The organism is Haemophilus parainfluenzae (assembly GCF_014931415.1).
Classification (GTDB): domain Bacteria; phylum Pseudomonadota; class Gammaproteobacteria; order Enterobacterales; family Pasteurellaceae; genus Haemophilus_D; species Haemophilus_D parainfluenzae_AF.
On the sequence record NZ_CP063121.1, the window covers coordinates 1,671,716 to 1,729,386 of the forward strand.

A 57,671-nucleotide genomic window follows, 5' to 3' on the forward strand; every position below is an offset into this window, starting at 1 on the left:
AACGTAACGAGACTAACGAACTCTTTATTCCACCTGGTCCACGTTTAGGTGATAAAGTGATTGAGGTAGAACATCTCACTAAATCTTACGGTGATCGCACTTTAATTGATGATTTATCATTCAGCATTCCAAAAGGTGCTATTGTGGGTATTATCGGAGCGAACGGTGCAGGTAAATCTACCCTATTCCGTATGCTTTCAGGTCAAGAACAACCCGATAGCGGCTCAATTACAATGGGTGAAACCGTTGTGCTTGCTTCTGTGGATCAATTCCGTGATTCAATGGATGACAAGAAAACCGTTTGGGAAGAAGTGTCTAACGGACAAGATGTTCTCACTATTGGTAACTTTGAAATTCCAAGCCGTGCGTATGTTGGACGATTTAACTTCAAAGGCGTAGATCAACAAAAACGAGTGGGCGAATTATCAGGTGGTGAGCGTGGTCGTTTACACTTAGCTAAACTTCTACAACGTGGTGGTAACGTGCTGTTATTGGACGAACCGACCAATGATTTAGACGTTGAAACCTTACGTGCGTTAGAAAATGCGATCTTAGAATTCCCTGGTTGTGCAATGGTAATTTCCCATGACCGTTGGTTCTTAGACCGTATTGCAACTCATATTTTAGATTACGGTGATGAAGGTAAAGTGACTTTCTATGAAGGTAACTTCTCTGACTACGAAGAGTGGAAAAAGAAAACCTTAGGTGAAGCCGCAACACAACCACATCGTATTAAATATAAGCGTATTGCAAAATAAGAAATTAAAGTGCGCTCACTTTTGGCCGCACTTTCCTTTTACATCTGGAGTGATTATGTTAGTTTATTTGCACATTGTTTGTGCATTTTTAAGTTTAGGATTATTGCTAATCCGTGGGGGAATGCAATTAAGTGGGAAAAATTGGCGAGCGATTAAACTGCTAAAAATTTTACCGCACTTAGTTGATACACTTTTAATTGCTAGCGGCTTAACGATTTTCTTCTTGGTCGGTTACCAGTTACAAAGCTGGCTGGTCATGAAAATCATCATGCTTGTGCTTTATATCTTCTTCTCGGCTAAATATTTTAGTCGTAAAGCGGTCAATCCAAACAGTGCATTTCTGGCATTTGCCTTGTTAAGTTTCTTAGGTGCAATGTTCTTTGCTTACCAACCAAACTTTATGGAAGGCTAATTATGAAAAAATCCATCTTCAATTGAAGATGGATTTTTTGTCTTATCTCTTAACCACCAGCTAATTTTACTTTAAACCCTTTTTGTTCTAAAAGTTGTTTAAGTAAATCGCGTTTTTCGCCTTGAATCTCAATATTGCCGTCTTTAACTGAACCACCACAACCACAACGTTTTTTAAGTTCAGCGGCTAATTTTTTTAATTCATCATCGGATAAATCTAGCCCAGTAATCACTGAGACGCCCGCACCTTTTCGACCACTGGTCTGTTTTTGGATGCGAACCACACCATCACCCTTAGGGCGTTGTACCGGCTGCTTTTGCTCTTTAATTCGACCAACTTCGGTAGAATATACTAAAGTACTCTCAGTCATATTACTCAATTGATGCATTAATTGAACGAAGCACTTCTGCTGGATTGTCAGCTTGAGTTATTGGGCGACCAATCACCAAATAATCAGAACCAGAACGAATAGCCGCAGCAGGAGTCATAACGCGGCGTTGATCACCAAAATCACTTCCAATTGGACGAATCCCCGGTGTGACTAATTTAAAATCAGGACCACAAGTATTACGTAAAATCTCCACTTCTTGTGGTGAACAAACAACTCCATCTAATCCCGCACGCTGTGTTAAATGCGCAAGACGTAAAACATGTTCAAGCGGTGAAGAGTTAATACCGATTTGTAATAAATCCAAATCTTCCATACTGGTCAATACCGTTACAGCAATTAATAGAGGCGCATCTTTTCCATAAGGTTCAAGAATTTTCTTTGCCTCTTCCATCATTTTCAGACCACCGCTAGCATGGACATCAACCATCCATACCCCTAAATCAGCCGCAGAACGCACAGCTCTTGCCACAGTATTCGGAATATCATGAAATTTTAGGTCGAGGAAAACATCAAATTGACGCTCATGTAATTGCTTAACGAAACTGGTTCCCAGTGTAGTAAACATTTCTTTACCCACTTTTAAACGGCATAAGCTTGGATCAATTTGATCCACGAGGGATAACGCTTGTGCTTCCGTTTCGTAATCCAATGCAACAATTACTTTGCTATTCATAATTTTACCTCACTGTGTCAATTAATTATGTTCAGGTTTGATGGTTTCCCACTGTTTGCAAGAAGGACAATTCCACATTAATTTATGGGTTTGATAACCGCAATTTGAGCAACGATAACCAAAGCCCTGCTTAATTCTCTCACCCACCATTTTATGTAGCAAAATTAAGCTCTCTTTACCTCGCCCTTCCTCAGCATCATCAATTTGGAATTGAATAAAACGGTGGAAAATAGAGGTACTTGGATGTTTTGTGAGTTGTTGATAAAGCTTTGATTGCGCTGCACTCTTGCCATCTTTCTCTTCAATCACGCTTACTAACATTAAATCTACTTTCGTATCGTTAATCTGCTGGCTGGCTCGAATCAAGAATAACTCAAAGTTATCTCTCTCTCCTAATTCATCATAACAATATTTGAGTGTTTTCAACACTTCTCCAATGTAAATTGGATTTTGATTAAGAATATTCTCCAAAAAATGAATGGCTTGACGGTAGTTTTTATCTGCCATTTCTAAATCAGCAAGAAGCATTGATGCTCTCACACTGGTTGGAGATACATTCAACGCTTTTTGTAAAATACTACGTTTTTCAACCGCACTTTCAAGCTCACCACTTAAGGCATATTCACAATAACATTGTGCTAATTCCACATTATTTTCTTTGGGTGAGATCTTGGCAAGCTTCTCTGCGATATTAACGGCTTTTTTCCATTCTTTTGTTTTTTGGTAAATCACCAAAAGCTGTTGCAGTGCATTTTCAGCAAACTCTGGTTCATCCACCATAATAATGTAAAGCGCTTCAGCACGGTCATAAAAACCCACCGTCATGAAATCCTTAGCGAGTTGCTGTTTAGCTAATAATTTTTGTTCGAAAGAATAATTGGGACTACGATCGAGTGCTTGATGAATGCGTAAAGCACGATCCACCTCGCCTCGAGAACGGAAAAGGTTACCGAGCGTTAGCTCAGCTTCAAATTGAGAGTTGCTTTCAATTTCATTTTCTGTTTCTTGTTTTTGCAACATATCAAGAAACAAATCAACGGCCTTATCCGTTTGATTAGAAAGCAAAAAATTGACCCCCGTGACATAATCACGGGAGAGTTTATTACTCATATCTTCCTGATCTTTCTTGGCACTCCGATGCCCCATATACCAACCATAAGCGGCGGCTATTGGCAGAAGCAGAAAGAGTAATTCAAGCATTATACTGCCTTATCGCGAGTAGTCGTTAATTCGTTAATTTGTAATGTTTGACGTTTAACTTGACGCGCTAACGACATATTTTTGAATTTTAATTTTAAGTAGAAAAATCCTGTAATTAACCAACCTAAAATTAATCCAAAACCAAATAAAATGGCAACTAATGTTGAAAGTTGGAATTGGCTTTCAGCAACAATGTAGTTAAAGGTGATTACTTGATCATTATTTGCCCCTATAGTTACCGCAACAAGTACGATAGCCAATACAATAATGAGCCCAAGAATATATTTAATCATCACAATCTCCTTTGTTAAGAATAGGTTCATTATGCCAAAATTTGTAATAAAAAACGACACCTAAGTGTCGTTTTATTGATATCGATTGAATGTTTAAGCAAAAACATTTACGCGATCTTTTAATTCTTTCCCCGCTTTAAAGTGCGGTACAGATTTCGCATCTAATTTTACAGAATCACCGGTTTTAGGATTACGGCCAACTCGTGGTTGACGATGGTGTAAAGAGAAGCTACCAAAACCACGAACTTCAATACGATTACCCTCTTCTAAAGATTGTGCAATGAGTTCAAGAATATCCTTTACAATACCTTCTACTTCTTTTGCGGATAAAGTTGGGTGCTTTGTTGATAGATTTTCAATTAGTTCAGATTTCGTCATCGTCAACTCTCCTTTAAATTTATACTTAAACTTATTATTAAGACTTACAGGTAATGCATTAGTTCATAATAAATTACCGCTAAATCCTTGTTAATTATAGCTGGTAATAATAAGGCTGAGTCAATGACCCAGCCCTATTTATGTGAATTAATTATTCACCTTTAGCCGCTTTGAAAGCTTCAGCCATTGCGTTTGGAATAGCAACATCTTCTTGTTTGTTATTCACGTTTGCAACTGCAGCTGCTTCTTCAGCTTGATCTTTCGCTTTTACAGATAAGTGAACGATACGTGCTTTACGATCAACACCTGTGTATTTCGCTTCAACTACATCACCTGCTGCCACTTCGTTTGTTAAGTCTGCTGCACGGATATAACCTTCAACGCCACCTGCTAATTCAACTTTAGCACCTTTAGCGTCAGCTTCAACAACAGTTGCAGAAACTACTGCACCTTTTTTGTTGTTTGCTACGAAGTTGTTGAATGGATCATCTTCAAGTTGTTTGATACCTAAAGAAATTCGTTCTTTCACTGCATCTACTGCTAATACTACTGCAGATACTTCATCACCTTTTTTGTAGTTACGAACTGCTTCTTCACCTGCAACATTCCAAGAAATGTCAGATAAGTGAACTAAACCGTCGATACCACCTTCAAGACCGATGAAAATACCGAAATCAGTGATTGATTTAATTTTACCAGTAACTTTGTCGCCTTTGTTGTGAGTTTCAGCAAATTGAGTCCATGGGTTAGGTTTGCATTGTTTTAAACCTAAAGAAATACGACGACGTTCTTCGTCAACTTCTAATACCATAACTTCAACTGTATCGCCTAAGCTTACAACTTTAGATGGGTGAATGTTTTTGTTAGTCCAATCCATTTCAGAAACGTGAACTAAACCTTCAACACCATCTAAGATTTCAACGAAACAGCCGTAGTCTGTTAAGTTAGTTACTTTACCAGTTAATTTGCTGTTTACTGGGTGGTTTTCAGCGATAGCAACCCAAGGATCTTGACCTAATTGTTTTAAGCCTAAAGATACGCGAGTACGATCTTTGTCAAATTTTAATACTTTAACAGTTACTTCGTCGCCTACATTCACGATTTCGCTTGGGTGTTTAACACGTTTCCAAGCCATATCAGTGATGTGTAATAAACCGTCAACGCCACCTAGATCTACGAATGCACCGTAGTCAGTTAAGTTTTTAACGATACCTTTAACTTCTGAACCTTCAGCTAGGTTCTCAAGGATTTGTTCACGTTCTTGGCTGTTTTCAGATTCGATCACTGCACGACGAGAAACAACAACGTTGTTACGTTTTTGATCTAATTTGATTACTTTGAATTCTAATTCTTTACCAAGTAGGTGATCAGCTTCACGTGCAGGACGTGTATCAACTAATGAACCTGGTAAGAATGCACGAACACCGTTTAACTCAACTGTGAAACCGCCTTTCACTTTACCGTTGATTAAACCGATAACGGTCGCTTTATCTTCGTAAGCTTTTTCTAATTCAATCCAAGATTCGTGACGAACTGCTTTCTCACGAGAAAGTTTAGTTTCGCCGTAACCATCTTCAACTGCATCTAAAGCTACGTTTACTGTGTCGCCAACTTTAACTTCAAGTTCACCTTGAGCGTTTTGGAATTCAGCAACAGGAATTGCAGATTCAGATTTTAAGCCTGCATCAACAAGTACAAAGCCTTTTTGAATAGCAACAACAGTACCGCTAACGATTGAACCTTGACGGGTTTCAAGGCCTTTTAATGATTCTTCAAAGAGTTGAGCAAAAGATTCTGACATATAAATAATCTTCTTAATTTAAGTTAATAACATCCACATTAAGATCCATAAAATGCGGGGTTGAGGATAAATGTCTATTCTTCCTTGAATAAACAGTTAAATCGAAATTGACGCTTTTTGTTGAATATAATCCAACGCTTGAGCAATGACCTCATCAATACTCAATGTTGTACTATCTAACAATAAAGCATCGTCAGCCGGTTTCAATGGCGCAACCTCACGATTTCTATCACGAAAATCACGTTCTTGTATTTCGGCTAAAATCTGTGCAAAGTTACCATTAATTCCCTTATTTTGCAACTGTTTATAGCGTCTTTTTGCACGTTCTTCCGCACTTGCATCTAAAAACAGTTTAACTTGTGCATTTGGGAAAACCACGGTTCCCATATCTCGCCCATCCGCAATCAGGCCATCATTTTTACCAAAATCCTGCTGAAGTTGCAGTAAAGCTGACCGCACTTTAGGGAAAACCGCCACTTTTGAAGCGGCTTCTGCCACTTCTTGCGTACGGATCAAATGACTCACATCCATCCCACCAAGAAGCACATTGACTTCTCCATTCTTTGGAATGAACTGAATATCTAAATGACGTGCTAACTCCGCTAATCCTTCTTCATTGGTTAAGTCTGCATGACGTTTCAGTGCAGCCAATGCTGTCACGCGATAAATGGCGCCACTATCTAATAAGGTAAAACCTAACTTTTCTGCCAATGCGTAACAAAGTGTTCCTTTCCCTGCACCACTTGGGCCATCAACGGTAATAATTATTCCCATAATAAATTTCATCCCACTAAAATCTGTCATAGCTATTTATACTAACACGCTACAACTTATATTTCACTGCTTATACAAACTCCCTTAAAGTTGCTTTTAGTAGTTAGGTATAGATGCTAAAAACCTAAACCAAGCTGACTATTTTCATCCTCTTTAATTTTTCGTCTATATAGCTCAAACTCCTGTGCAAATCCAATAGGATCCTGAATAAAATCTTTCACACTTTCATTCTCATAAAGTGACACACATAAAGCTAATGTTCTTGCTTGACAACTAAAAGACTTATTGGGATTAAACTCAATATCACTAAAAGCATCAAAATGATTATCAAAAAGTTCCTCACGTAGATCTGAATTACGATCAGAAAAGAGCACATTCAAATATAACCAATCGTAAAAAAGACTTTTCGGCTCTAATGGAAAATCTTTATTATTAAAGCTAAATTTAATCATATTGCCACTTTCTTTTAATCTACTGTCTTTTTTCGCCTCTCTAGGCGTTACTGTCAAAAGATCTCGATAAGGTCCCCCATTTTCAAATACCTTACTACTCTGAAAAAGATTTTCAACCGGATAATTTGTGGTATTTTTTAAAAAGAAAGCACTCAACTGAATACCAATTTGTTGTTCTGATTTACTTGATGCTTCTAAAATTTTATTAAAACCTTGCTTTTTAGCTTCTTGATGCAGACTATGAATCGAGCGTTTTCGTACTTCAGAACTCATCCCCATATGCCAATCAAATTCAATATTCTTCTCAATAACCCCTATATTCTCTCGCAATGGAATAAAAATAGGCCTTGCTGTTTTACCAATATTTTTCCGCATAACTTACCTATAAAATACTATAAAAATAAAAATAATTATAATGATTAGAAAGACTAAACATCTATCACTATTTGATGTTTTTATTATTGAATTGTTTACCTCTTGTTCAACATTTTTACAAGGAGATATTATCGAGTTATTCTCTGAAATAGTAGGGAGCCCAAGTTCCTTAAGACATTTATTTTGATACTTAATTATTGCCTCATTTATTAACTTAATCCGTTCAAGTCTTTTACTGCGTTCTTCATCATCACTCAACTCTCTAATGTCAGATAGAAGTTTTCTAGCATGAGATATTGCCCAATCACAATCACCATCATTATCAATTCCCAAAGTAATTTTATATTCTTTAAATTCAGTTAGATAATCAGAGAGAGAGTTTTTATCGGATTTATATCCTCCTGTAGTTTCAATAGTTTCAAGAGCTGCAAGGTTTTCCTCCGCAAGCTCTCGTAACGATTTTTTAAGTTTGTTTTTATTGTTATCGACAATATTTTCAACATTTTCCAACAATGATGCAGAACAATTAAACTTATCCCCATCTAAATCTAAACCGATATCAGTGAAATCATGCCCTAAGATAAAATCAAAATCCTGATTATATATCGCAGAATCATTTTCTAATCTATTTTTTATATCTTCGTAAGTTAAAGGAATATTATCTTCAAAAATATGGATGATAAACTCTGGTTCTATATTTTCTAGACATTGAACTTCAGCTTGATCTGATGTAGTTTCACAATATTCTAAAGAGGAATGACGTTCAATTGTTGATGGGAAACATTGAGATTTCTGGAAAGAAACAGAGTCAGCAAACATTTTTTCTAATGCTAATTCGCCTTTAATCTGTTTTATATCAATATTTTTGTAACTCGCGGTTGCTGCATTATGGGGGTAGAAAAGGCAATTTTTTCTGTACAATACCTCTGGACTAATTAGTAATAAACAAAGATCAAACCCCTGCTCAACCTTACGGTTAAACATCCATTTATTTGGTTTACTTATAGATAAACAAATAGCATTACTATACTGATCAAATCTAGACAAATCTGTAAAAGTATTCTCCCAACTAAACAATAAATCTCTTGTTTTAAGACCATTCTTTTTAATACTTTCTAGATTTTCACGAGGAGTAAAATGGCAAAGCCAACGAATATTACGATTTCCTACAACTTGACTTATTAACAACTGCTCAGAGTCTAATACCAAATCCGAATTAATACCTGAATAAAAATTAAAGCTTTCCATGCACTCTAACTTCCTCTTTTTATTGTTTAACACATAAGCTTTATAATAAAACAAGTGTAGTATATAACACTTTAAATTTTAGCTGAATCATTTTAACAAGAAATAAAAAGCCTATTAATAAATATTAATAGGCTTATATTAAATATAAATTAATTATAATCTTTCTATCATTCCCAACACTAATGCAGAGGATTGTTTTGCTGCAAGTGGAAGGAATTCCTCAAATGACATACTTGCTGCGACATCGCCTGCATCAGAAATAGCTCGAACAACCACAAAAGGTACGTTAAAGGCATGACAAACTTGTGCAATCGCTGTTGCTTCCATTTCTACTGCTGTCACATTGGGAAAGTCAGCTTTAATTTGAGCAATTTTTTCTTTGCTATTAATAAAACTATCGCCCGAGCAAATTAAACCACGTTTTACATTTTGCCCTTGTGATTGTGCAATTTCATCGGCTAAATCCGCTAATTGTTTATCTGAAAGAAAAGCCGCTGGATTCGCGGGTAATTGACCTTTTTCATAGCCAAATGCCGTCACATCTGCATCGTGATAGCGGGTTTCATCTGAAATAACGATATCCCCAACTTTTAAACCTTTTGCGACACCGCCTGCTGAGCCCGTATTTAAAACCACATCCGGTTTAGCCAATTGCAATAAAGCGGTAGTGCCAATAGCTGCAGCAACTTTGCCAATCCCTGATTGCAATAATGCGACTTCTTTACCATTAATTTTGCCTTCAAAAATGACCGCACTTGCGATTTTCGTTTCTTTTTTATCTGTCATTAATTGGGATAAAATTTCCACTTCTTGTGCCATAGCACCAACAATCCCGATTTTCATTATTTTTTCCTTTCTTGTTCGAGTTTATTCACTAAGAAATCTAATACCGCAACACCATAATCATCGTTATACAATGTACTCGCGGTGAGAACATATTTCCCACCCACCACCACATAAGGGAACGTAAATACGCCATATTCTTCCGTTAAATTAATGGCATTATTCACATCTTCTTTTACTTCAGCAGAATGCACGACTTTATTAAATTCAGCTTTACTGATCCCTTGCGAGACTATCCATTCACGCATCTTATCTAATGACGATAATTCGGTATAACGTGCTTTTTCAGAGGTTTCAAATAACAGAGTATCTGATAACTCACCTACTTTTAAACGCTGTAAGGTATAAAATATTGTCGCTGAAAATTTTGCTTCATTCGTGGCGACCGGGTATTCATCTAATGCCACTTTATTTGGGCGAATTTGGCTATAAAGCTGCAAGATATCTTGAGCTGAAGAACAAACTCGACAGTCATAATCAAAGAAAAATTGGATCGGGATTTTACGATCGCTTCTTTTGGCTTGTTCAATGGGTTCTTGATATGAAAAATAATCTCTACCATCTTCAAACTGCGCCACATTCGCGGGTGGTAAGTGCGGTGGATTTTTGGCAGAAAAATCCTTTGCACTGACTTCACCGAATGCGACATTTGTCACACTCAGCAATATCATTGCAAAGGATCCTTTTAATAATTTATTCTGCCAAACTTTTTTCATAAATTAACCAATTGGTTCAATATAATCGACTAATAATTGTAGGTTTCGATTTCCACGAAACTCATTAATTTCTAACTTATAAGCAAATTTTGCCTGCTTAATCGACAAATCGGGATAATACCGAGTATCGATATTAAACGCAATGGCATCTAATAATGGACCGCCATTTTTAGGCTCAACAAGCATTTTTAAATGATTTTGATTTTGCCCGATAGCACGTTGCTCAAAAATTTTAAATTCACCATCAAAAACAGGCTCTGGAAAGGCTTGTCCCCAAGGTCCGCCAGATTTTATCACTTCTGCCGTTTCAATACTAAATTCATTTGCTTGAAGTTCGCCATCCGTCCAAATCACACCTTGTAATTGATCTTCATTTAACCAATCTTGCACCGTTTGATTAAAAATCTTTTGAAACTCAGGGAAAAAGCTTTCTTTAATGCTTAATCCTGCTGCCATGGCATGACCGCCAAATTTTAAAATCATATCCGGATGTTGGGAATGAATACGCTCTAATACATCGCGCATATGCAAGCCTTCAATTGAACGTGCAGAACCTTTTAAAATGCCTTCTTGATCTTGTGCAAACGCAATGACTGGTCGATGATATTGATCTTTGATTCGAGAAGCCACAATACCTAATACACCCTGATGCCAATCTGGCTGGAATAAGGCGATCCCCATCGGTAATTCATCAGAAAGTGCGGTTAAATTTCGGCAAATTTCTAAGGCCTCTAACTTCATGCCCTGCTCAATTTCTTTGCGAGCTTGATTTAGGCTATCTAAATCCAAGGCTTGCGCTCTTGCCTCTTGCATACTTTCTGCAAGTAATAACTCTACCCCAACGGACATATTATCTAATCGTCCCGCTGCATTTAAACGCGGAGCAATCGCAAAGCCTAAATCAGCCGAACAAAGTTTTTCGACTTCTCGATTAGCCACTTCTGCGAGAGCAATAATTCCAGGACGACAACGTTTCGCACGAATTCGCATCAACCCTTGATGGGCTAAAATACGGTTATTTTGATCAAGGGGAACAACATCAGCAATTGTGCCGAGCGCGACTAAATCCAGTAACTCAGTAAAATTAGGTTGTGTTTCTGCCGTAAAAATGCCCAACTCACGAAATTTAGCACGCAAAGCGAGCATTAAATAAAACGCCACGCCCACACCGGCTAAACATTTTGAGGGGAAATCACATTGTTGCAAATTGGGATTAACAATAGCATCAGCATTCGGCAGTATTTCTGGTGGTAAGTGGTGATCGGTAATCAACACCTTCACGCCCTGCTCTTTTAAATACGCCACGCCCTCAAAGGATGATACTCCGTTATCCACTGTCATCAATAACTGCACGCCTTTTTCCATTGCCATTTCAGCAACAGGCACACTCAAACCATAACCTTGCTCAAAACGATTCGGCACAAGATATTCCACATCAGTAAAGCCAAGCATACGCAAAGCTAATACTGAAAGTGCCGTACTCGTTGCCCCATCAGCATCAAAATCACCGACGATAACAATCTTCTGTTGCTGTTGATAAGCATCAACCAATAAGCTCACAGCTTGTTGAATGCCGTGTAATTGATTGGGATTCAGCATTGATTGCAAAGTGCGGTCTAATTCTTGGCTGTTTTTAATATGGCGAGAACGATAGAGACGATCAAGTAATGCATTATCTGAAACAGGATTTCCGGCAGGAATTTCACGACGTTTGATGAGTTTTTTCACGGTATTTCGTTATTTAAAATGACCACTAAAGGCACATTCGATATGTGCGTTGATGATATGAATATTTTAAGGGCGTATACAATACGCCCTCACTACTAACAATTATTGTGCGGATTCTTGTAACACTGCTAATAAATCTTGAGGTTTTAAATATCCGCCGAGCACTTCACCGGTTGATGTCACAATACTTGGCGTACCTTTCACACCAAGTTGTACACCTAAATCATAGTGTTTTTTCACAATGTTAGGTGTTTTTAATTCTTTCGGTAAGTTACCTTTTTCTGCTTCATTCAATGCAAATACAGGATCTTTCGCTGTCCAAATGGCTTCCATTTGACGAGCAGTTTCATTCATTCCAGCTCGTGGGAATGCAAGATAACGAACCGTAATACCTAAATCATTATATTCTTTCACTTGTTGGTGAAGGATGTGGCAATAATGGCAAGTAATATCCATGAATACGGTCACAACATATTTTTCATTTTTTGCCGGATAAATGATCATTTCGTTTTTTAACGCATTCACTTTATCCGCTAAAATTTTACCAGCCACATCAACTGGGCCTTTATTTGTTAATTCATACATTTTGCCTTGCAAAACATATTGACCATTTTCACTTACATATAAAATGCCTTGATCAGTCACGGCTGTTTTAAGGCCTTTTACCGGTGAATCTTTCACCTCAATATTTTTCGCACCTAATGCCTGTAATTTCGATTTAATCTCAGCATCACTTGCCATAGCAGTGGCTGACGCAGTGATTAAAAGTGCGGTCAGTAATTTTTTCATTTTTATTCCTAAATATCTAAACAACAAAGATTAGAATTATAAATGGATCGATGATTTGTGCAAGCCAAACTACCCAAAAAACTGAAAATGACTTATACTTCTGCCGCTTATAGAGGTTTATTTATTATGTTTGAAATTAATCCAATCAAAAACAAAATCGCAGACCTTTCCGAGCGCACATCTGTGCTTCGGGGGTATCTTTGACTTCGATGCAAAAGTTGAGCGTTTAGAAGAAGTTAATGCCGAATTAGAACAACCCGATGTGTGGAACGATCCTGAAAAAGCCCAAGCGCTTGGGAAAGAACGCGTTTCACTTGAACAAGTGGTTGATACTATCAAGAATTTAGAACAAGGTTTAGAGGATGTTGAAGGGCTTCTTGAATTAGCCGTTGAGGCTGAAGATGAAGAGACCCTCAATGAAGCCGTTGCTGAATTAGACGAACTTGAACAACAACTTGCAAAATTAGAATTCCGCCGTATGTTTAGCGGTGAACATGATGCGTGCGATTGTTATGTCGATTTACAAGCGGGTTCCGGTGGTACAGAAGCGCAGGACTGGACAGAAATGTTACTTCGCATGTACCTTCGCTGGGCTGAAAGCAAAGGCTTTAAAACAGAATTAATGGAAGTCTCTGATGGCGATGTCGCAGGTTTAAAATCCGCGACGATTCGTGTCAGTGGTGAATACGCTTTCGGTTGGTTACGCACAGAAACGGGGATTCATCGTTTAGTGCGCAAAAGTCCATTCGACTCCAACAACCGTCGTCATACATCATTTGCAGCAGCTTTCGTTTATCCTGAAATTGATGACGATATTGATATTGAAATCAATCCGGCTGATTTACGTATTGACGTTTATCGTGCATCCGGTGCGGGTGGTCAGCACGTCAATAAAACTGAAAGTGCGGTGCGTATTACTCACATGCCAAGTGGGATTGTCGTGCAATGTCAAAACGATCGTTCTCAGCACAAAAATAAAGATCAAGCCATGAAGCAATTAAAAGCGAAATTATATGAGCTTGAATTACAAAAGAAAAATGCGGACAAACAAGCGATGGAAGATAATAAATCTGATATCGGTTGGGGTAGCCAAATTCGTTCTTATGTGTTAGATGACGCGCGAATTAAAGATCTCCGCACTGGCGTTGAAAATCGTAATACACAAGCCGTACTGGATGGCGATCTCGATCGCTTTATTGAAGCAAGCTTGAAAGCGGGGCTTTAATCATCTCTTTGATACAAAAAAAGTGCGGTCAATTTTAACCGCACTTTTTTATTACACTTCTTCTTTTTCTTTCAGTTTATTCTTGCCTAACACTGCATCTTTCATCACCGTCAGCAATTCTTTTTGAACATGAGAAAGTTTTGGTTTTTCCGACTTTTCAAACGCCAGTGGGCGACAAAACTCCATAGCTTTAATGCCTAATCGAGCTGTCAATAATCCCACGCCAATCCCCTGCGCTGCTCGGGCAGAAAGTTTCGCGGTAATATCTTGCGAAAGCCAATCCATTCCTAAATCTTGCACGATTTCAGTCGCACCGGCAAAAGCAAGATTCACTAGCACCATTCTGAGCAAACGAAGACGGGTAAAATACCCAAGCTCAATCCCATAAATCGCTGCAATTTTATTGATTAAACGAATATTGCGCCACGCAATAAAAAACATATCAATAACGGCCAAAGGACTAATTGCCACAATCACTGCGGATTCTGCCGACATTTTCGTAATCAGTTTTTTTGCTTTTTGATCAAAAGACTGTAACACCGTTTTACTGAATAAATGAGTAACTTCGCGAGCAGAATAACTTTCATTCAACTGTTTTTCCCATTGAGCAATCGCTGGATGTTGTAAATCTAACTTTAAAGTATCAGCAATAGACAAACACAAGGCTTTACCTTGCTCGCTATCCTGTTCAGAAAAAACTTGATGATTTTTAACCGCACTTTCACCTATTAATCGCTGACTTTGTTCTTGTAGATTCAACCGTTTTTTGAGTTTCACCAAACGTCGCCATTCTGCGATGATTTCAGATAAACCAAACAGCACTACCACAAAACTTACCAAGGCAAAAGCAAGGTAAATCCATTGTTGATTTTGATAACTGTCCCAAATCCATTGAACAGATTGCGCAACCGTCGCACCTAAAAATAAAAGTGCGGTCAATTTCAAAGCCGTTTTCCAACCACTGGATTTAGGCTTCACAATTTGCTCAAATTGCTCGTCCAACAACTCCCCTTCTAAAGGTTCATTATCGATAGTTGTTTCAACATTATAAAATTCCTGCTTAGGCAGAATTTCTTCCTCTTCTGGTTGTTGAGATTGTGTGAAAATTTGTTTTGTCATTATTCTTTCCAATAAAAATAGAAATAGTATTTTACTTCGAAGTTCTTTAGCAAATCTTAAATGGCTGAAATAAAAAAGCAATATTGACTAGAAAATAAAATGAGCTACTATAGTCATGTCCACAATTAGTTTATCTAATGTGTTAAGTTTTAACTGTTAACTAAGAAGGATCTTTTCATGAAGAAACTTATCGCCACTGCGGTGCTCTCCGCATGTTCTATGGCTTATGCCAATACCGACATTCCAAACTACAATACCGATTCTCATCTGTATGAATTCACTCAAACTTATGATTTAGTTGCGCCAAAAGGTTCGCAAGGACAAGCGAATCTGTGGGTACCTTTACCATTTAATGGCGAGTATCAACAGGTAAAATCTATCCATTTTGAAGGTAACTATTTGGATGCCTATGTGACAGAAAACAACAAATATGGTGCGAAAACGCTCTTTGCGACTTGGGATAAAGATGCACAAAAACGCGATTTAAAAATCACAATGGTGATTGAAACCAAAGATCGTGAACCAATGGTTAAAGGTGCATTAGAAAATTACAAACCACCAAAAGATATTCACTATTCTGTTGATGTACAAGAATATTTAAAACCGACTCAACATATTAAAACTGATGGCATTGTGAAACAGTTCGCCGATAAAATTGTGGGCACTGAAACTAATCCATTGAAAAAAGCTGAGTTGATTCACCAATGGATCGTCAATAATATGGAACGTGATAATTCCGTTTTAGGCTGTGGAGATGGTGATGTAGAAAAAATTCTGACCACTGGTGTGTTAAAAGGTAAATGTACTGATATTAACTCTGTTTTCGTTGCACTTGCTCGTGCCAGCGGTATTCCTGCTCGTGAAATTTTCGGTATTCGTTTAGGTGCAGCGGATAAAATGGGCAAATACTCCAAAGGTGCATTCGGTAGCGCGGACGAACATGGCGTAGCAAACGTAAGCGGTGGTCAGCATTGTCGTGCTGAGTTCTATCTAGCTGGATTCGGCTGGGTGCCTGTTGATTCTGCAGACGTGGCAAAAATGCGTTTAGCAGAGAAAAAATCTGTTGATGATAAGGATACACAAGCTGTTGCCAAATACTTATTCGGTAACTGGGAAGCAAACTGGGTAGGATTTAATCATGCGCGTGACTTCGATTTATATCCGCAACCAGAACTTGCTCCTCTCAATAACTTTGGTTATCCGTATGCCGAAGTGGGTGGTGATCCGTTAAATTCCTTTGACCCGAAAGAATTTAAGTATGACTACGTCTCTAAAAAGCTCTAATAAATCTTTTTGGGTTGCGATTGCCACCGCGTTAAGTGCTGCGGTGGCATCAACCTTGTGCTGTATTGCGCCTTTAATCTATTTAGTATTTGGCGTGTCATCCACATGGTTAATTGGCTTAGGTGAATATGATTATTTACGCATTCCTATGCTTATCGTTTCATTATGCGCCTTTGCCTACGGCTTTTGGTTGTTGATGTTTTCCAAAAAAATCATTTGCAGCAAATACATTTCCCGTAAAAAGCTTATTGTTTTGTACTGGATTGTATTTATCGTCATGGTATTTTTCTTAACTTATCCAACCATTTTACCGTGGATTTTAGAGCTTTCTAATTAGGAACAAAAAATGAAGAAATTAACGACCGCACTTTTGCTTTCATTATTCACTTTCTCTATCGCTCAGGCAGAAGAAACAAAGCAAGTTATGTTAAAAGTGAATGAAATGAACTGCCAGCTTTGTGCTTATTTGGTGAATAAAGAATTACGTAATATTGATGGCGTGATTTCCACTAAAGCCTCCATTAAAGATAGAACTGTGACTGTTGTAGAAGATCCAAAAGTTTCTGATGAGCAATTGATTAATGCGATTCATAAATTGGAATATACGGCGGAAGTGATTAAATAAATTGCTATAAAAATAAAAATGCGGTCAAAATTGACCGCACTTTTTTGTCTTTAAGAATCGACTTATTTAATCACACCACATGCCATACGTGGGCCGCCACCGCCAAGTAGAGTTGGATGATCTGAGTGGTTATCACCGCCCGCGTGAATCATAATAGAATGACCACGAACTTCATCTAATTTTTTAAGACGTGGCGCTAAAACAGGGTTAGTTGCTGTACCATCATGTAATACAGTTAAAGCCGGTAAGTCACCTAAATGAGCATCATCTTGCCATGGATAACCGTGTTGTTTTGCACCTTTAGGATCCCAGTGACCGCCAGCTGCTAAACCCGCTGTTAATTTACCGTCTTTTTCTTTTGGATCACAGCTTGGATTTTCATGAATGTGGAAACCATGTAAACCTTCAGCTAAACCTTGTAGATTTGGTGTAAACACTAAACCATAATTTGATTCAGTAATAGTTACAGTCCCTACATCTTTGTTACCGTTTGCAGGATCTAATTGTTGTACTTTTACTTCGATTGAAGGACCTGCTGGTTTTGCCATATGGTCATGTGCATTTGCCACGCCAGCAGCACAAATTCCGCTGATTGCTAATGCTAAGAGAGTTTTCATTTTCATCATAAGCTCCTTTACTTTAGAAAGACTCAAATTGATTCTACCTAAATACCAATAAAAAAATAGTGGTTTATATTAAGTATTTGACAATTAAATTGATTTGATTTTTCTATCAATCAAACCTATCTGCTAATAAAAACTGTAAAACTGCATCCATTCTTAAATGCGGAATGCTTTCACCTTGTTGTAAAACTTGAGGTTCGAAGGAATCAAAATCAAAAGATTGTTTTGACCAGAACTCTGCACTAGGTAGTTTAGTTGGTACAGATCCCGGATAAAGTGTAATCAGCTGCTTATCTAAAGAACGTACACCTTGAATAGCTTTGATTTGTCTACCATTTTGATTAACTAAAACCTGTTTCGTCGCTCGAATGGCGGCAATTGCCGTATATTCTGTATCAATTCCTTCAAATTCTACATGACGACCACCTTCTTGCACCAATTGACGCATAAGGCTAATTAAGTTTTGAATTTGATCGGTTGTGATATGATCGGCTTTTGTTGCCACAAACATGAGCTTATCAATATTTGGAGAAAACAAGCGATTAAGTAAATTGCGTTTACCATAATGGAAATTTTTGAAAAGCTGATTAAGCCCGGTTTGCATATCAATAAAAGCCTGTTGGCTATGATTTAATGGCGTTAAGCAATCGGCTAAAATCACTTGGCGATCAAAGGTTGAAAAATAATTTTCATAAAAGCCTTTCACCACCTTATTACGATAATAATCATATCGTTTATTCAACACAGCAAAATAGCTATTGGATTTTGCTTCTCTTTTCAGTTTTTGCCATTGCTCCTCGGACAAATGCAATAACGGGAAAAATTGTAATACAGGTGCACCTTCTAATTCTCCAGGCAAGACAAATCTACCTGGTTGAATAAATTGCATTCCTTCTGCTTTGCAGGCAAGTAAATAATCGGTATAAGATTTTGCAATCTGCGCTAAAACATCTTCATTGACGACCGCACTTAGGTCGAGTTTTTTCAGTTTATCCAACCAATCTTGCGCAAACTGTTGGCGAACACCCGATGTAATTTTAGCTTGTTCAAGTGACCATTGTTGAAAATCTAAATTCAGCAAAGGTAAATCCAATAACCATTCACCAGGATAATCAAAAATATCCAAGTATAATGTGCCACGTTCTTTAAAATGGCGAAGCAAGCCCGATTGGCGTTCAAAACGAATAGCAAGGCGCGTTTCACTCACTCCTCGAGTAGATTGGCACCATTGTGGTGGATTATTCATTAAATCATTGAGATTCGCTTCATAATCAAAACGTGGAATACTTAAATCCTGCTGAGGCACACGTTTCACGGCCAAAATAGATTGATTTCGGGCGGCCTCAAATAAAGGAAGATGAGCATTCCCCTCTTGATTAATATGTAACAATTGATTAATCAAACTCGTAATAAAAGCCGTTTTACCGCTTCGACTTAGCCCTGTCACAGCTAAACGTAAAGTGCGGTCAAATCCACGATTGATTATTTGATTAATTTCCCGATTAATTGATTTAAACATATCCTAAAAATCCAATAACTAGCCATTTTTGCCAAGATATTTTACAATTCACTCAATTTATCACAAAACGGTCTTTAATAATAAAGCTATGTTACGTCGAAATGTCACTTTTTGTTTTTTATTGTGTGGGTTGAGCCAAATTAATCTGGCACAAGCCGCCCCAAGCATACCCAAAATGCTGACAGAAAATGGCTTAACATACTGCACAAATGCATCGGGTTTTTCCTTTAACCCGCAAACTGCAGACGCCGGCACCAGTATGAATGTGGTGACGGAGCAAATTTATAACAAATTATTTGATATTAAAGATCATAGTGCAGCACTCGTTCCTGTATTAGCCCAATCTTATTCTATTTCATCTGATGGAAAACAAATTCTCATTAATCTTCGTAAAGGGGTGAAATTCCATCATACCCCTTGGTTTACGCCTACGCGTGACTTTAATGCAGAAGATGTGGTCTTTTCGATTAATCGCGTTTTAGGTCACGATACTTACTTGCCAACACTCTCAGATGATGTAGTCACCTACAAAAATCCGCAATATAAAATCTTTCACGAACAGGCCAAGAAGGTACACTTTCCGTATTTTGAAAGTATTAAGCTGAATCAAAAAATTAAAAGTATCACGGCAACGAATCCTTATCAGGTCAAAATTGACCTGTTTGAACCCGATGCGTCAATTCTGTCCCATCTTGCTAGCCAATACTCTATTATTTTCTCGCAAGAATATGCGTATCAATTAAGTGCGGATGATAATCTCACCCAATTGGATACACATCCTGTTGGCACGGGCCCTTATCAAGTGAAAGATTACGTTTATAACCAATATGTTCGCCTGGTACGCAATGAGGACTATTGGAAAAAAGAAGCTAAAATTAAAAATATCATCGTGGATCTTTCTACGGATCGTACGGGACGTTTAATAAAATTCTTTAATAATGAATGCCAAATTGCTTCTTACCCTGAAGTTAGCCAACTCGGTTTATTAAGCGAAAAAGATGATCGTTATTATCTGCAATCTACGGATGGAATGAACTTAGCCTATTTGGCTTTCAATTTCCAAAAGCCATTAATGCAGGATAAAACCATTCGCCAAGCCATTTCACAAAGCTTAAACCGTTTTAGAATTGTGCGAAATATTTACCACAACACAGCAACGGTGGCGAATAACATTATTCCTGAGATTTCTTGGGCTTCTGCAATTAATACGCCTGATTTTCCTTATGATTACCAGCCAGCTGAAGCAGAGAAAGCATTACGCGATAAAAAACTCACGTTAAAGATGTGGGTGATGAATGAAGAGCAAGTGTATAACCCAGCCCCAATAAAAATGGCGGAGCTCATTAAATGGGATTTAGCCAAAGCGGGAGTGGATGTTAAAGTGCGGTCAGTCACACGTACATATTTAATCGAACAATTACGCAAAGGCACTGAAGATTACGATTTAATCTTAACGGGTTGGCTTGCTGGAAACCTTGATCCTGACGGGTTTATGCGCCCGATTTTAAGTTGTGATACGCAAAATGAAATCACGAATTTATCAAATTGGTGTAATCCTGAATTTGATAAGATGATGAATCGTGCACTAGCGACCAATCATTTATATGAGCGCTCTAAAGCATATAACAATGCACAAGACCTCATTTTAAACGAATTGCCTATTGTGCCAATTGCAAACGTCAAACGGCTTTTAGTCGCTCGCGGCAATGTTAAAGGAATTGAGATGACCCCATTTGGTAGCATCAATTTTTCTACCTTGTATTTCATGAAAAATAAGGAGAATAAATAATGCTCGTTTCAGCAATCCGTCATGTGGTTTGGGTGACCATTTTATTATTGATTCTGTCCGTATTAAGTTTTGTGATTTTGATGCGAGATCCGCTCAACGCCGATCTTGTCACAAATAACATTTATAGTACTTATTATCATTACCTTACATCATTGTTACAGGGTGATTTAGGAATTACCTATAACGGCGGAGAATCCTTAAAAGATTTAATTTTTACGGTATTACCACCCACATTAGAACTCTGTTTTACTGCGCTCTTATTAGCTTGTATCTTAGGTATTCCTCTCGGTGTATTAAGTGCGGTCTATAATCAACGTGTTTTTTCACGTACATTGCAGAGTATATCCAATGTTGGTTTGTCTATTCCGATTTTCTGGTTTGCCCCAATTTTGCTTTATGTAGCAGCGATTCAAAGTTGGGAGATCGCAGCCATTGGGCAATATAATTTACTCTATGAAATCAAACCTATCACGGGTTTCCCTATTATTGATGTGTGGTTTGTGGATGTGCCTTACCGAACTAAAATCGTACAAAATGTTTTACAACATTTAGCCTTGCCTACATTAGTGCTTTGTATTCTGCCGACCATGGAATTTATCCGCATCATTCAGCAACGAGCAGATTATTTACTTCAACAAGAATATGCTAAAGCAGCAGCGACACGTGGCTGGTCAAAATGGACAATTTTAAGACGTTATGTTTTCCGCAATACTTTTCCATTATTAATTCCACAACTTACGCGTGTATTTACCTTAGTATTAACACAATGTATGTTGGTTGAGACAGTATTAGGTTGGCCGGGAATTGGACGTTGGTTGATTGATGCCGTAACCCAACAAGATTACAACAGTATTTCTGCCGGTGTAGTTGTAATTGGTATTTGTATCATTATTATTGATACCTTCGCCAAGTTGCTCATGTTTGTGTTAGATCCATTGAATAAGAAGGGCTGGTATGCAAGATAGAGAACCTGATGAATTTCGTGAAAGCACCTCCTTCTTTCAGATTTGGCTGCTTTTCCGCCAGAATCGTGTGGCATTATTCTGTTTCTATTTATTTTGTCTTCTGATTTTGACCGCACTTTTTCCTAAGCTCATCATGCCTTATAGCGAAAGCATGGAGTTTGTCGGAGAAGAACTCATGCCGCCATCTTGGGTAGAAAAAGGTCGTATTGCTTTTTTCTTTGGTACCGATGATCTTGGTCGTGATGTACTCAGTCGATTAATTATGGGGACACAATATACTCTCGGTTCCTCTCTTTTAGTGGTCATTGCTGTGGCAATTATTGGTGGCGCATTAGGTATTCTTGCCGGCATGTCAGAAGGGATTAAATCTCGTTTTTTAGGTCATTTTTTTGATGCATTTTTATCTATCCCTATTTTGCTGATTGCCATTATTATTTCGACGTTAATGGAACCGAGCTTAATAAATGCCATGTTTGCCACTCTGTTGGCTATTTTGCCGTATTTTGTCCATGCGATTTATCAAGCGATCCAGCAAGAACTAAAGAAAGACTATGTACTCTTACTGAAATTAGATGGTATTTCAAACTGGGAATTATTAAAAACTACAATCTTGCCGAATATTAGTGTCGTCTATACGCAAGAAATTTCTCGAGCATTTGTTGTCGCTATTTTAGATATTACGGCACTCAGTTTTATTTCTCTTGGTGCACAACGCCCTATGCCAGAATGGGGGGCAATGATTAAAGATTCATTAGAATTAATTTATCTTGCACCATGGACAGTTTTATTGCCGGGCTTTGCTATTATTTTCACCATTTTATTAAGCATTATTTTTACTAACGGATTGTGTAAAGCAATCAATAAATATTACGAGTAACCCATGGCGCTGTTAGATATTCGCAATCTTAATATTGAAATTCAAACACCAAACGGTCGCATGAAAATTGTGGACGGCGTCAATCTTTCGCTTAATGAAGGGGAAATTCTAGGGCTCGTCGGTGAATCAGGTTCCGGTAAAAGTTTAATCGCTAAAGTAATCAGTAATTCCATTAAAGATAACTGGATTGTCACCGCTGACCGTTTTCGTTTTAATGATATTGAATTGCTTAAACTGACACCGAATCAACGTCGAAAAATCGTTGGAAAAGAAATTTCAATGATATTCCAAAACCCATTAAGCTGTCTTGACCCAAGTCGAAAAATTGGTAAACAGCTTATTCAAAGTATTCCGAATTGGACCTTTAAAGGTCGTTGGTGGCAATGGTTTGGTTGGAAAAAACGTCGTGCAATTGAATTACTGCATCGTGTAGGGATTAAAGACCACCAAGATATTATGGCGAGTTATCCTAATGAGCTCACTGAAGGTGAAGGCCAAAAGGTGATGATTGCCGTAGCAGTGGCAAATCAACCTCGTCTCTTAATTGCAGATGAACCCACTAATTCTTTGGAATCCATTACGGCATTGCAAATTTTCCGTTTGCTTTCAAGTATGAACCAAAACCAAGGTACAACAATTTTATTAGCCAGTAACGATCTTAAAAGTATCAGTGAATGGTGTGATAGCATTTCTGTTCTTTATTGTGGGCAAAATACAGAGTCTGGGCCAACCGACCAAATATTAGAAATGCCTCATCATCCTTATACACAAGCATTGCTTTACTCTGTTCCCGATTTTAGTCGCCCTTTAGGTTTTAAAAGCAAATTAGGGACATTAGAAGGAACTGTGCCGATTTTAGAACAAATGCCGATTGGTTGTCGTTTAGGACCTCGCTGCCCTTTTGCTCAGCGTGAATGTATTCAAAAGCCAAGCCGATATCGCATTAAACAACATGAGTTTTCCTGCCATCATCCGATTAATCTTCGAGAACGGCAGTTTAAAGATAAAATTGCAACTTCACCGCTTACGCTAAATACCGAATCAAAAGGAAACGAATAATGCCATTATTACAAGTGGAAAATCTCAGTAAAACCTTTGATGAACCCGCAAAACTTTTTGGTTTCGAGCAGTTTTATGCGGTAAAAGACGTCAGCTTTACGCTTAACCGTAAAGAAACGCTTGCGATTATCGGTAAAAATGGTTCGGGTAAATCGACCTTAGTAAAAATGATCGCAGGGATAACTCCCCCTGCTTCAGGAAAAATCTTATTTAATGATTTACCATTAAAATTCGAAGATTTTCACTATCGCGCACAGCATATTCGAATGGTTTTCCAAGATGCGAATTCAGCGTTTAACCCGCGTTTAAATATTGGACAAGCCTTAGATGCACCACTACGATTAATTACCGATTGGGATGAAGAGGCTCGCAATGAAAAGATCTTTGAAACGCTCTCATTGGTAGGGCTTTATCCTGATTATACTAATCTGAAAATTAAACACCTTTCGGTCAGTCAAAAACAGCGTATCGCCTTAGCTCGTGCGCTGATTCTTCAACCTGAGATCATTATTATTGATGATGCATTGAGTACATTAGATGCCTCTGTGCGTATTCAATTGCTTAATCTGATTTTAGATTTACAAGAACATTTAGGGATTTCCTATATTTATGTTGGACAAAATTTAGGCATTATCAAACATATTGCCGATCAAGTTTTGGTGATGGATGATGGTGAAATTATCGAATCTGGTACACCAAGAGAGATCTTTTCTAATCCTCAAAATAATATTACTCGCCTGCTTGTAGAAAGCCATTTTGGTCAATTACTTGATGAAAATGCTTGGCAAACAACGACTTCCTAATTCTCTTTAAAATAAGTTAGGCATAGACATCTCAAAAAAACGTCTTTAAAATTGACCGCTCTTTTCATTCTTTTTAACAAAATAGGAAAGCAACTATGCAAGCGTTATTAAAACTCACTAACTTTGTGAGCAAAACTTTCGCACTATGGGCGATTGTTTTTGCTCTTCTCGCCTTTCTCTTCCCTGAGCAATTCAAAATTTTTGCACCATACATTCCTTACCTTTTGGGTTTGGTGATGTTTGGTATGGGGATTACCTTAACTTTTGCTGATTTCAGCGAAGTGGCTAAACACCCAAAATCTGTGTTTATTGGTGTAGCGGGTCAATTTATCATTATGCCAGCTATTGCATTTGGATTAGCAAAAACCTTTGATTTGCCTGCTGATTTAGCGGTTGGTGTGATTCTTGTGGGTTCTTGCCCGGGTGGTACATCATCAAACGTAATGACTTATTTAGCGAAAGGTAACACCGCGCTTTCTGTTGCTTGTACGACAATCTCAACCTTACTTTCACCAGTATTAACCCCTGCTATTTTCTATGTATTAGCAAGCCAATGGTTAGATATTGATGCAGGTGCAATGTTTATGTCTGTATTAAAAATGGTGTTGTTCCCAATTTTCTTAGGTCTAGTTGTTCGTGCGCTCTTCAAAAAACAAGTGGAGCAAGCAAGCCAAACTATGCCATTAGTGTCTGTTATTTCTATCGTCTTAATCTTGGCTGCCGTTGTAGCTGTAAGTAAGGATAAAATCGTAGAATCAGGCCTATTAATTTTCAGTGTTGTGGTTTTACATAACTGCTTAGGCTATTTAATTGGTTACTTTGCAGCAAAATTATTTAAACTTAATACGGCGGATAGTAAAGCAGTAGCAATCGAAGTAGGTATGCAAAACTCAGGTTTAGGTGCTGCACTGGCAGCCGCTCATTTCAATCCAATTGCCGCAGTACCAAGTGCTTTATTTAGTTTCTGGCACAATGTATCGGGTCCAATTTTGGCAAATATTTTCTCCAATATCAAAAATGAAAAATAAACTAATTGGATAAAAAATAAGGGCGGAAATTACATTCCGCCCTTTTTTATACTTTACGAATTACTTCACTGAACCACAATTTAAACAATATAAATACTGCCCTTTTGGATCATTAAATTGACTTAACACATTCAGTTGTTTTTTCACTTGATGCACTTCCTGTGGCAACCCTAACCAATTTGTCAGTAACGCTTGACCTTTTTGTTTAAGCTTGCGATCTAATTTAGCGAAGAAACTATTATCTTCATCAACCAACCATTGCACGCTGAAATTATCCATGTATTTATCGGGATGTTGATTGACTAGTGCGACTACTTTATCAATGGCTACATCAATATCGCCTAATTCATCCACTAAGCCATTTTTCTGTGCATCTTGCCCTAACCACACTTGGCCCTGCGCAATTTTATCCACTTTATCTTTTGATAATTGACGACCACGGCTTACCACATCTAAGAAACGCTCATAACCATTTTCGATACCAAGTTGATAAATATCCTGTGTATTTTTACCCAATGGACTTAAAGCTGACGTTTCCGCGAGATCCGTTGTCGCTACACCATCAGTACTCATTCCCATTTTTTTGATTGTATTTTCAAAGGTTGGGAATAATGCAAAAATCCCGATTGACCCCGTAATCGTATTTTTATCTGCCACAATATAGTCAGCAGTTGAAGAAATCCAATAACCACCAGAAGCTGCCATGCCTCCCATTGATACTACAACAGGTTTGCCTGCTTTTTGAAGATTTTCAGTTTCCTGGCGAATAATTTCTGATGCAACTGCACTGCCACCCGGTGAGTTAACACGGAGAACAACCGCCTTCACTTTCTCGTTATCGTAGGCTTGTCTCAATAACTTCGCAATGGTATCGCCGCCAGCTGATTCTTCATCGCTTTCACCATCAATAATTGTCCCTTCGACATTCACTACCGCAACGATATTTTTTTCATTTGGATCCACAGAGAAACGATCGCCTAAATCAGATAAATAATCTTCAAAATCGACTAATTTGGCTTTGCCTTCTTCACCTTGACCGAAAAGTGCGGTCAATTTTTTATCTAAATCCAATCTTGTCGCAAACTGTGTCACTAACTGACGTTTTTTCACATAAGCCGTTTCATCACCTTTTAGCGCTTTTAAATCACTAATGTATTTTTGTGCATTCGGTAATACATCATTGGCGGTAATATGACGATTAACCATTAATGTTTGCATATAGTTTTGCCACATGCCACCAAGCCATTTTTGCATATTTGCTTTTGCTTCTGGTGACATATCATCACGCAAGAAAGGTTCTACCGCGGACTTATAAGTCCCCACACGGAAAATATGAGGTGTGATTTCAAGTTTTTCGAGCATGGATTTAAAGTAAAGGTTTTCCTGACGCAAACCTTGAATACCGACTTGCCCAATTGGATTGAGATAAATGTCATTCGCAAAACTCGCGAGGAAATACTCTGCCTGCGTGTAATTATCAGCATAAGCAATAACCGGCTTTTCTGACTCTTTGAAGCTTTGAATCGCTTTTCCTACATATTCTAATGAGGGAAGATCGCCCCCTTCAAAGTCATTTAAATTCAGCACTAAACCACGAATTCGTTCATCATCTTTCGCAGATAAAATACTTTGCACCACATCAAACGTAGAATATTTATACGAGACCTTTTCATTATTTAAACGTTGAAATTCCTCTTGCCAACTCAGCATATCCTCTGTGTTATCTGCAAGATAGCCTGTTAAATTTAAATATAATGCACCTTGATCGCCTGATAAAACTTGGCTTTTCTTACCATCACTAAAAAGGCTGACGAGCACAATCAACGCTAAAACAAACAGTAAGAACACAAAATTCATCACAAGATTTCGGATAAAATTGAACGCTTTACAACAAAATTTCAATACGCTTAAGATGACATTCATGCGAAATTAAACCTTTAAAACAGAAATAAAAATTGTGCGTAGCCTATCATAAAGTCCCGTGAAAAACTATGCTATAATCAACCGCACTTAACTAGAATAAGGAAAATACTATGGATGCATTAACCCTTTTAACACAACGTAAATCGAATAAAAAATTAACCGCACCAGCCCCTAGCCAAGTGCAATTAGAACAAATGTTTCAAGCCGCTTTACATACACCTGATCATGGTAAACTTGAGCCTTATCATTTCGTGGTAATCCAAGGCACTGGTTTAAGTAAATTGGAAAGCTTGCTCAAAGCGGCGGTGACTGAATTTGATTTAGGTGAAGAACGATTAAAAAAAGCAGAGAATTTTGCACGCCGTGCGCCGATGGTCATTGCGGTGATTGCTAAAATTAATCATGAAGTGAAAAAAGTACCAGGTTGGGAACAAATGCTTACTGCAGGTGCAGCAACTTATGCGATTCAACTTGCGGGCAATGCATTGGGTTTTGAAAGTTTTTGGGCAACTGGTCCTCTCGTTGAGGGACGTGAATTACGTGAAGCATTTGGTTGTAACAAAAATGATAAGATCGTTGCCTTATTACAAATTGGTACAGCAGCTGAAAAATTAGAAAGAGACTGTAAACCAAAAGATTTATCACGTTTCGTGAGCCATCTATAACGCTCAAAAAAGGCGGAGATTTCCGCCTTTTCTATTGTTCTTATTCAAACTCACCTTCTAATCCACTTCGGATTTTATTTTCAAACGCTGTATAGTCCACTAAAAATGCATCGTGACCATAATCCGATGGGAATTCGTAGAATCTTAAATCCACGCCTGCTTGCTCTAAAAGCTGTTTACTTTTATGCAAATCAATGGATTTAAATAGTTGATCTGTTGTCACTGAAACCAATGTATAGCAGGCTTTAATTCGAGATAAGGCTTCTTTGACATCCGTATACCCTACGCTAGGATCATACAGATCAAGAGCACGCAATAAATGCAAATAGGTGTTAGCATCAAAACGCTCTAAGAATTTTTTACCTTGATAACTCAAATAGGATTCCACTTGAAAGTGATCACCCCAAAATTGTCCTTCAGATTTAGTCGCTCGTCCAAATGCCTTGGCTAACTGTACATCTGTCCGATACGTTAACATTCCCAACATACGAGCAATAGAAAGACCTTGATTAGGCGGTGTCCCTTCATAATAATCACCATTATTAAAATTCGGATCATTAATGACAGCCTGACGCATCACATGATTAAACCCAATAGCTTCCGCACTGAAGAAAATTGAAGAGCAAAGATTCACAATATTATCCATAAAATCCGGATAATCAATTGCCCATTGTGTAGCTTGCATACCGCCAAAAGAGCCGCCCACTATCGCTTTTAGATGTGTTATACCGAGATAGTCAAGTAACGCTTTTTGTACTTTGATAATATCTTGAACAATAATATTGGGGAACTGGCTACCGTAAGGTTTTCCCGTAGTGGGATTAATTGAGCTTGGTCCCGTTGTTCCTTTACAACCGCCTAATACATTTGAACAAATGAAAAAATATTTAGATGTGTCAAATGCGAGGCCATCTCCCATAAAATTTTGCCACCAACCATCTTTATTCGGTTCATCAAAATAAGGTTCTGCATCTCCCGTTAAGGCATGACAAATCAATACAGCATTGCTTTTATCTGCATTTAAAGTGCCGTAAGTTTGATACGCGACATTGATAGGCGAAAGCTGCCCACCCAATGTTAATTGGAGGGGATTGTCTTGAAAAAGCACGACATTTTGCACAGCCATTAAAATGATAACCTTTTACGTTGATGATTTAACAATTATCAACAGCTCATGTTTTTTGTCAAGAAATTTTAGACGTTTAGACGTCTAAATATTTCCTTATCAATTTGGTAGACAAATTACACTTGAAATTATTTTGATTTTTCAGTATGTTAGCCATATGCAACTATCCAAAATGCGGTTAAAAATGACCGCACTTTCATGGCTCTCTCGCCTTCCGCTGAAAAAACTCCTCGGCTACGCTTTGGGGTTAGGTTTACTCGTCTTGATTGGTTGCTTCACCATTGATCGTGCTATTAGTTTCTATGTACAAGATCGCGTTTATGAAGACGTTGAAACGCTCCCACATCGCCACTATGCATTAGTATTGGGCACATCCAAATATGTCGCCAAAGGTAAAACCAACAAATATTACGACTACCGTTTGGAAGCATCAAAATACTTAATCGATCAAAATAAAGTTGATTATTTACTGCTAAGTGGTGATAACCGCACGCTTCAATATAACGAGCCTCGTACCATGTTTTTGGACCTACGTAAAATGGGCGTGTCTGAAAGCGTTATGTTTAAAGATTTTGCAGGATTCCGCACCTTAGACTCTGTTGTGCGAGCAAATAAAGTTTTCCAAGTTCCCTCCTTTACGATCATTAGTCAAAAATTCCATTGTGAACGTGCTCTGCTTATTGCTAAACATTATGATATTGATGCCATTTGTTTCACCGCGAAACAGCCAGAAGTTTATTTTGGGACGCGTGTCCGCGAAATGTTTGCTCGCGTGAAAGCCGTATTAGACTTAATCATCGGGGTAAAACCTTACTTTCTTGGCACGCCAGAACCACTGCCAATGCCTACTGAATAGTTAATGATTCTTTAATTTTTACCCTGTTTAATCAAAAAAGATCTAAATAAAAAGATTTTTATACGATTTTTTATCATATTTATTTGACAATTTTTACTTAAATCGCTATTTCTAATAGCTATCATAAAACACAACATCTTACTTTTTCATTTTAGAGGATTATCTTATGTCTCATTTATCGGTAGCAAAATTTGGTGGTACATCCGTCGCGAACTATTCCGCTATGCAAGCTTGTGCCAAAATCGTCATTGCAGATCCTAATACTCGCGTTGTCGTGCTTTCTGCATCCGCTGGTGTCACAAACTTATTAGTTGCCTTAGCCAATGGTGTCGAAGCTGAAGAACGCGCAAAATTAATTGGTGAAGTTCGCCAAATTCAAGAAAACATTTTAAATGAATTAAAAGATGACAGCCGCATTCGTCCTATCATTGAAAAATACTTAGAAAATATTACCGCACTTTCTGAAGCAGCTAGCCTTGCAACATCACTTGCTTTAACTGATGAACTCATTAGTCATGGTGAAATGATGTCAACGCAAATTTTCATTGAAGTATTAAGAGAATTACAGACCTCTGCAACTTGGGTTGATGTACGTACTTTAGTCGCAACCAATGATAACTTTGGGAAAGCGGCACCCGATGATGCACAAACTCAAGCGAACTGCGATAATTTATTGAAACCATTAATCGATCGTGGAGAATTAGTCATCACTCAAGGCTTTATCGGTCGTGAACCTGGCGGTAAAACCACAACGTTAGGCCGTGGTGGTAGTGACTACTCTGCTGCACTTTTAGCAGAAGTATTAAACGCAAAAGATGTCTTAATTTGGACGGATGTGGCGGGTATTTATACGACCGATCCACGTATCGTACCAAATGCACAACGTATTGATACCATGAGCTTTGCTGAAGCGGCTGAAATGGCAACCTTTGGGGCGAAAGTATTACACCCTGCAACGTTACTTCCTGCTGTACGCAGTAATATCCCGGTTTATGTGGGTTCAAGTAAAGCACCAGAAGCTGGCGGTACTTGGGTAACACGTGATCCGCAACCTCGTCCAACATTCCGTGCCATTGCATTACGTCGCGATCAAACCCTATTAACGCTTTCAAGTCTCAGTATGTTACATGCACAAGGCTTCCTAGCGAATGTATTCACTATCTTAGCGAAATATAAAATTTCTGTGGATACGATCACAACCTCTGAAGTAAGCATTGCATTAACCTTAGATAAAACAGGTTCTGCTTCATCTGGTGTTGAATTACTTTCACCTGAATTACTAGAAGAATTAAGCCAATATTGTACCGTGAAAGTGGATACCGGCTTATCGCTTGTCGCATTAATTGGAAATGATTTACACCTCGCTTCAGGTGTGGCAAAACGTATTTTTGACACGCTTGAAGGCTATAACATTCGCATGATTAGCTATGGTGCAAGCACGAATAACATTTGTATGCTATCACATAGTGACAAAGCAGATGACGTGGTTCGTTCATTACACAAATCATTGTTTGAATAAAAAATTTACTGAAAGTGCGGTTAAAAATAACCGCACTTTTTTACGTTTAGAATTTGAGATTACGAGCAAAAAAGAGTAAAGTAATCGTTTGTCTGATTTATAAACTTACGCAAACTTAAGGCGGAAATTATGGGAAAAAGTGTTGTTGTTCTTGGCGCTCAGTGGGGCGATGAAGGGAAAGGCAAGATCGTTGATTTATTAACAGATCGCGTTAAATATGTGGTGCGTTACCAAGGTGGTCACAACGCAGGTCACACTTTAATTATTAATGGTGAAAAAACCGTATTACGCTTAATTCCATCAGGTATTTTACGTGATAACGTGACTTGTTTAATCGGTAACGGCGTTGTGCTTTCTCCTGCTGCATTAATGCAAGAAATGGGCGAATTAGAAAGCCGTGGCGTAAAAGTACGTGAACGTTTATTAATTTCAGAAGCTTGTCCATTAATCCTACCTTATCACGTTGCCATGGATCACGCGCGTGAAGCCGCATTAGGTAAAAAAGCCATTGGTACAACCGGTCGTGGTATCGGCCCAGCTTATGAAGATAAAGTGGCTCGTCGTGGTTTACGCGTGGGCGATTTATTCAATCGCGAAGCCTTTGCTGAGAAATTAAAAAATATCCTTGAATACTATAATTTCCAATTGGTGAACTACTACAAAGTAGAACCTGTTGATTATCAAAAAACATTAGACGATGTGTTCGCGGTAGCTGATATTATTACTGGCATGGTAGCAGATATCACAACTATTTTAGATACTGCTCGTAAAAATGGTGACAACATCCTATTCGAAGGTGCACAAGGCACCATGCTTGATATCGACCACGGCACCTATCCGTATGTAACCAGTTCGAACACCACAGCAGGCGGCGTAGCAACTGGTTCTGGTTTCGGACCTCGTAACCTTGATTATGTGTTAGGTATCATCAAAGCATACTGTACACGTGTTGGTGGCGGTCCATTCACCACTGAATTATTCGATGAAACTGGTGCTGAAATTGCCCGTAAAGGTAACGAATTTGGTGCAGTAACTGGTCGTCCTCGTCGTTGTGGTTGGTTTGATGCTGTAGCGATTCGCCGTGCGATTCAACTTAACTCAATTTCTGGTTTCTGTATGACCAAATTAGACGTATTAGATGGTTTCGATGAAGTGAAAATCTGTACAGCTTACAAAATGCCAAATGGTGAAATTGTTGAATACGCACCATTAGCAGCAAAAGATTGGGAAGGCGTAGAGCCAATTTACGAAACCTTACCTGGTTGGAAAGAAAACACCTTTGGTGTGACTGATGTAAATAAATTACCGCAAACTTGCCGTGATTACATCAAACGTATCGAAGAAGTAACTGGCGTGCCAGTCGCTATCCTTTCAACAGGTCCAGATCGTGTTCAAACAATGATTTTACGCGATCCATTTGCGGCCTAAAACCGCATAAAAATAAACCGCACTTTGGCATAACCAAGTGCGGTTATTTTTTAAGGAGTTTTTGATGACTGAACAAGATATTGCTGACTACCTAAAAAATCACCCTGATTTTTTTACCCATCGCCCTGAGCTACTTCAACAGCTTAGTATTCCGCATAGCCATGAAGAAGGGACGATTTCGTTAGTCGAAGCACAGCTTGCTCAGCAACGAGAACAAATCAAAACGCTTACTCAACTCCTCGAAAAATTTCATCAGCTTGCGCATCAAGAAGCAGACATTTTCTTTGCTCTCTTACCTTTGCAGAAAAAACTATTTCAAACAGAAGACTTTATAGCCATCAATGAAAAGCTTGATGACTGGGCAAAAGACTATGAACTAGAAGGTGCTAAAATCTTACTTTTCACTGACAGCTGGCAAAAAAAGGACATCATTCCTGAACAACATTGGCTAGATCGAAAAGCTTTTGAACTCATTCGACTAGAGCGTATGGGTTTACGCCAATTCTATTTAGGCGACCTCTCCAATAAAGAAAAAGCCCTCATGTTCCTTCCTGAAGAACTCCCTATCGGCTCTGTGGCGATTTGCCGTTTAGGTGGAACCTCTCAAAAACCAACCGCACTTTTACTCTTCAAATCTCGAGACACAGACCGTTTCCACAACGACCAAGACACCACATTCCTTCGACATTTAGTTGATATTGTGGAATTGCATTTGGGAAGATGGATTTAGACATTATTAAGTGATCTCTATCACAAATCTGAAAATTATTTAAATTTAGACTTTTATATTCAAATATTTAAGCGTATTTTGTAGGTTAGATGTTTTGGTATAAATGTCGATCGTAGTTTGATCTCATTTACTGATTTTATCCCTATCTCAGTGAGGTTTCATTATGAATAAAAAAATGTCTTTAACATTGATTGCTATTGGACTAGGTATGTCACTTAGTAATATTGCTGCAGCACAAGAAAAATTAATTGTGTACACATCAATGAAGGAATCATTAATTGGAGCATTAAAAGCTAAGTTTACTGAAAAATATCCAGATGTTGAAATGGATTATCAGTCTGCTGGTGCCGGAAAATTGATGGCTAAAATTGCAACGGAAAAAGAATCCGGGAAAATTATGGCTGATGTAATTTGGACAAGTGAAGTACCTGACTTCTTCCAAATGAAAAAGAACGGCATGCTCGAAGCTTATGTTTCCCCTGAAACAAACAATATCGTTAATCCTATCCCTAATTTCGATGGTTCCTTTACCCCAATCCGCCTCGGCACACTAGCAATCGCCTACAATACTCGTTTCGTTAAAGATAATCCACCTGCTGAGTGGGCTGATATCTTAAAACCTGAATATAAAGGTGCATTTGGTATTGCAAACCCTGCATTATCAGGTACGTCATATATGAGTGTTTCTTTATTAAAAGATAAATTTGGTTGGGAATTCTTTGAAAAATTAAAATCAAATAAAGCTAAAGTGGGTAAAGGCGCAGGACAAGTTATCGATGATACTGCATCAGGTGATTTGTTAGCCTCCTTAGCGGTTGACTATATTACCAATGATAAAATCAAAAAAGGTGCGCAATTAAAATTGGTCTATCCAAAAGAAATGCTTGTCATTCCTAGCCCTGCTGCAATCTTAAAAGGCACTGAACACCTTGCAGCTTCACAAAAATTTATTGACTTCTTACTTTCTGAAGATGGACAAAAAATCATTGCTAACGAAGGGACATTACCAGTTAGAAAAGGCGTTGAACTTGATGCTAAATTTGGTATGCCATCTCTAGAAGATGCTGTATCAAGAGCAATTCCTATTGACTATGAAAAATTAATGTCAGAAAAAGAAGAAACAATTAAACATTTCACTCAAATTCTTCAAGGTCGTTAATCAGTAAGGAGTTGTGATTATGGCAACAATTACATTTGAAAACATATGTAAAAAATTCGGTTCAAATGAAGTGTTAAAAGATCTTTCTCTAGTTGTAAAAGATGGAGAGTGCTTTACGCTTCTTGGCCCATCCGGCTGTGGAAAAACTGTCTTATTACGCCTGCTTGCAGGATTTGATGTGCCAGATAGTGGCCGTATTTTAATTGATGATGTGGTTGTTGCCGATCCCGCTACAAACACGGATGTTCCACCCGATCAACGTGGTCTAGGTGTCGTCTTCCAAGATTATGCTGTTTGGCCACATATGACTGTCTTTGACAATATTGCCTATCCTCTTAAATTAAAAAATATTGAAAAACAAGCTCTCCATAAACAAGTAATGGAAGTTGTCGAATTAGTCAATTTAACTGGCTTAGAAGAACGTTTACCTTCTCAATTATCAGGAGGACAACAACAGCGTGTTGCTCTCGCAAGGGCATTAGTTGCTAAACCATCTTTAATGCTCTTAGACGAACCTCTCAATAACCTAGATGCCAATCTTCGAGAAGAAATGCGTTTTGAAATTAAAGAATTACAGAAAAAACTCGGTATTACTATTCTTTACGTAACACATGACCAAGAAATTGCTCTAGCAATATCTGATCGTTTGGCCATTATGAATGAGCATGGTGATATCCAACAAATTGGCACACCATGGGACATTTATGAGCGTTCAGAAAATGAGATGGTGTTTAAATTTATGGGGCTCGCAAATTTCATTCCTGTGAGATACCAAAATAATCATCATTATATTGGAGAAGGTAATCAAATTTTAAACTGGAAAAACTTGCCACCTAACTCAGGGAAATTAGGATGTCGACCTTCCGATATCATACTAAGCAAAAACAATGAAGGTTTACTAGGAAAAATATCAAGAGCCAGCTTTCTTGGCGCGGTAATGGATTATATGGTAGAGATTGATGGTGTAACACTACGAACAGAAATCCCAACTAATAAAGCATTACGTAATAATTTAATGTTCAATGAAGGTGAAAATTGCTTTATCAGTTTTCATGATTTGCTTTGGTTTGATTCTGCTAAAGAAATCTAGAGGGGTTTATTATGGCTACAACTATTCAAAATAATCATCCATTCAATATTGCTAACGTTATTCTAGCCTTATCCATCGGTATCTTAGTGATCGTTGTTGCGGTTCCTGTTTTACTTATTTTCCTCAATTCTTTTTGGGTTGATGGACAATTTAATATCACCGATGTGGTGAATATTCTTAAGCAAGAAGAAACCTATGAAGCATTACTCAATTCACTTTTCATCGCATCTGGCGTAACTGTGATGAGTACGATCATCGGTACATTTTTTGCTTGGTTAGTGACTCGAACAGATCTACCTTATAAAGGTTTTATGAAAGTGATGTTCCTTGTACCTTTTATGCTTCCTTCTTTCATTGGGGCATTAGCTTGGAAAATGTTACTTTCACCACGTTCTGGCTACATTAACCAATTCTTCATGGATTTAGGATTTGATGGACCTATTTTTAATATCTATAGCTACGCCGGTATTATGGCTGTAGAAACGATGTATCTTTTCCCATTCGTCTTTATCCAAGTCTGTGGTGCATTGGAGCGCATGGACCCTACATTAGAAGAATCAGCGAGAATCTCCGGCGCAAGCCTCTTTACCATTACACGTAAAATTACTATTCCACTCGTCATGCCAAGTATCCTTTCTGGTGCATTACTCATTATGCTCTATTCTATGGCTCACTTTGGTACAGTTGCTGTACTAGGCGTAGAAAATGGTATTTTTAACATTCCAACCCTCATTTATGAACGTATTCACCAAAGTGCGGGTAGTTTTGAAGCCATTCGTACCGGTACTGTACTTGCAACTGTTTTAGTATTCACTGCGGCACTGATTATTTGGTTACAAAACAAAATCTTAAATAAAGGTCGATTCCAAATTATTGCAGGTAAAAGCTTTAGACCTATCGAAGTAAAACTTCGTGGTTTAAGAAAACCATTGCTTGTTATTTGCTTACTCTACATCGCCTTTACAATCGTATTGCCTACAGTCACGATTTTCCTTGTTGGCGGATTAAAAACCTATGGATTACCAATTACATGGGAAAATCTCACATTAGATAACTATAAATTCATCTTATTTGAATGGCAGTTAACAAAAGATGCAATTCGCAATAGTGTGACTCTCGGTCTCGCGGCAGCACTTATTACTATGTTTGCAGGGGTAATGATTTCTTATGTTATCGTTAAAATGCGTGTTCGCGGAAAAGGCATCCTTGAGTTCTTAGGGATGTTACCATTCTCCGTACCTGGCTCTGTAATTGCTCTTGGGGTGATCCTTGCCTGGAGTGGTAAATTTGGCATCAATCTCTACAACACAGTTTGGATTATTTTAATTGCCTATATCGCTCGTTATATGGCTTTCTCACTCAAAGCCAACTCTGCTGCACTTGAGCAAGTGCATGATTCATTAGTTGAAGCTTCTCGAGCATGTGGAGCAAGTATGTGGCAATCTTTAAAAGATATTGTTATCCCACTCGTAAGACCAGGGATGATTGCCGCTTTCTTCCTGATTTTCCTTCCTGCTCTACGTGAATTGACTGTTTCTGTTATGTTATATGGTCCTTCTACACGAACCATTGGTGTCGCAATTTATACTCTAAATGAAGACGGTGAAACCGTTTATTCTGCAGCATTAGCGGGTATTGCCCTAATAATTATTGTGTTAGGTCAAACTGTTATTAAACGTTATGCTGAAAAGAAAACTCAAAAATAGAAGGTTAGGAGTAAAAGATGAGCTATATTCAATTAAATCATGTCATGAAAAAATTTGGTGATGTTATTGCCATTGAAGATCTTAACCTTTCTATCGAAAAAGGCGAATGTTTCTCTATGCTAGGGCCATCAGGTTGTGGAAAAACAACTACCCTACGAATGATTGCAGGCTTTGAAGACTTAGATGGTGGGGAGATTAAAGTCGGTGATAAATTACTGTCATCGAAGAAAAACAATTTCTATCTCCCGCCAGAGAAACGCAATTTTGGCATGGTCTTTCAGGCCTTTGCGGTATGGCCACATATGACGGTATATGATAACGTTGCCTTTCCGTTAAAACTCAAAAATATTTCAGCCCAAGAAATTGAAAAACGAACAACCGATGCGCTAAGACACACTAATTTACTTAGTGTTGCCAAGAAAAGCCCTGATGATTTATCTGGTGGAGGAAAACAACGTGTGGCACTTGCTAGAGCATTAGCAATTAACCCAGACGTCATGTTACTAGACGAACCATTATCAAGCTTAGACCCACATCTTCGCGAAGAAATGCGATTTGAAATTAAGGCATTACAGAAAAAATTTGGGTTCTCAATTATTTATGTGACGCATGACCAATCTGAAGCAATGGCACTTTCAGATCGTATTATGGTTATGAAGAAAGGGGCGGTACAACAAATTGATACCCCATTAAATATTTATAACAACCCCGCTAACAAGTTTGTCTTCAATTTTATCGGATTATCAAATCAATTAAATGTAAACCTGTCATCACAAGGTATTCATATTGATAAAATTGATGGTATTTTTAATCTTCCAGAAATGCCAAATAATGACTTACTTTCACAAGGGAAAGCCATATTAGCAAGCCGTCCATCTGATATTGAATTTGTTCAACAAGGTGGAATTCCTGGTGTCGTAAAACGTCGTTCCTATCTTGGTGAAGTGACGGATTATAATATCCAAGTTGGTGATCAAGATATTCGTGTTCAAATTGGACGACGAGATACTGGCCCGAAAGAAGGGGAAACATGTCAGATAGCCTTTGAACATCTGCATTGGTACCCAGCTGAATAATATATCCTAAGTGCGGTTAAATTTAACCGCACTTTTATTTTTTGTGATAATTAAACAAGCTATCCTAATTATCAACTAATCTTTGATCCCGCTCACAATTTCAAAAAAATAAACTTTCTTTATTTTTCAACTCTTTCTACAATACCTTTGTTTTTATTATTAAAAACACACAATTCAATTTAACTTCAGATATCACAAGGGTCTAATTATGAAAATTTTAACTTGGCCTGTGGTTGCAGGTGCTGCACTTGGTATCGTTGCGCCACTTCTTACTTACAATGGCAATCCTGGTAATATGGGATTTTGTGCGGCTTGTTTCTTACGCGATACAGCAGGATCGCTTGGATTACACCACGCTGCCCCATTGCAATACCTTCGCCCAGAACTCATTGGATTAGTTTTAGGAGCACTCGCCAGTGCATTCTTATCTAAGGAATTTAAACCTCGTGGTGGCTCTGCCCCACTTGCTCGTATTAGCTTAGGCTTTTTTGCGATGCTTGGTGCGCTCATTTTCTTAGGTTGTCCATGGCGTGCTTATTTACGATTAGGTGGCGGAGATCTCACTGCAATTGCAGGTATCGTAGGATTATTTGCTGGCGTATTGGGTGGCATTTTCTTCGCTAATCGAGGATTCTCATTAGGTAAATCTAAGGAACAAAGCCAATCTTCTGGCTTAATCGGTCCAATCTTTGCTGTCATTTTGCTTGTTTTAGCCTTAACCCAATTTAAATTTGGTGAAAATCTAGCAATTTACACCTCTGAAAAAGGCCCCGGTGCACAACATGCGGCTATTTGGATGTCACTAGCTGGCGGATTACTTCTTGGTGTGCTGATGCAAAAATCGCGTTTTTGCACAATTGGGGCATTCCGAAACGTTGTCCTCTTCCGTGATGCACATTTATTAAATGGTGTGATTGCACTGATTGTCTTTGCGGCAATAACCAATGCCTTACTAGGCCAATTCCATTTAGGCTTTGAAAAACAACCTATCGCGCATAATGACTATCTCTACAATTTCCTTTCTATGGCGCTTTGCGGACTTTGCTTTGCATTAGGCGGTGGTTGCCCAGGCAAACAATTAGTCAATATTGGTGAAGGAAATAATGACTCAGCATTATTTGTGCTCGGTATGCTACTGGGTGCAGCTGCGGCACATAACTTTGGTTTCGCAGCCGCTCCTACTGGCGTTCCAACCTTTACGCCTTATGTTTTACTTGCCGGCTTTGCAGTTTGCTTATATATCGCATTAACCAATAAATCTGAAGCTTAACATCCATTCAGAATAAATAAAAAGGAAGCCAATCATGACTTCCTTTTTTCGTTTTCAAAAGTGCGGTCATTTTTAACCGCACTTTCCACATCATTAGAGAATATTTTTCTCACCACGGGAAAGACTAATTAAGCCTGAACGAACAATCTCAAGTAATGTACTTTCTTCCTTCACAGCCTCAACAAAAGCATCTAATTTGTCTTTTGTACCTGTTAATTGAATTGTGTAGGATTTTGTTGTTACATCCACAATCTGCCCACGGAAGATGTCGGCTAAACGTTTTAGCTCATCGCGTGATGAACCCGTTGCTCGCACTTTCACTAACAATACTTCACGCTCAACGTGCTCATGTTCACTCAAGTTAATAACTTTAAACACATCCACTAATTTGTGAAGTTGTTTTTCGATTTGCTCAAGCACTTGCTCATCCCCTACCGCTTCAATCGTCATACGAGAAAGCGTTGGATCATCGGTTGGTGCCACAGTTAAGCTTTCAATGTTAAATGCACGTTGGGAAAATAAGCCGACCACACGAGATAATGCACCGGATTCATTTTCTAATAAAACAGATAAAATTCTACGCATTATTCTTTCTCCTCTTGTGGTTTGCTTAAAATCATCTCATTCATCGCCCCGCCGCGAACTTGCATTGGGTAAACGTGTTCGGTTTCATCAACGTTAATATCAACAAAGACCAATTTATTTTTAATACTGAAGGCTTCTTTTAATTTGCTTTCTAATTCATCTGGTGTCGAAATTTGAATTCCCACATGACCATAAGATTCGGCTAACTTCACGAAATCCGGTAAAGAATTCATATAAGTTTGAGAATGGCGGCCAGAGTAAATTAAATCCTGCCATTGTTTTACCATGCCTAAGAAGTGGTTGTTCAAACAAATTACCACAACAGGAATACCATATTGCGTTGCTGTTGAAAGCTCTTGGATATTCATTTGAATACTGCCATCACCCGTTACACAAACTACGGTTGCTTCAGGATGCGCAAGTTTCACCCCTAATGCAGCCGGTAAACCGAAGCCCATGGTACCTGCACCACCTGAATTGATCCAACGACGCGGTAAATCAAATGGATAATGTAATGCGGCAAACATTTGATGTTGGCCTACATCCGATGCCACATAAGCTTGGCCTTTTGTAATACGATATACCGCTTCCATCACTTGCTGTGGTTTGATGACGCCTGAAGTACGGTCGAAATCCAAGCATTTTTTCGCTTTCCATTCATCGATTTGTTTCCACCAATCTTCCAAGTGATTTTGCGGACGCGAACCAATTTCTTCACCTAATAAGCTTAAGAACTCATCCAATACATTTTTCGCGTTACCTACAATTGGAATCGCAACAGGGACGTTTTTAGAAATAGAGGTTGGGTCAATATCAATCTGAATCACTTTTGCATTCGGGCAATATTTATCTAAGTTGTTAGTGGTTCGGTCATCAAAACGAACCCCAACACCAAGAATTAAATCACTTTCATGCATCGCTGTATTGGCTTCATAAGTCCCGTGCATCCCAAGCATACCTAAGAATTGTTTATCGGTACTTGGATACACACCTAAACCCATTAATGATGAGGTAACCGGTAAATTTAAACGTTGTGCAAATTGCGTTAATTCTTCATGACAGCCTGCTGCAATAGCACCACCACCGACGAATAAAACCGGTTTTTTAGCCACTAATAATGCTTTTAACGCTTTCTTAATTTGACCTTTGTGACCATTTACCGTTGGATTATAAGAACGAAGCTCAACAGATTTTGGATATTCGTAAGGATATTTTAAAGTTGGGTTTACCGTATCTTTTGGAATATCCACAACAACGGGACCAGGACGACCTGTTGAGGCGATATAAAAGGCTTTTTTCAAGATACCTGGAATGTCTTCTGCTTTTTTAACAATAAAGCTGTGCTTAACCACTGGACGAGAAATCCCCACCATATCACATTCTTGGAACGCATCACGGCCGATTAAGCTACTCATTACCTGACCAGAAATGATCACCATTGGCACTGAATCAGTATAAGCGGTTAAAATACCCGTAATCGCATTGGTTGCACCTGGTCCTGATGTCACTAACACACAACCTACTTTACCGGTCGCACGTGCATAACCATCTGCCATATGCACCGCAGCTTGCTCATGACGGACTAAAATATGTTCAATCCCACCAAGAGTATGGATTGCATCATAAATATCCAATACGGCACCGCCTGGATAACCAAATAAATACTCAACGCCTTCGTCACGCAAAGACTGAACCACCATTTCCGCACCGGATAATTTCTTCATATTTTACTCCTAAAACTGACTGCACTTTTATTTGTTACGATTCGTGTCAAAACAATGGAAACATCATACCGAAAGAAAATAACTTGTCTAGCATTGCAAAAGTCTAAAAAAACAAATTTAAAAGCATTAAAATCCACAAAAATCAAAAAATAAAGTTTTTAATAAAGATTAAAAATAAAAAACATAGAGAATCGCGTTTTTATATAGATTTTTATAAAAATAAAAAAATTTTATTCTTTTATTCAAAAATTTGAACTAGATCACATTTTAAATGTTATTTTTTCTTATGAGTTGAAGGAAAAGAATCGATGACAAGAAAAAACCGCACTTGGAAGCCCCAAAGTGCGGTTAGATTTTAAGAGTTTTTTAATTAGCCGTTATAGCGTTTAAACACTAAAGTCGCGTTTGTACCACCGAAACCAAAGCTGTTTGACATTACAGTTTGTAAGCCTGCATTTTCTTTTGTTTCAGTCACGATATTGCAGCCTTCTGCCGCTTCGTCTAATATTTCGATATTAATGCTTGGTGCAATGAAGTCATTGTGTAACATTAATAAGGTATAGATTGCTTCGTGTGCACCTGCTGCACCTAAAGAGTGACCAGTCATTGATTTGGTTGAAGAAATCGCTGGGATTTTGTCACCAAATACATTTTTAATTGCACCTAATTCTTTTACGTCACCAACTGGTGTTGATGTACCATGTACGTTGATGTAATCAATTGGAGTATCCACAGTTGCCATCGCTTGTTTCATACAACGTTCAGCACCTTCACCACTTGGTGCTACCATGTCGTAACCATCAGAGGTTGCGCCATAACCTACGATTTCAGCGTAGATTTTTGCGCCACGTGCTAATGCGTGTTCTAATTCTTCAACCACCACAACTGCACCACCACCTGCGATAACGAAACCATCACGGTTTGCATCGTAAGCACGAGACGCTTTTTCTGGGGTATCATTGTATTTAGTTGAAACTGCACCCATTGCATCGAATTCTGTTGCACATTCCCAAGATAATTCTTCCGCCCCCCCCGCGAAAACCACATCTTGTTTACCTAATTGGATTAATTCAACTGCGTGACCGATACAGTGTGCTGACGTTGCACAAGCAGAACTGATTGAGTAGTTCACACCACGGATTTTGTAAGGAGTTGCTAAACAAGCTGATACACTTGAAGCCATCGTTTTAGTTACTGCGTAAGGACCAATTGCTTTCACACCGCGTGGACCACGTACTGCATCACAAGCCACTAATTGGTTGTGAGCTGAACCGGTACCCGCACCGATTACAAGACCTGTACGGTCATTTGAAACTTGATCTTCTGTTAAACCTGAATCTTCAATTGCTTCACGCATAGAAAGGTATGCATAAGCTGCCGCATCACCCATAAAACGATACACTTTACGATCGATGTGCTCGCTTGGATCAAGTTTGATTGTGCCGGCAACATGGCTACGCATTTTCATTTCAACAAACTCAGGCACGACTTCAATACCAGATTTACCTGCTTTTAATGAAGCCAAAACTTCTTCTTTGTTGTTACCAATACTTGAAATAATACCAAAACCAGTAATTACAGCTCTTTTCATTCTTTATTCCTTATGATTTAGGGGAAATTTAATTCAACTTACAGTTGTTAGCTGAACGCAATTTACTATGAAATGAAAATATTGCAAGCAATAATTCATTTGTTCGACCAGTTAAGTTTTAACCGACTCAAAATTTCCGTGCTATTATAAAAGAATTTGATAAGGCAAAAAAGGGCTAACACATGTTCACCATTCAGCATGCAAAAATTCATTTTAACCAAGAGAATACGCCTATTTCGGATAAATTCGATGATGTGTATTTTTCTAATCAAGATGGTTTAGCGGAAACCCATTATGTGTTTTTAAAAGGTAATCTGTTGTGGGAACGTTGGATTCATTATCAAGAAGCCCATTTTGTTATTGCTGAAACGGGGTTTGGCACAGGATTAAATTTCTTTGCAGTGACCACACTATTCCGTGAATTTCGTCAAAAATACCCAGATTCTCCTTTAAAACGCCTTTATTTTATCTCTTTTGAAAAATACCCTTTGCCACTTGATGCATTACAACAAGCCCATTTAGCCTATCCGCAATTTTCTCACCTCGCTCAACATCTACAACAGCATTGGCTTAATCCTATTCAAGGTTGCTATCGTTTTCATTTTGATGAAACTACGTTAGATCTTTGGTTTGGTGATGTGGCTGAAAATCTGCCACAGCTTGGCGATTATATGAATGATAAAATTGATGCCTGGTTTTTAGATGGTTTTGCGCCAAGTAAAAACCCCGATATGTGGAACGAGCAGCTTTATCAACAAATGTTTCGCTTTACTAAGCTACAAGGCACCTTTGCGACCTTTACCGCGGCAAGTGCGGTTAGAAAAGGCTTAGAAGCTGCTGGCTTTGATGTGACAAAACGCAAAGGCTTTGGTAAAAAACGGGAATGTCTTTCTGGGCAAAAAACGCATGAAAAACTGACCGCACTTTCTGCTCCCTGGTTTCAGGGTCAACCAGCCAATCTCAAAGAAGAAGATATTGCCATTATTGGTGGCGGGATTGCCTCACTTTGTACGGCTATCTCCTTGCTTAAACGCGGCGCCAAAATTACGATTTATTGCGAAGATGAGCAAACTGCCTTAAATGCCTCTGGCAATAAACAAGGCGCTTTTTATCCGCAACTGAGTGATGATAACGATCGCAATATTCGTTTTTATATTCATGCTTTTGCCTATGGTCATCAATTCCTACAATGGGCAATTCAGCAAAAAATCGAATTTGAACATGAGTTCTGTGGTGTCGCGCTTTGTGCTTACAATGAGAAAGCTGAAAGTAAATTAAATAAAATCGCTGAGCTGAACTTGCCTTCTGATTTATATCAGTCATTAAGTCCAACTGAATTAAGTGAAAAAGTGGGGTTACCGTTACCTTTTGGGGGCGGTTTTATTCCTCGAGGTGCTTGGCTTGCACCACGTCAGTTGGTTCAGCATGCTTTTGCCTTTTTAGAAAAACAAGGTGTCCAAATTAAAACATCACAAAAAGTAACCGCACTTTCGCAAACAAAACACGGTTGGCAAATCACCACAGCTGAAAATGAAACTTTCTGCCATGAAGTGGTTGTTTTAGCAAACGGGCATAAACTCACTGATTTTGAACAAACACAAAAACTGCCACTCTATCCTGTTCGCGGACAAGTGAGCCAAATTCCGACATCGGAAAACTTACTTAAACTCAAAACTGTGTTGTGCTATGACGGCTACCTGACTCCAGTCGATCAAGCGAAGATCAGTCATTGTATTGGCGCAAGTCATGTTCGTGATAATGCGACTCGTGAATTTAGCCTAACTGAACAGCAAGAAAATCAACAAAAAATTCAGCAAAATATCTCTGAAGATTGGACAAAAGAAGTAGATACATCGGGCAATCTTGCTCGAATCGGTGTGCGTTGTTCGGTACGTGATCTCACACCAATGATGGGGGCTGTTCCGCATTTTTCAGCTCAGCAAACACAATATCAAAATTTGTTTAATTTGCGCCGCCGTAAGCAGCCAATAGAACAAGCTGAAAACTACCCTAATCTCTATTTAATCGGCGCATTAGGCTCTAGAGGATTAACCTCTGCACCGTTGTTAGGGGAAACACTGGCTTCCTTAATTTATGGCGAGCCCTTACCGATGAGCGAGGATTTGATTCATAACTTAATCCCAAACCGCAGTTGGGTCAGACGCTGGTTGAAAGGAGCTGACGTGAAATAAAAAAGTGCGGTTAAAATCAACCGCACTTTTTCTTAATATAAGCTTAAACGTTGTAATCGCTGTCTGGCAATTTCTTTGATTTCATCCTTTTTCGCCGTATTCATAATTTCCAAATAAAGCAATTTGGCCAAACCAATATTCACTTGTGTCCCAATTCCCTCTTCATACAAACGAGCTAAACGGAATCGTCCTTCATTGCTGCCTGCATTTGCCGCTTTCTGGAACCATTCAAAGGCTTTGGTAAATTCTTTCTGATTGGTATAAATTTCTCCTAATGTAAGCATAGCATCGGGATCTTTTGTTGCACTGGCTTCAAATAATTTAATCGCTTGAGCGGTATTTTGTTTCACATAGTTGTTGCCGTTGAAATACATGACCGCCAAATTATTGATGGCTTTAATACTGCCTCGCTCAGCAGCTTCGCTAAACCACCAATAAGCCAACTCTTTATTTTCATCCACTCCACGGCCTAAATTATAAAGCATCCCTAAATTGCTTTGCGCTTGTAAATTACCTTCCAACGCAAGAGGATACATAATTTCAAAAACGGCTTTCCAATCTTGTTTCTCTGCCAGTTTTTGCGCCAGATCCATTTTTTGCTGATCCGTCATTTGCGCTTTATCAACCAAATCAATGGTTTTCATGGCAAATGCTGAACTGCTTAAGGTGAGCGTGGCGAGGAGTAAAAGTTTGGCTAATGTCTTCATCTTATAACGTCGCTATCAATAAAATAATCAAAAAAATGGCGGATGTTCCGAATTCTATTAGACCGACTTGTTTCACTGAAAGTTTCTTGGTGGGTAAATAAATGGCACGAATTAACGCCGGCACGAAAGCAAGTGACAAGACATATTGTTGGGTAAACAAGCAACCGAGTACACAAAGCACGTGGAAAATAATGGAGGCTTTGAGATAAAGCGGATTTTTACGTTCACGCATCATTGATTTTACGTAAAGCGTGGTGCCAATAAAGAATAAGCTTGGATACAGCGCCACCCACCAGATTTTTTCGTCAAAAGTGCGGTCAGAAAAATAATAGGATCCCATACCTGCAAGAGCAAAAATTGCAATACCCGCTAAATCATTGAGAAGATTGCGTTCATCTTTTTTCTTGGTGTAATAGATACTCACCAATACAAAAGGAAACATGGCCGCAATAAAGAAAAGAATTTGCCAGTTATAAAAAATGGCAGGAAGAGCAAATAAAAAAGCCGCAACCCCATAGATGATGGTCCACTTTTTATATTCCGCCATATTTTTGCCTTTAAAGAGACTAAGCATTGGGTAACTCAGCAAATACATGGTGAACCAAGCTAACAGCAAAAAGAAATGCGCCCAAACAGGTGAAGCTAATAACATACCGTAAACAAAAGGCAATAATGCCATCACAATGGCGCCATATTGATTCGAAATCAGGAGTTTCATAGTTTCCTTTAGTTGATAAAAATTCTCAATTATTTTATCTCACAATTTCTTGATTTACAAAGTCTAAAACCACCTTTAGAATGGAATTATCTTCATCAAAAAGGAGCCATTATGTCGATTCAACGCATTCAACCAAGCAAACGCTTTTCTGAAGTGGTCATTCATAACAATACTGCCTATTTTGCAGGCCAAGTACCGGAAAAAACCGTTAAGCAAAATGCTTACGAGCAAACCAAAGAAGTCCTTTCACTGATCGATAAATTATTGGCAGAAATTGGTTCTGAAAAAAGTAAAATTCTTACCTCGCAAATCTTCCTTGCTGATATGGCGGATTATGCTCAACTCAACCAAGCATGGGATGAATGGGTAGATAGCCAAAATCCACCAAGCCGAGCAACGGTAGAAGCGAAACTTGCAGATCCTGATTGGAAAGTTGAGATCGTAATTATTGCAGCTGTGTAAGCACAGCTTTTTCAAAATGTGATCAACCGCAAAGAAACTTTTTTGTTTTTCCTTTACACTAAACACTGAATTCAAAAGAAGGAGTAATGTATGCAATCATGGATACCAGAAATATGGCAAGCCGCTGTGATTGGGCTTGTGGTTGGCGTAATCTTAGGCTATTTATTATTACGTTTAACGAAAGGCTCAGTTAAAAAACAAGTTCAGACAGAAGCTGAGCTAAAAGAAGTGAAAACACAGTTAAGCGATCAACAAGCACAACTTGAAAAACATTTCGCGGAAAGTGCCGAATTATTTAAAACCTTAATTGGTGATTATCAAAAACTCTATCGTCACTATGCAGTTTCATCTGAAACCTTACTTGGTAATAAACCCGCCGACAAAGGTTTGTTTACCCAGCAATTGGTGACCGCCTCATCAGAAAGTAAATCTGAAGAGCCACCGCGTGATTATTCTGAAGGTTCATCTGGCTTATTAAAAACAGATAAAGAAAACCAATAATGATTAATGGTTGAACAATAAAAAAATCAGGGATTAAATACTTAATCCCTGATTTTTTATTAGTGATTGCTCAACACTTGAGCCGGTTGTAACTTCGCGGCTCGACTGGCTGGATAAAGACTGGCGAGTAAACTCAATACCAATGCCGCCACGAGAACTAATACAACATCGAACCAATGTAATTCGCTTGGTAAGAAATCAACGAAATAGATGCCATCTGATAACAGTTTTTTACCAAGTAATGCCTCGATGCCTTGAATAATCGGCGTGAGATTCAGTGCAAGTACGACACCTAACACGATACCAATCAGACACCCTTTCATTCCTGCAAGCAAGCCATACCAAATAAAGATCTGCTTAATAAAGCCATTATTTGCCCCCAGGGTTCGCATAATCGCAATATCACCTTGCTTATCTTTTACCGCCATAATTAAGGTAGAAACGATATTAAAACATGCTACCCCAATTACAAGCACCATGGCGATATACATCACTGTGCGGATAAGCTGAATATCACGATACATATAGCCAAATTTTGCCACCCAGTTTTGGATATAAAGCAGTTGCGGATAATCATTCAGCATCGAATAATCCATTTCTTGTACCTTGAATGGATCATCAACTTTCAATTCAACACCGGTAATTTGATCTTCGCGATACCCCATTAATTCTTGCGCTTGAGGTAATGCCAGTAAGGCATAACTGTGGTCTAACTGACCATCTAAACGTAAAATAGCGGTCACTTGAACACGCTCACGATTAGGTTGAGCCATTTGATCTTCGTCATTCGGTTGAGAGATTAATAACGACACCCAATCGCCTGCTTTAACATCTAACTCTTTGGCAATACCAGAGCCTAACACTAATCCGCCTTCTTCTGCGAATTTCTGCCAGCCATCACCTTCCACAAACTTCCCAAGAGAGCTCACTTGATCTTCAGCTTGTTTATCTACCCCTTTCACTTGCACAACTTTAAGTTTATTGCCATTTTCGACTAAGGCAGTAAAACTCACAAAAGGCGAAAGTGCGGTAATTTTTTTGTTTGTTTTTAGACGTTCCGCTAGGTTCCGCCATTGGTTTAATGTGGCTTCATTGTCATGTGGATTTACCGTGATTTCCGTATGTGGCACGACAGCTAAAATACGCGAGTTTAATTCTCGCTCAAACCCATTCATGGCACTTAACCCCACAATCAACACCGCTACGCCAAGAGCGATACCAATTGCAGAGAATTTTGAAATTAACGCTACCAACGGATTCTTTTGCTTGCCCCGCTGATAACGCCAACTAATGAAAAAAGGCGTATTCATTATGCACCTTCCTTCAAAATGCCGTCTTGCATGGTTAAGCAACGAGACAGTTTTTGTGCTAATGACATATCATGTGTCACCAATAAAAACGCAATATTTTGTTCCGCATTCAAGGTTTGAATTAACTCAAAAATACTTTCTGTAGTTTTATGATCTAAGTTACCCGTTGGTTCATCAGCCAAGACAAGAGCAGGATTATTCACTAATGCACGAGCAATCGCCACACGTTGACGTTCACCACCCGAAAGGGCTGATGGACGATGGGTAATGCGATGACTTAAGCCTACTGCACCCAATATTTTTTCAGCACGATCTTTTGCTTCTGTTTTATTCTGACGACCAATTAACATTGGCATCATCACATTTTCCAATGCGGTAAAATCTGCCATTAAATGGTGAAATTGATACACAAAACCTAGATTTTGGTTACGTAATTTAGCCAATTCACTTTCAGACGCCTTTTGCAAAGATTGTCCTTTAATAAACACTTCCCCACTGCTTGGCTGATCTAAGCCACCTAAGGTGTGCAATAAAGTACTTTTTCCTGAACCCGAACTCCCTACAATCGCCACTAATTCTTGTGGTTTCATGGCAAAGCTTACGCCTTTTAATACTTGGGTTTGGTTCTCGCCTTCTTGGTAAAATTTATTAATATTTTGGCATTCTAATAAGTAGTTATTCATATTTTACTCATAACGTAATGCTTCCGCCGGCTCTGTTTTTGCCGCGCGATAAGCGGGATAAATGGTTGATAATAAAGATAACAATAAAGAAAAGGCAATCACAATAATGACTTGCACAGGCTCAATGGATGTTGGCAAGAAAACACCGTTCGGATTGACCGCACTTAAAATTGCCCCAAGGTTCAAGGTGATTAATACGCCCAGTACGGCACCAATCAACGTGCCCACTAGCCCAACCAATAAACCTTGATAAATAAAGATCGAACGTACTTGTGATTTAGTGACACCTTGCGTTTGCAAAATGGCAATTTCCCCTTGTTTATCCACCACCATTAAACTTAATGAGGTCACAATATTGGAAATCGCAACAACGATAATTAAACTAACCAACAAGCCCATCATATTTTTTTCCATACGAACCGCTTGGAAAAACTCCCCTTTTTGGACACGCCAATCGCTGATATGACTCTCTTTAAAATAACTCGGCAATTCTGTGATTTGGAAAGGATCATCTAGGAATAAACGATAGCCTTGTGCCTCACCTGGCTGAATACGCATTAGGCGACCAATATCCGCTAAATTAGCAAAAACTTCATAACCTGATGCTTCGCCATAATCATAGTAAATCTCACTCACAGTAAATAAACGCTGCATCGGCACACGACCAAATGGCGTATATTGGCTATTTTCAGTAATCATTAAGCGAACTTTATCGCCCACTGCTAAACCTAATTTTTGCGCCAGATTATCACCAATGATCAACTTAAACTCACCTTGCGGTAAAAGTTGATTAAATTGGCTAGGATCGAAACCTTCCAGTAAAGGATCATCTGAAAAAGACTGAATACCAATTACTTGTCCGGCACCCACACCTTTTGCTGTTTGAAACACAACATTTGTCGTATTAATTGGTACGGCTTTTTGCACAAAGTGCGGTGTATTTTCAAGCGGTTTTTCTGCCGAAATAGGCGCTTCTTGGCTAATAATCGCGTGTGGAATGCTCGAAAGCACCTGTTGTTTTTGATAGCCTTCTAATCCATTCATGACAGAAAGCACAATAATCAATGCCATCACACCTAATACGATGCCAAAGCTTGCCAAATTAGCAACAAGTCGCCCAAAACGATCGGCGCTTTTAGCGCGCCAATATCGCAGGGCGACGTATAAAGAAATAGGTAAATTCATTATTTTTGATTTAATTGTTGAACGGAATCTTCAATATTTTGCGTCACTTTTTTCGTTAGCGTGGTTACCGCGCTATCACTCGCCCAAGCAATATGAGGTGTGATAATTAAATTCGGCATCGTTTTCGCTAATTCAATCAGTGGATTATTTTTCTCTGGTGGTTCTTTCACTAACACATCTAATGCGGCACCACCTAATTGTCCTGATTTCAATGCGTCACAAACCGCTTGCTCATCAATCAATGGACCACGACCAGTATTGATTAAATACGCACCTTTCTTACAAAGTGACAAGGTTTCTTGATTGATTAAATTTTTAGTTGTTTCAGTTAATGCACAATGCAATGTCAGAATATCAGCCTGTTTTAGCACCTCTTCAAAAGGCGTGTAACCTTCACGGCAAGTTGTTGCATTTCGATGTTCAGCATAAAGTACTTTCATGCCTAAAAGTTCTGCTAAACGCCCAACTTCTGTACCTAAACAGCCTTTTCCAAACACGCCTAATGTTGAACCTTTAACATCTGTAATGGGATAATCAAAGTAGCAGAACTGTTTACTCTCAGTCCATTTGCCAGTGATTTGATCGCGCTGCCAGCCTGCCAAGCTGTGTTTTAACGCAAAAATCATCCCTAACACATGTTCAGGTACCGTTGTGGCAGAATAACCCTTCACATTTTTAACCGTCACACCTAATTCTTTTGCTGCGTCTAAATCCACGTTATTGGTGCCTGTTGCGGTGAGAGCAATGAGTTTTAATTTCGGTAATTGTTGCAACACATCGCGGCTTAAAATCACTTTATTGGTGATAATAATATCCGCGTCTTTTGCTCGCTCAATGGTTTGCTCTGCGGAAGTATATTCATACTCTACCCAGTTATGCGGAAAGCTTGGACGAGGAATAGAAATATGTTTTGGAATTGCCGTGCTGTCTAAAAATACGATGTTCATTGTTGTCTCCTTTTAATAGAACAAAAGTGCGGTCAAAAACAATGCTATTTTCAACCGCACTTCTCCATTAGATAGACGTATCTAATTCAGGGAAAGACTTCACTAAATCATCAATGGCTTTCATCTGTGAGACAAAACCTTCTAAAGCCGAAAGTGGCAATGCAGAAGGACCATCACATTTTGCTTGATTTGGATTTGGGTGCGCTTCTAAGAATAAGCCTGCAATGCCAATTGCTAAGCCAGAACGCGCTAATTCTGTCACTTGTTCACGACGGCCACCTGAAGCGGCACCAAACGGATCACGGCATTGTAATGAATGAGTCACGTCAAAAATAACTGGACTGCCTTTAGACACTTTTTTCATTACGCCGAAACCTAACATATCCACCACTAAATTATCGTAGCCAAAGTTTGAACCGCGATCACAAAGGATAATTTTATCGTTACCACATTCTTCAAACTTATCGACGATGTTCCCCATTTGACCTGGGCTTAAGAATTGTGGTTTTTTCACATTAATCACTGCGCCCGTTTTTGCCATGGCTTCGACTAAATCCGTTTGACGAGCTAAGAATGCCGGTAACTGAATCACGTCCACCACATCAGCAACAGGCTGACATTGATAGATTTCGTGTACATCAGTAATCACTTTCACGCCAAAGGTTTCTTTTAACTCTTGGAAAATTTTTAAACCTTCTTCCATGCCTGGACCACGGTAAGAATGAATTGAAGAACGGTTAGCTTTATCGAAAGATGCCTTAAAAACATAAGGCACACCCAACTTTTCAGTCACTTTTACATAAGCTTCGCAAACTTGCATTGCCATATCGCGACTTTCAAGCACATTCATCCCGCCGAAAAGCACAAAGGGTTTATCATTCGCGACATCAATATTGCCAATTTTTACAATTTTATTTTGCATAATATTTCCTTTTTAATGGATGGACTTGGCATCTTTCAATGCTTCGCCTTTCAGTTCTAAAAGTTGAGTTTTTAACAGAGAAGAAGTGGGATCATTCGGACATTGATCCACAAAATATTCCAAATCCTCAATGGCTGAAGGATAAGCGCCCATTTGCGCCAACACTAAGCCACGATCGCGAATATCGTAAGGATCTTTTCTTCCCGCTAACAAGAATTGAATATAATTAAACGCCAAATCGTTTTGTTCTTCACGAATTAAGGCATTCTTCGCGAGCTGACGGAAACGTGCAGTAAGCATCGGAATATCTGCTCGAGCTAAGTCTTCAGGTTGAATTTGAGCCCCAAAACCAAAGGCTCCTTCATAGAGTTTTTTCAATTCATCCACTGAAATATATTTTCCGCACCAAGGATCAATAAATGCCACTTCGCCATCCACTTCCGCACGTAAAATCAGTTGGGTCGGGAAATTCACCGGATAAATCGGCAATTTTAAACTTGCGGCGAGATAAAGTACTAAAGCGCCAAGACTCACTGGCATGCCTTCACGTTCTTCTAAAATATACGGAAGGTATAAATTACGAGCATAGAAATAATTATCCGCATCGCAATGAAATCCCCAATCACCGTAAAATAGCTGTAATAATTGGTGAATTTTAGCTTTATCATCCCATTCTTCTGGAATAGCTTGGCGAGCTTTGCGCACCAAGCTTCCAACAAGCCCTCTTATACGAGGCTCATCAAGTTGCTCTTTCTCACAAATGCTCAAATAAAAATGAGTCAGTTCAGCATACAAGGCTTTTTGATCGTATTTCATTACCGCTTCCAATATCCCAATGTTACGCGCTCATTGTCGCCATAATCCCGTATGGTTGCAACCCCTTGCCAATGATTTTGCCAGAAAATTGACCGCACTTCTTCGCCCTGTTTCCAACCGTGTTCTAACAATAAATAACCACCATCATTTAAATGTACTGGCGCATACTCAATAAGATGACGTAAATCAGCTAAACCGTTTTCGCCCGCCACCAACGCTGAACGAGGCTCGAAACGCACATCACCTTGGAAAAGATGCTCATCGGCTTCATCGATATAAGGTGGATTACTGACGATAATATCAAACTGCCCTTCAACATTTTCGAACCAACGACTCTGTAAAAATTGTACCTTGAGCTGATTTTTTTCTGCATTGGATTGCGCTAATTTGACGACTTCTGGCATTAAATCAACACCAATAACATCCAATTGAATATGCTTTTTTTGACAAATAGGAGAAAGCTCAGAAGCCAACGCCAACGCAATGGCGCCAGTGCCGGTACCTAGATCGAGAATACGAAAGTGCGGTGGATTTTCTTCCAGTTTTTCTAACGCAATGTGTAATGCTTTTTCTACGAGAATTTCAGTATCTGGACGAGGAATTAATGTTCCTTCAGATACATTTAAAGGCAATGACCAGAATTCCTTTTCACCGAGGATATAAGCAATAGGTTCGCCTTTTAGACGACGATCTAAAAGTGCGGTCAATTTTAACCGCACTTTTTCATCAATTTCCGTTTCATCAAAAGCTAAAATTTGCGTTCTAGATTTGCCCGTTGCGTATTGCAATAGCACTAATGCATCAACTTTGCCATTCTCTGTCGGATTTACCTGATTTAAGGCTTGCGCAGCATCGGCAAGCCATTGTTGATAGGTCATTAATTACTCTCAGATAACGCCGCTAATTGATCTGCTTGATATTCAGTAATAATCGGCTGAATAAGCTCGTCAATTTTGCCGTTCATCACTTCATCTAAGCGATAGAGCGTTAAGTTGATACGGTGATCGGTTACACGACCTTGTGGGTAGTTATAAGTACGAATTTTATCTGAACGGTCGCCTGAACCTAATAAGTTACGGCGAGTATCCGCTTGCTCAGCCGCTTGACGTTCTTGCTCCGCTTGAACAATACGTGAAGCCAAGACAGACATCGCTTTTGCTTTGTTTTTGTGTTGTGAACGCTCATCCTGACATTCCACCACAATACCCGTTGGAATGTGCGTAATACGTACCGCAGAGTCTGTTGTATTAACGTGCTGACCACCTGCACCAGATGAACGGTAGGTATCAATACGTAAATCTGCTGGATTGATTTCCGGCATTTCAGATTCTGGTAATTCAGGCATAACCGCAACAGTACAAGCTGAAGTATGAATACGACCTTGGCTTTCTGTTTTTGGTACACGTTGTACACGGTGGCCGCCTGATTCAAATTTTAATTGACCATACACGCCATCACCGCTTACTTTGACGATCACTTCTTTATAACCGCCCTGCTCGCTTTCATTTGCGCTGAGCATTTCAACACGCCAGCGTTTACTTTCAGCATAACGGCTGTACATACGGAATAAATCGCCGGCAAAGATACCTGCTTCATCCCCACCTGTACCTGCGCGAATTTCTAAATAGCAGTTATATTCATCATTTGGATCTTTTGGTAATAAAAGAATTTGAAGTTGTTGCTCCACTTCTTCAATTTCGGCTTTGGATTCTTCAATTTCCATTTCTGCCATTTCTTTCATTTCAGGATCATCTAACATCAACTCTGCTTCAGCAATGTTAGAGTTAAGCTGATTCCAACGATTAAAACATTTCACCACATCTTCAAGTTGTGAATATTCTTTAGAATACGCACGGAATTTATCCTGATCCGAAATCACCGACGCATCGCCTAGCAATGCCTCTAATTCTTCATAACGTTCTTTTAAACTTTCAAGTTTTGCAATAATAGAATCTTTCATATTTTTATAAAGTTAAAGCCAAAAATAAAATCGGCCTATTTTAGCCGATTTTAAGGAAAATTGACAGACGCAAAATCTGCCTAAAAATGACCGCACTTTAGATGCGAGTCACATCAAATTTCGCTAAATCAATTCTATCTTCTGTACCATAAAATTGAGCCAATGCATGACGCAAGGTTTCTGCGCGTTTTGGTAAGCCTTTTTCTGCATAGGTTTTCACTTGCTCATACACCGCTTGCTTAAATGGTTGCGTATCCCCAGGATTGCCATTCAAATTATCCGCACTGGCAAAATAACGGAATCCCGCCGCTGTGGCTAAAATCCATTCCAATGCTTGGGGCTTCACTTCCACCTTTTCAAAATCACGCTGACGTGCTTCAGAACGACCATCCGGCTCATACCAATAGCCAAAATCTTCTAATTTACGGCGCTCTTTCCCCGCCACCAACCAATGGGCAATTTCATGTAATGCACTGCTGTAAAAGCCTCTCGCAAAGTAAATCGCGTTATAAGGCACCTCATCATTTTCAGGAATGTAAATCGGCTCATCCCCACCTTTAACTAATCGAGTATTATATTCTTCTTCAAAACATTGATTAAAAATTGCAATGATATCCTCAAGTTTGTGTTCCATGCTTTCTCCAAATATTTTTATCAATAAAGCCTCTTAAAAGGTTTGAGAATTATCTCATTTTTAATCTCTTTCACAAAATTTCAGTTAAATAAAAAACCGTCTGAATGATCGTTTCAAACGGTTTTTTAAATGATAAAGTGCGGTCAAATTTTTAGGTGTTTTTAAACCTATCTTTAAGCCCCATCTATTTAATATCCCCCTTGGGCGCATGCCCGAAATACCGTTTGTATTCACGGCTGAATTGGCTAGGTGACTCGTAGCCGACTTGGTAAGCAGTTTCGGTAATGCCTCGCTCTTCTTGTGCGATCAGTCGTCTGGCTTCCATCAGACGTAAGGATTTTTGATATTGCAGCGGTGAAAGGCTGGTTATCTTCTTAAAATGACTATGAAATCCAGATAATGACATACTACTTAGATTTGCCAAGGTTTCCACGGTGAT

The 57,671-nt window shown here is 38.7% G+C and carries 58 protein-coding genes (2 of these 58 running past the window's edge); 25 read left to right on the plus strand and 33 right to left on the minus strand.

Translation table 11 applies throughout. The annotated features are described in order from the left end of the window. A protein-coding gene (ettA, locus tag INP93_RS08160; RefSeq protein WP_007242265.1) for an energy-dependent translational throttle protein EttA crosses the window boundary here: on the plus strand, nt 1–758 show its 3' end. The gene continues 913 nt to the left of window position 1, outside the view; only the last 758 of its 1,671 coding nucleotides appear in the window; its start codon lies beyond the left edge, outside the window; it ends in the stop codon at nt 756–758. Between the two features lie 55 nt (nt 759–813). Further along, nucleotides 814–1,170 (plus strand): SirB2 family protein, encoded by a 357-nt coding sequence (locus INP93_RS08165; protein ID WP_197544632.1) that lies wholly within the window; start codon nt 814–816, stop codon nt 1,168–1,170. A gap of 49 nt (nt 1,171–1,219) precedes the next feature. Here the strand turns inward: INP93_RS08165 and yciH are convergent, their stop codons facing one another. The 13 genes from yciH to dsbC form a co-directional block, all read right to left on the minus strand. Then, entirely contained in the window at nt 1,220–1,540 is a 321-nt protein-coding gene (yciH, locus tag INP93_RS08170) for a stress response translation initiation inhibitor YciH (protein ID WP_049367529.1), read from the minus strand. Nucleotide 1,541: 1 nt separating this feature from the next. Next, a complete protein-coding gene (gene pyrF / locus INP93_RS08175; RefSeq protein ID WP_197544633.1) occupies nt 1,542–2,234 on the minus strand; it encodes an orotidine-5'-phosphate decarboxylase in 693 nt (230 codons plus the stop codon). Between the two features lie 21 nt (nt 2,235–2,255). Beyond that, nucleotides 2,256–3,434, minus strand: a complete 1,179-nt coding sequence (lapB, locus tag INP93_RS08180; protein WP_197544634.1) for a lipopolysaccharide assembly protein LapB — start codon at nt 3,432–3,434, stop codon at nt 2,256–2,258. After that, the gene (locus INP93_RS08185; RefSeq protein WP_005699471.1) at nt 3,434–3,727 is read right to left on the minus strand and encodes a LapA family protein; all 294 of its coding nucleotides are present in this window, start codon (nt 3,725–3,727) and stop codon (nt 3,434–3,436) included. The genes lapB and INP93_RS08185 overlap by 1 nt, the downstream gene beginning before the upstream one ends. Nucleotides 3,728–3,820: 93 nt before the next feature. Next, nucleotides 3,821–4,105 (minus strand): integration host factor subunit beta, encoded by a 285-nt coding sequence (locus INP93_RS08190; RefSeq protein WP_005695916.1) that lies wholly within the window; start codon nt 4,103–4,105, stop codon nt 3,821–3,823. Nucleotides 4,106–4,256: 151 nt separating this feature from the next. After that, nucleotides 4,257–5,906 carry a 30S ribosomal protein S1 gene (rpsA, locus tag INP93_RS08195; RefSeq protein ID WP_197544635.1) on the minus strand — a complete coding sequence of 550 codons (1,650 nt, stop codon included), beginning with the start codon at nt 5,904–5,906 and terminating at the stop codon, nt 4,257–4,259. Nucleotides 5,907–6,002: 96 nt separating this feature from the next. Beyond that, nucleotides 6,003–6,680 (minus strand): (d)CMP kinase, encoded by a 678-nt coding sequence (gene cmk / locus INP93_RS08200; RefSeq protein ID WP_197544636.1) that lies wholly within the window; start codon nt 6,678–6,680, stop codon nt 6,003–6,005. Nucleotides 6,681–6,796: 116 nt separating this feature from the next. Next, a complete protein-coding gene (locus tag INP93_RS08205) occupies nt 6,797–7,507 on the minus strand; it encodes a DarT1-associated NADAR antitoxin family protein (RefSeq protein WP_197544637.1) in 711 nt (236 codons plus the stop codon). A 3-nt stretch (nt 7,508–7,510) separates the two neighbouring features. Next, nucleotides 7,511–8,755: a DarT ssDNA thymidine ADP-ribosyltransferase family protein gene (locus INP93_RS08210; protein ID WP_197544638.1), complete on the minus strand. Its 1,245-nt coding sequence runs from the start codon at nt 8,753–8,755 to the stop codon at nt 7,511–7,513. 153 nt (nt 8,756–8,908) lie between these two features. Further along, the gene (locus INP93_RS08215; protein ID WP_197544639.1) at nt 8,909–9,598 is read right to left on the minus strand and encodes a 5'-methylthioadenosine/adenosylhomocysteine nucleosidase; all 690 of its coding nucleotides are present in this window, start codon (nt 9,596–9,598) and stop codon (nt 8,909–8,911) included. Next, complete coding sequence (locus INP93_RS08220; protein WP_232087623.1) at nt 9,598–10,269, minus strand: thiol:disulfide interchange protein DsbA/DsbL; 672 nt, start codon at nt 10,267–10,269, stop codon at nt 9,598–9,600. Before INP93_RS08220 ends, INP93_RS08215 begins: the two co-directional genes overlap by 1 nt. A 48-nt stretch (nt 10,270–10,317) precedes the next feature. After that, nucleotides 10,318–12,042, minus strand: coding sequence for a single-stranded-DNA-specific exonuclease RecJ (recJ, locus tag INP93_RS08225; RefSeq protein WP_197544641.1), 1,725 nt, complete (start codon nt 12,040–12,042; stop codon nt 10,318–10,320). A 102-nt stretch (nt 12,043–12,144) separates the two neighbouring features. Next, complete coding sequence (dsbC, locus tag INP93_RS08230; protein WP_197544642.1) at nt 12,145–12,831, minus strand: bifunctional protein-disulfide isomerase/oxidoreductase DsbC; 687 nt, start codon at nt 12,829–12,831, stop codon at nt 12,145–12,147. Between the two features lie 126 nt (nt 12,832–12,957). On the opposite strand from dsbC, the gene prfB reads away from it, so the two are divergent. Then, nucleotides 12,958–14,056, plus strand: a protein-coding gene (gene prfB / locus INP93_RS08235; RefSeq protein WP_197544643.1) for a peptide chain release factor 2 whose coding sequence is annotated in 2 segments (ribosomal slippage) — nt 12,958–13,032 and nt 13,034–14,056 — 1,098 coding nt in all. Because the reading frame shifts where the segments join, the coding sequence is not laid out codon by codon here. A 51-nt stretch (nt 14,057–14,107) separates the two neighbouring features. On the opposite strand, the gene INP93_RS08240 is transcribed toward prfB, so the two are convergent. After that, nucleotides 14,108–15,175, minus strand: a complete 1,068-nt coding sequence (locus tag INP93_RS08240; RefSeq protein ID WP_197544644.1) for a TIGR01620 family protein — start codon at nt 15,173–15,175, stop codon at nt 14,108–14,110. Between the two features lie 177 nt (nt 15,176–15,352). Here INP93_RS08240 and INP93_RS08245 point away from each other — a divergent pair, with 177 nt between their 5' ends. The 3 genes from INP93_RS08245 to INP93_RS08255 are packed head-to-tail and all read left to right on the plus strand — an operon-like array spanning nt 15,353 to nt 17,084. Next, entirely contained in the window at nt 15,353–16,459 is a 1,107-nt protein-coding gene (locus tag INP93_RS08245) for a transglutaminase-like domain-containing protein (RefSeq protein WP_005699414.1), read from the plus strand. Continuing rightward, nucleotides 16,434–16,796: a mercuric transporter MerT family protein gene (locus INP93_RS08250; protein ID WP_065243713.1), complete on the plus strand. Its 363-nt coding sequence runs from the start codon at nt 16,434–16,436 to the stop codon at nt 16,794–16,796. Before INP93_RS08245 ends, INP93_RS08250 begins: the two co-directional genes overlap by 26 nt. Before the next feature lie 9 nt (nt 16,797–16,805). Continuing rightward, complete coding sequence (locus tag INP93_RS08255) at nt 16,806–17,084, plus strand: heavy-metal-associated domain-containing protein (RefSeq protein ID WP_197544645.1); 279 nt, start codon at nt 16,806–16,808, stop codon at nt 17,082–17,084. A gap of 62 nt (nt 17,085–17,146) precedes the next feature. Here INP93_RS08255 and sodC read toward each other — a convergent pair whose 3' ends face one another. Beyond that, nucleotides 17,147–17,707 (minus strand): superoxide dismutase family protein, encoded by a 561-nt coding sequence (gene sodC / locus INP93_RS08260; RefSeq protein ID WP_197545332.1) that lies wholly within the window; start codon nt 17,705–17,707, stop codon nt 17,147–17,149. Between the two features lie 109 nt (nt 17,708–17,816). Beyond that, a complete protein-coding gene (locus tag INP93_RS08265) occupies nt 17,817–19,226 on the minus strand; it encodes a YcjX family GTP-binding protein (protein ID WP_178165339.1) in 1,410 nt (469 codons plus the stop codon). An 88-nt stretch (nt 19,227–19,314) separates the two neighbouring features. Between INP93_RS08265 and INP93_RS08270 the strand changes: the two genes are divergently transcribed. The 6 genes from INP93_RS08270 (at nt 19,315) to INP93_RS08295 (ending at nt 25,747) form a co-directional block, all read left to right on the plus strand. Further along, nucleotides 19,315–21,015 (plus strand): ABC transporter substrate-binding protein, encoded by a 1,701-nt coding sequence (locus tag INP93_RS08270; protein WP_197544646.1) that lies wholly within the window; start codon nt 19,315–19,317, stop codon nt 21,013–21,015. Beyond that, on the plus strand, nt 21,015–21,980 hold the full coding sequence (locus tag INP93_RS08275; RefSeq protein ID WP_197544647.1) for an ABC transporter permease: 966 nt from the start codon (nt 21,015–21,017) through the stop codon (nt 21,978–21,980). The genes INP93_RS08270 and INP93_RS08275 overlap by 1 nt, the downstream gene beginning before the upstream one ends. Further along, nucleotides 21,970–22,857 carry an ABC transporter permease subunit gene (locus tag INP93_RS08280; RefSeq protein ID WP_005695892.1) on the plus strand — a complete coding sequence of 296 codons (888 nt, stop codon included), beginning with the start codon at nt 21,970–21,972 and terminating at the stop codon, nt 22,855–22,857. Before INP93_RS08275 ends, INP93_RS08280 begins: the two co-directional genes overlap by 11 nt. 3 nt (nt 22,858–22,860) lie before the next feature. Continuing rightward, a complete protein-coding gene (locus INP93_RS08285) occupies nt 22,861–23,916 on the plus strand; it encodes a peptide ABC transporter ATP-binding protein (protein ID WP_049367513.1) in 1,056 nt (351 codons plus the stop codon). Continuing rightward, a complete protein-coding gene (locus INP93_RS08290) occupies nt 23,916–24,719 on the plus strand; it encodes a peptide ABC transporter ATP-binding protein (RefSeq protein ID WP_197544648.1) in 804 nt (267 codons plus the stop codon). The genes INP93_RS08285 and INP93_RS08290 overlap by 1 nt, the downstream gene beginning before the upstream one ends. A gap of 95 nt (nt 24,720–24,814) precedes the next feature. Then, nucleotides 24,815–25,747 (plus strand): bile acid:sodium symporter family protein, encoded by a 933-nt coding sequence (locus INP93_RS08295; RefSeq protein ID WP_197544649.1) that lies wholly within the window; start codon nt 24,815–24,817, stop codon nt 25,745–25,747. Nucleotides 25,748–25,807: 60 nt separating this feature from the next. Here INP93_RS08295 and sppA read toward each other — a convergent pair whose 3' ends face one another. Further along, the gene (gene sppA / locus INP93_RS08300) at nt 25,808–27,670 is read right to left on the minus strand and encodes a signal peptide peptidase SppA (protein ID WP_232087607.1); all 1,863 of its coding nucleotides are present in this window, start codon (nt 27,668–27,670) and stop codon (nt 25,808–25,810) included. Between the two features lie 110 nt (nt 27,671–27,780). On the opposite strand from sppA, the gene INP93_RS08305 reads away from it, so the two are divergent. Further along, nucleotides 27,781–28,335 carry a nitroreductase family protein gene (locus tag INP93_RS08305; RefSeq protein ID WP_065243704.1) on the plus strand — a complete coding sequence of 185 codons (555 nt, stop codon included), beginning with the start codon at nt 27,781–27,783 and terminating at the stop codon, nt 28,333–28,335. A 40-nt stretch (nt 28,336–28,375) separates the two neighbouring features. Here the strand turns inward: INP93_RS08305 and metX are convergent, their stop codons facing one another. Further along, the gene (gene metX, locus INP93_RS08310) at nt 28,376–29,461 is read right to left on the minus strand and encodes a homoserine O-acetyltransferase MetX (protein ID WP_049365909.1); all 1,086 of its coding nucleotides are present in this window, start codon (nt 29,459–29,461) and stop codon (nt 28,376–28,378) included. A 157-nt stretch (nt 29,462–29,618) separates the two neighbouring features. Here metX and INP93_RS08315 point away from each other — a divergent pair, with 157 nt between their 5' ends. The 9 genes from INP93_RS08315 to yedE all read left to right on the plus strand — a co-directional run bounded on the left by INP93_RS08315 (nt 29,619) and on the right by yedE (nt 40,295). Next, nucleotides 29,619–30,317, plus strand: coding sequence for a SanA/YdcF family protein (locus tag INP93_RS08315; protein WP_049369006.1), 699 nt, complete (start codon nt 29,619–29,621; stop codon nt 30,315–30,317). Between the two features lie 166 nt (nt 30,318–30,483). Further along, nucleotides 30,484–31,836, plus strand: a complete 1,353-nt coding sequence (lysC, locus tag INP93_RS08320) for a lysine-sensitive aspartokinase 3 (protein WP_197544650.1) — start codon at nt 30,484–30,486, stop codon at nt 31,834–31,836. A 129-nt stretch (nt 31,837–31,965) separates the two neighbouring features. Further along, nucleotides 31,966–33,264 carry an adenylosuccinate synthase gene (gene purA / locus INP93_RS08325; protein ID WP_005695883.1) on the plus strand — a complete coding sequence of 433 codons (1,299 nt, stop codon included), beginning with the start codon at nt 31,966–31,968 and terminating at the stop codon, nt 33,262–33,264. A gap of 64 nt (nt 33,265–33,328) precedes the next feature. Next, the gene (locus tag INP93_RS08330; protein WP_197544651.1) at nt 33,329–33,994 is read left to right on the plus strand and encodes a DUF484 family protein; all 666 of its coding nucleotides are present in this window, start codon (nt 33,329–33,331) and stop codon (nt 33,992–33,994) included. A 163-nt stretch (nt 33,995–34,157) separates the two neighbouring features. Further along, a complete protein-coding gene (locus INP93_RS08335) occupies nt 34,158–35,153 on the plus strand; it encodes an ABC transporter substrate-binding protein (RefSeq protein ID WP_049384949.1) in 996 nt (331 codons plus the stop codon). A gap of 19 nt (nt 35,154–35,172) precedes the next feature. Then, nucleotides 35,173–36,243: an ABC transporter ATP-binding protein gene (locus INP93_RS08340; RefSeq protein ID WP_049365915.1), complete on the plus strand. Its 1,071-nt coding sequence runs from the start codon at nt 35,173–35,175 to the stop codon at nt 36,241–36,243. 11 nt (nt 36,244–36,254) lie between these two features. Beyond that, complete coding sequence (locus tag INP93_RS08345) at nt 36,255–37,949, plus strand: ABC transporter permease (protein WP_014065220.1); 1,695 nt, start codon at nt 36,255–36,257, stop codon at nt 37,947–37,949. Nucleotides 37,950–37,966: 17 nt separating this feature from the next. Then, nucleotides 37,967–39,025, plus strand: coding sequence for an ABC transporter ATP-binding protein (locus INP93_RS08350; RefSeq protein ID WP_049384950.1), 1,059 nt, complete (start codon nt 37,967–37,969; stop codon nt 39,023–39,025). Between the two features lie 208 nt (nt 39,026–39,233). Then, entirely contained in the window at nt 39,234–40,295 is a 1,062-nt protein-coding gene (gene yedE, locus INP93_RS08355; protein WP_197544652.1) for a YedE family putative selenium transporter, read from the plus strand. A gap of 93 nt (nt 40,296–40,388) precedes the next feature. On the opposite strand, the gene ilvN is transcribed toward yedE, so the two are convergent. From ilvN to fabB, 3 genes are all read right to left on the minus strand, one after another. Further along, the gene (gene ilvN, locus INP93_RS08360; RefSeq protein WP_005695880.1) at nt 40,389–40,880 is read right to left on the minus strand and encodes an acetolactate synthase small subunit; all 492 of its coding nucleotides are present in this window, start codon (nt 40,878–40,880) and stop codon (nt 40,389–40,391) included. Continuing rightward, a complete protein-coding gene (locus INP93_RS08365; RefSeq protein WP_197544653.1) occupies nt 40,880–42,604 on the minus strand; it encodes an acetolactate synthase 3 large subunit in 1,725 nt (574 codons plus the stop codon). Before INP93_RS08365 ends, ilvN begins: the two co-directional genes overlap by 1 nt. A gap of 370 nt (nt 42,605–42,974) precedes the next feature. After that, nucleotides 42,975–44,195 (minus strand): beta-ketoacyl-ACP synthase I, encoded by a 1,221-nt coding sequence (gene fabB, locus INP93_RS08370; RefSeq protein WP_197544654.1) that lies wholly within the window; start codon nt 44,193–44,195, stop codon nt 42,975–42,977. 182 nt (nt 44,196–44,377) lie between these two features. Here fabB and mnmC point away from each other — a divergent pair, with 182 nt between their 5' ends. Further along, on the plus strand, nt 44,378–46,387 hold the full coding sequence (gene mnmC / locus INP93_RS08375; protein ID WP_197544655.1) for a bifunctional tRNA (5-methylaminomethyl-2-thiouridine)(34)-methyltransferase MnmC2/FAD-dependent 5-carboxymethylaminomethyl-2-thiouridine(34) oxidoreductase MnmC1: 2,010 nt from the start codon (nt 44,378–44,380) through the stop codon (nt 46,385–46,387). 32 nt (nt 46,388–46,419) lie between these two features. Here mnmC and INP93_RS08380 read toward each other — a convergent pair whose 3' ends face one another. Then, nucleotides 46,420–47,094, minus strand: coding sequence for a tetratricopeptide repeat protein (locus INP93_RS08380; protein ID WP_049367498.1), 675 nt, complete (start codon nt 47,092–47,094; stop codon nt 46,420–46,422). A gap of 1 nt (nt 47,095) precedes the next feature. After that, complete coding sequence (locus INP93_RS08385) at nt 47,096–47,812, minus strand: YwiC-like family protein (protein ID WP_005695874.1); 717 nt, start codon at nt 47,810–47,812, stop codon at nt 47,096–47,098. Nucleotides 47,813–47,923: 111 nt separating this feature from the next. Here INP93_RS08385 and INP93_RS08390 point away from each other — a divergent pair, with 111 nt between their 5' ends. Together INP93_RS08390 and INP93_RS08395 are read left to right on the plus strand one after the other, a co-directional pair. After that, on the plus strand, nt 47,924–48,274 hold the full coding sequence (locus INP93_RS08390) for a RidA family protein (RefSeq protein WP_049367496.1): 351 nt from the start codon (nt 47,924–47,926) through the stop codon (nt 48,272–48,274). 90 nt (nt 48,275–48,364) lie between these two features. Next, nucleotides 48,365–48,775, plus strand: coding sequence for a Z-ring associated ZapG family protein (locus INP93_RS08395; protein WP_197544656.1), 411 nt, complete (start codon nt 48,365–48,367; stop codon nt 48,773–48,775). A gap of 59 nt (nt 48,776–48,834) precedes the next feature. On the opposite strand, the gene lolE is transcribed toward INP93_RS08395, so the two are convergent. The 10 genes from lolE to INP93_RS08445 form a co-directional block, all read right to left on the minus strand. Beyond that, entirely contained in the window at nt 48,835–50,085 is a 1,251-nt protein-coding gene (lolE, locus tag INP93_RS08400) for a lipoprotein-releasing ABC transporter permease subunit LolE (protein ID WP_197544657.1), read from the minus strand. Next, a complete protein-coding gene (lolD, locus tag INP93_RS08405; protein ID WP_014065207.1) occupies nt 50,085–50,768 on the minus strand; it encodes a lipoprotein-releasing ABC transporter ATP-binding protein LolD in 684 nt (227 codons plus the stop codon). The genes lolE and lolD overlap by 1 nt, the downstream gene beginning before the upstream one ends. A gap of 3 nt (nt 50,769–50,771) precedes the next feature. Beyond that, nucleotides 50,772–51,953, minus strand: coding sequence for a lipoprotein-releasing ABC transporter permease subunit (locus INP93_RS08410; protein ID WP_197544658.1), 1,182 nt, complete (start codon nt 51,951–51,953; stop codon nt 50,772–50,774). Continuing rightward, the gene (locus INP93_RS08415; protein WP_197544659.1) at nt 51,953–52,900 is read right to left on the minus strand and encodes a 2-hydroxyacid dehydrogenase; all 948 of its coding nucleotides are present in this window, start codon (nt 52,898–52,900) and stop codon (nt 51,953–51,955) included. The genes INP93_RS08410 and INP93_RS08415 overlap by 1 nt, the downstream gene beginning before the upstream one ends. Nucleotides 52,901–52,967: 67 nt before the next feature. Beyond that, entirely contained in the window at nt 52,968–53,822 is an 855-nt protein-coding gene (gene kdsA / locus INP93_RS08420; protein ID WP_049367492.1) for a 3-deoxy-8-phosphooctulonate synthase, read from the minus strand. 12 nt (nt 53,823–53,834) lie between these two features. Beyond that, on the minus strand, nt 53,835–54,638 hold the full coding sequence (locus INP93_RS08425; protein WP_197544660.1) for a SirB1 family protein: 804 nt from the start codon (nt 54,636–54,638) through the stop codon (nt 53,835–53,837). Continuing rightward, entirely contained in the window at nt 54,638–55,516 is an 879-nt protein-coding gene (prmC, locus tag INP93_RS08430; RefSeq protein WP_197544661.1) for a peptide chain release factor N(5)-glutamine methyltransferase, read from the minus strand. Before prmC ends, INP93_RS08425 begins: the two co-directional genes overlap by 1 nt. Next, complete coding sequence (prfA, locus tag INP93_RS08435; protein WP_005698533.1) at nt 55,516–56,598, minus strand: peptide chain release factor 1; 1,083 nt, start codon at nt 56,596–56,598, stop codon at nt 55,516–55,518. Before prfA ends, prmC begins: the two co-directional genes overlap by 1 nt. A gap of 97 nt (nt 56,599–56,695) precedes the next feature. Beyond that, the gene (locus INP93_RS08440; protein WP_197544662.1) at nt 56,696–57,232 is read right to left on the minus strand and encodes an elongation factor P hydroxylase; all 537 of its coding nucleotides are present in this window, start codon (nt 57,230–57,232) and stop codon (nt 56,696–56,698) included. A 184-nt stretch (nt 57,233–57,416) separates the two neighbouring features. Next, nucleotides 57,417–57,671 carry the final stretch of an AraC family transcriptional regulator gene (locus INP93_RS08445; protein ID WP_232087608.1) on the minus strand. Its footprint extends 648 nt past the window's final position, so the window shows 255 of its 903 coding nt (coding positions 649–903); its start codon lies beyond the right edge, outside the window; it ends in the stop codon at nt 57,417–57,419.

Coding starts and splice junctions, on each gene's coding strand:
- INP93_RS08270 (WP_197544646.1), top strand. CDS start 19,315: ATGTTACGTCGAAATGTCACTTTTTGTTTTTTATTGTGTGGGTTGAGC.
- INP93_RS08385 (WP_005695874.1), bottom strand. CDS start 47,812: ATGAAACTCCTGATTTCGAATCAATATGGCGCCATTGTGATGGCATTA.
- purA (WP_005695883.1), top strand. CDS start 31,966: ATGGGAAAAAGTGTTGTTGTTCTTGGCGCTCAGTGGGGCGATGAAGGG.
- INP93_RS08410 (WP_197544658.1), bottom strand. CDS start 51,953: ATGAATTTACCTATTTCTTTATACGTCGCCCTGCGATATTGGCGCGCT.
- INP93_RS08290 (WP_197544648.1), top strand. CDS start 23,916: ATGCCATTATTACAAGTGGAAAATCTCAGTAAAACCTTTGATGAACCC.
- INP93_RS08390 (WP_049367496.1), top strand. CDS start 47,924: ATGTCGATTCAACGCATTCAACCAAGCAAACGCTTTTCTGAAGTGGTC.
- kdsA (WP_049367492.1), bottom strand. CDS start 53,822: ATGCAAAATAAAATTGTAAAAATTGGCAATATTGATGTCGCGAATGAT.
- dsbC (WP_197544642.1), bottom strand. CDS start 12,831: ATGAAAAAATTACTGACCGCACTTTTAATCACTGCGTCAGCCACTGCT.
- INP93_RS08185 (WP_005699471.1), bottom strand. CDS start 3,727: ATGATTAAATATATTCTTGGGCTCATTATTGTATTGGCTATCGTACTT.
- INP93_RS08350 (WP_049384950.1), top strand. CDS start 37,967: ATGAGCTATATTCAATTAAATCATGTCATGAAAAAATTTGGTGATGTT.
- INP93_RS08380 (WP_049367498.1), bottom strand. CDS start 47,094: ATGAAGACATTAGCCAAACTTTTACTCCTCGCCACGCTCACCTTAAGC.
- yciH (WP_049367529.1), bottom strand. CDS start 1,540: ATGACTGAGAGTACTTTAGTATATTCTACCGAAGTTGGTCGAATTAAA.
- INP93_RS08315 (WP_049369006.1), top strand. CDS start 29,619: ATGCAACTATCCAAAATGCGGTTAAAAATGACCGCACTTTCATGGCTC.
- fabB (WP_197544654.1), bottom strand. CDS start 44,195: ATGAAAAGAGCTGTAATTACTGGTTTTGGTATTATTTCAAGTATTGGT.
- INP93_RS08345 (WP_014065220.1), top strand. CDS start 36,255: ATGGCTACAACTATTCAAAATAATCATCCATTCAATATTGCTAACGTT.
- INP93_RS08240 (WP_197544644.1), bottom strand. CDS start 15,175: ATGACAAAACAAATTTTCACACAATCTCAACAACCAGAAGAGGAAGAA.
- lolE (WP_197544657.1), bottom strand. CDS start 50,085: ATGAATACGCCTTTTTTCATTAGTTGGCGTTATCAGCGGGGCAAGCAA.
- INP93_RS08210 (WP_197544638.1), bottom strand. CDS start 8,755: ATGGAAAGCTTTAATTTTTATTCAGGTATTAATTCGGATTTGGTATTA.
- INP93_RS08255 (WP_197544645.1), top strand. CDS start 16,806: ATGAAGAAATTAACGACCGCACTTTTGCTTTCATTATTCACTTTCTCT.
- mnmC (WP_197544655.1), top strand. CDS start 44,378: ATGTTCACCATTCAGCATGCAAAAATTCATTTTAACCAAGAGAATACG.
- INP93_RS08340 (WP_049365915.1), top strand. CDS start 35,173: ATGGCAACAATTACATTTGAAAACATATGTAAAAAATTCGGTTCAAAT.
- prfA (WP_005698533.1), bottom strand. CDS start 56,598: ATGAAAGATTCTATTATTGCAAAACTTGAAAGTTTAAAAGAACGTTAT.
- INP93_RS08365 (WP_197544653.1), bottom strand. CDS start 42,604: ATGAAGAAATTATCCGGTGCGGAAATGGTGGTTCAGTCTTTGCGTGAC.
- lapB (WP_197544634.1), bottom strand. CDS start 3,434: ATGCTTGAATTACTCTTTCTGCTTCTGCCAATAGCCGCCGCTTATGGT.
- prmC (WP_197544661.1), bottom strand. CDS start 55,516: ATGACCTATCAACAATGGCTTGCCGATGCTGCGCAAGCCTTAAATCAG.
- sodC (WP_197545332.1), bottom strand. CDS start 17,707: ATGAAAATGAAAACTCTCTTAGCATTAGCAATCAGCGGAATTTGTGCT.
- lysC (WP_197544650.1), top strand. CDS start 30,484: ATGTCTCATTTATCGGTAGCAAAATTTGGTGGTACATCCGTCGCGAAC.
- lolD (WP_014065207.1), bottom strand. CDS start 50,768: ATGAATAACTACTTATTAGAATGCCAAAATATTAATAAATTTTACCAA.
- INP93_RS08245 (WP_005699414.1), top strand. CDS start 15,353: ATGAAGAAACTTATCGCCACTGCGGTGCTCTCCGCATGTTCTATGGCT.
- INP93_RS08165 (WP_197544632.1), top strand. CDS start 814: ATGTTAGTTTATTTGCACATTGTTTGTGCATTTTTAAGTTTAGGATTA.
- rpsA (WP_197544635.1), bottom strand. CDS start 5,906: ATGTCAGAATCTTTTGCTCAACTCTTTGAAGAATCATTAAAAGGCCTT.
- INP93_RS08220 (WP_232087623.1), bottom strand. CDS start 10,269: ATGATATTGCTGAGTGTGACAAATGTCGCATTCGGTGAAGTCAGTGCA.
- pyrF (WP_197544633.1), bottom strand. CDS start 2,234: ATGAATAGCAAAGTAATTGTTGCATTGGATTACGAAACGGAAGCACAA.
- sppA (WP_232087607.1), bottom strand. CDS start 27,670: ATGAATGTCATCTTAAGCGTATTGAAATTTTGTTGTAAAGCGTTCAAT.
- INP93_RS08215 (WP_197544639.1), bottom strand. CDS start 9,598: ATGAAAATCGGGATTGTTGGTGCTATGGCACAAGAAGTGGAAATTTTA.
- cmk (WP_197544636.1), bottom strand. CDS start 6,680: ATGGGAATAATTATTACCGTTGATGGCCCAAGTGGTGCAGGGAAAGGA.
- INP93_RS08280 (WP_005695892.1), top strand. CDS start 21,970: ATGCAAGATAGAGAACCTGATGAATTTCGTGAAAGCACCTCCTTCTTT.
- INP93_RS08335 (WP_049384949.1), top strand. CDS start 34,158: ATGAATAAAAAAATGTCTTTAACATTGATTGCTATTGGACTAGGTATG.
- INP93_RS08265 (WP_178165339.1), bottom strand. CDS start 19,226: ATGTTTAAATCAATTAATCGGGAAATTAATCAAATAATCAATCGTGGA.
- INP93_RS08305 (WP_065243704.1), top strand. CDS start 27,781: ATGGATGCATTAACCCTTTTAACACAACGTAAATCGAATAAAAAATTA.
- metX (WP_049365909.1), bottom strand. CDS start 29,461: ATGGCTGTGCAAAATGTCGTGCTTTTTCAAGACAATCCCCTCCAATTA.
- yedE (WP_197544652.1), top strand. CDS start 39,234: ATGAAAATTTTAACTTGGCCTGTGGTTGCAGGTGCTGCACTTGGTATC.
- INP93_RS08395 (WP_197544656.1), top strand. CDS start 48,365: ATGCAATCATGGATACCAGAAATATGGCAAGCCGCTGTGATTGGGCTT.
- INP93_RS08285 (WP_049367513.1), top strand. CDS start 22,861: ATGGCGCTGTTAGATATTCGCAATCTTAATATTGAAATTCAAACACCA.
- INP93_RS08190 (WP_005695916.1), bottom strand. CDS start 4,105: ATGACGAAATCTGAACTAATTGAAAATCTATCAACAAAGCACCCAACT.
- INP93_RS08415 (WP_197544659.1), bottom strand. CDS start 52,900: ATGAACATCGTATTTTTAGACAGCACGGCAATTCCAAAACATATTTCT.
- ilvN (WP_005695880.1), bottom strand. CDS start 40,880: ATGCGTAGAATTTTATCTGTTTTATTAGAAAATGAATCCGGTGCATTA.
- INP93_RS08330 (WP_197544651.1), top strand. CDS start 33,329: ATGACTGAACAAGATATTGCTGACTACCTAAAAAATCACCCTGATTTT.
- INP93_RS08205 (WP_197544637.1), bottom strand. CDS start 7,507: ATGCGGAAAAATATTGGTAAAACAGCAAGGCCTATTTTTATTCCATTG.
- INP93_RS08295 (WP_197544649.1), top strand. CDS start 24,815: ATGCAAGCGTTATTAAAACTCACTAACTTTGTGAGCAAAACTTTCGCA.
- INP93_RS08275 (WP_197544647.1), top strand. CDS start 21,015: ATGCTCGTTTCAGCAATCCGTCATGTGGTTTGGGTGACCATTTTATTA.
- INP93_RS08425 (WP_197544660.1), bottom strand. CDS start 54,638: ATGAAATACGATCAAAAAGCCTTGTATGCTGAACTGACTCATTTTTAT.
- INP93_RS08440 (WP_197544662.1), bottom strand. CDS start 57,232: ATGGAACACAAACTTGAGGATATCATTGCAATTTTTAATCAATGTTTT.
- INP93_RS08250 (WP_065243713.1), top strand. CDS start 16,434: ATGACTACGTCTCTAAAAAGCTCTAATAAATCTTTTTGGGTTGCGATT.